The 57671-nt window shown below is 63.5% G+C and carries 48 protein-coding genes and 1 pseudogene (1 of these 49 running past the window's edge); 24 read left to right on the top strand and 25 right to left on the bottom strand.

All coding sequences use genetic code 11. The features are described 5' to 3' along the window. Both V7Z98_RS01520 and V7Z98_RS01525 read left to right on the top strand, forming a co-directional pair. A partial coding sequence (locus V7Z98_RS01520; protein WP_334156736.1) for a hypothetical protein occupies positions 1-348 on the top strand: 348 nt, incomplete at its 5' end. A 467-nt stretch (positions 349-815) separates the two neighbouring features. Next, positions 816-1145 carry a hypothetical protein gene (locus tag V7Z98_RS01525; protein ID WP_334156737.1) on the top strand — a complete coding sequence of 110 codons (330 nt, stop codon included), beginning with the start codon at positions 816-818 and terminating at the stop codon, positions 1143-1145. Between the two features lie 23 nt (positions 1146-1168). Here V7Z98_RS01525 and V7Z98_RS01530 read toward each other — a convergent pair whose 3' ends face one another. The 10 genes and pseudogenes from V7Z98_RS01530 to V7Z98_RS01575 all read right to left on the bottom strand — a co-directional run bounded on the left by V7Z98_RS01530 (position 1169) and on the right by V7Z98_RS01575 (position 14935). Then, entirely contained in the window at positions 1169-2320 is a 1152-nt protein-coding gene (locus tag V7Z98_RS01530) for an HNH endonuclease (RefSeq protein ID WP_334156738.1), read from the bottom strand. Between the two features lie 26 nt (positions 2321-2346). Continuing rightward, on the bottom strand, positions 2347-3879 hold the full coding sequence (locus V7Z98_RS01535) for a potassium channel family protein (protein WP_334156739.1): 1533 nt from the start codon (positions 3877-3879) through the stop codon (positions 2347-2349). Positions 3880-3896: 17 nt separating this feature from the next. Then, positions 3897-4745, bottom strand: a complete 849-nt coding sequence (locus tag V7Z98_RS01540) for an abortive infection family protein (RefSeq protein ID WP_334156740.1) — start codon at positions 4743-4745, stop codon at positions 3897-3899. Between the two features lie 65 nt (positions 4746-4810). Beyond that, the gene (locus V7Z98_RS01545) at positions 4811-7522 is read right to left on the bottom strand and encodes a DEAD/DEAH box helicase (RefSeq protein WP_334156741.1); all 2712 of its coding nucleotides are present in this window, start codon (positions 7520-7522) and stop codon (positions 4811-4813) included. Positions 7523-7533: 11 nt separating this feature from the next. Beyond that, entirely contained in the window at positions 7534-9144 is a 1611-nt protein-coding gene (locus V7Z98_RS01550; protein WP_334156742.1) for a site-specific DNA-methyltransferase, read from the bottom strand. Positions 9145-9209: 65 nt separating this feature from the next. After that, the gene (locus tag V7Z98_RS01555) at positions 9210-10514 is read right to left on the bottom strand and encodes a replication-associated recombination protein A (protein WP_334156743.1); all 1305 of its coding nucleotides are present in this window, start codon (positions 10512-10514) and stop codon (positions 9210-9212) included. A gap of 52 nt (positions 10515-10566) precedes the next feature. Beyond that, positions 10567-10998: pseudogene (locus V7Z98_RS01560) on the bottom strand (AAA family ATPase); the annotation flags it as partial. A gap of 201 nt (positions 10999-11199) precedes the next feature. After that, entirely contained in the window at positions 11200-12222 is a 1023-nt protein-coding gene (locus tag V7Z98_RS01565; protein ID WP_334156744.1) for an ATP-binding protein, read from the bottom strand. An 84-nt stretch (positions 12223-12306) separates the two neighbouring features. Then, positions 12307-12849, bottom strand: a complete 543-nt coding sequence (locus V7Z98_RS01570) for a DUF4145 domain-containing protein (protein WP_334156745.1) — start codon at positions 12847-12849, stop codon at positions 12307-12309. 289 nt (positions 12850-13138) lie between these two features. Continuing rightward, the gene (locus V7Z98_RS01575; protein ID WP_334156746.1) at positions 13139-14935 is read right to left on the bottom strand and encodes a DEAD/DEAH box helicase; all 1797 of its coding nucleotides are present in this window, start codon (positions 14933-14935) and stop codon (positions 13139-13141) included. Positions 14936-15216: 281 nt separating this feature from the next. Here V7Z98_RS01575 and V7Z98_RS01580 point away from each other — a divergent pair, with 281 nt between their 5' ends. Beyond that, on the top strand, positions 15217-16539 hold the full coding sequence (locus tag V7Z98_RS01580) for a serine hydrolase domain-containing protein (protein ID WP_334156747.1): 1323 nt from the start codon (positions 15217-15219) through the stop codon (positions 16537-16539). Between the two features lie 76 nt (positions 16540-16615). Here the strand turns inward: V7Z98_RS01580 and pstS are convergent, their stop codons facing one another. From pstS to V7Z98_RS01605, 5 genes are all read right to left on the bottom strand, one after another. After that, on the bottom strand, positions 16616-17701 hold the full coding sequence (pstS, locus tag V7Z98_RS01585; RefSeq protein WP_334156748.1) for a phosphate ABC transporter substrate-binding protein PstS: 1086 nt from the start codon (positions 17699-17701) through the stop codon (positions 16616-16618). A gap of 214 nt (positions 17702-17915) precedes the next feature. Further along, on the bottom strand, positions 17916-18212 hold the full coding sequence (locus V7Z98_RS01590; RefSeq protein ID WP_334156749.1) for a DUF3861 domain-containing protein: 297 nt from the start codon (positions 18210-18212) through the stop codon (positions 17916-17918). A gap of 143 nt (positions 18213-18355) precedes the next feature. After that, the gene (gene lolA / locus V7Z98_RS01595) at positions 18356-19009 is read right to left on the bottom strand and encodes an outer membrane lipoprotein chaperone LolA (RefSeq protein ID WP_293259888.1); all 654 of its coding nucleotides are present in this window, start codon (positions 19007-19009) and stop codon (positions 18356-18358) included. A 200-nt stretch (positions 19010-19209) separates the two neighbouring features. Beyond that, positions 19210-21543 carry a DNA translocase FtsK gene (locus V7Z98_RS01600; RefSeq protein ID WP_334156750.1) on the bottom strand — a complete coding sequence of 778 codons (2334 nt, stop codon included), beginning with the start codon at positions 21541-21543 and terminating at the stop codon, positions 19210-19212. 148 nt (positions 21544-21691) lie between these two features. Then, entirely contained in the window at positions 21692-22366 is a 675-nt protein-coding gene (locus tag V7Z98_RS01605; RefSeq protein ID WP_293259882.1) for a Crp/Fnr family transcriptional regulator, read from the bottom strand. 289 nt (positions 22367-22655) lie between these two features. Between V7Z98_RS01605 and trxB the strand changes: the two genes are divergently transcribed. From trxB to V7Z98_RS01620, 3 genes are all read left to right on the top strand, one after another. Next, positions 22656-23615 carry a thioredoxin-disulfide reductase gene (trxB, locus tag V7Z98_RS01610; protein WP_293259879.1) on the top strand — a complete coding sequence of 320 codons (960 nt, stop codon included), beginning with the start codon at positions 22656-22658 and terminating at the stop codon, positions 23613-23615. 7 nt (positions 23616-23622) lie between these two features. Beyond that, entirely contained in the window at positions 23623-24759 is a 1137-nt protein-coding gene (locus tag V7Z98_RS01615; protein WP_334156751.1) for a Smr/MutS family protein, read from the top strand. Between the two features lie 432 nt (positions 24760-25191). Then, complete coding sequence (locus tag V7Z98_RS01620; RefSeq protein WP_334156752.1) at positions 25192-26583, top strand: restriction endonuclease; 1392 nt, start codon at positions 25192-25194, stop codon at positions 26581-26583. 155 nt (positions 26584-26738) lie between these two features. On the opposite strand, the gene V7Z98_RS01625 is transcribed toward V7Z98_RS01620, so the two are convergent. Both V7Z98_RS01625 and V7Z98_RS01630 read right to left on the bottom strand, forming a co-directional pair. After that, the gene (locus tag V7Z98_RS01625; protein WP_334156753.1) at positions 26739-28727 is read right to left on the bottom strand and encodes a BCCT family transporter; all 1989 of its coding nucleotides are present in this window, start codon (positions 28725-28727) and stop codon (positions 26739-26741) included. A gap of 40 nt (positions 28728-28767) precedes the next feature. After that, complete coding sequence (locus V7Z98_RS01630) at positions 28768-29277, bottom strand: superoxide dismutase family protein (RefSeq protein WP_293259867.1); 510 nt, start codon at positions 29275-29277, stop codon at positions 28768-28770. Positions 29278-29406: 129 nt separating this feature from the next. Here V7Z98_RS01630 and V7Z98_RS01635 point away from each other — a divergent pair, with 129 nt between their 5' ends. Further along, on the top strand, positions 29407-29988 hold the full coding sequence (locus V7Z98_RS01635) for a hypothetical protein (RefSeq protein ID WP_334156754.1): 582 nt from the start codon (positions 29407-29409) through the stop codon (positions 29986-29988). A 107-nt stretch (positions 29989-30095) separates the two neighbouring features. Here the strand turns inward: V7Z98_RS01635 and V7Z98_RS01640 are convergent, their stop codons facing one another. The 3 genes from V7Z98_RS01640 to ppa form a co-directional block, all read right to left on the bottom strand. Beyond that, positions 30096-30434, bottom strand: a complete 339-nt coding sequence (locus V7Z98_RS01640; RefSeq protein WP_293259861.1) for a P-II family nitrogen regulator — start codon at positions 30432-30434, stop codon at positions 30096-30098. 41 nt (positions 30435-30475) lie between these two features. Continuing rightward, the gene (locus tag V7Z98_RS01645; protein WP_293259858.1) at positions 30476-32092 is read right to left on the bottom strand and encodes an NAD+ synthase; all 1617 of its coding nucleotides are present in this window, start codon (positions 32090-32092) and stop codon (positions 30476-30478) included. Positions 32093-32246: 154 nt separating this feature from the next. Further along, positions 32247-32777 carry an inorganic diphosphatase gene (gene ppa, locus V7Z98_RS01650; RefSeq protein WP_293259855.1) on the bottom strand — a complete coding sequence of 177 codons (531 nt, stop codon included), beginning with the start codon at positions 32775-32777 and terminating at the stop codon, positions 32247-32249. Positions 32778-33003: 226 nt separating this feature from the next. On the opposite strand from ppa, the gene V7Z98_RS01655 reads away from it, so the two are divergent. The 13 genes from V7Z98_RS01655 to V7Z98_RS01715 all read left to right on the top strand — a co-directional run bounded on the left by V7Z98_RS01655 (position 33004) and on the right by V7Z98_RS01715 (position 50266). Next, positions 33004-35292 (top strand): TonB-dependent hemoglobin/transferrin/lactoferrin family receptor, encoded by a 2289-nt coding sequence (locus V7Z98_RS01655; RefSeq protein WP_334156755.1) that lies wholly within the window; start codon positions 33004-33006, stop codon positions 35290-35292. 290 nt (positions 35293-35582) lie between these two features. Further along, positions 35583-36296 carry an energy transducer TonB gene (locus tag V7Z98_RS01660; protein ID WP_293259850.1) on the top strand — a complete coding sequence of 238 codons (714 nt, stop codon included), beginning with the start codon at positions 35583-35585 and terminating at the stop codon, positions 36294-36296. A 1-nt stretch (position 36297) separates the two neighbouring features. Beyond that, positions 36298-37062, top strand: a complete 765-nt coding sequence (locus V7Z98_RS01665; protein WP_293259847.1) for a MotA/TolQ/ExbB proton channel family protein — start codon at positions 36298-36300, stop codon at positions 37060-37062. Continuing rightward, positions 37063-37494, top strand: a complete 432-nt coding sequence (locus tag V7Z98_RS01670; protein WP_293259844.1) for an ExbD/TolR family protein — start codon at positions 37063-37065, stop codon at positions 37492-37494. Continuing rightward, positions 37478-37675 carry a hemin uptake protein HemP gene (gene hemP, locus V7Z98_RS17815; protein ID WP_293259841.1) on the top strand — a complete coding sequence of 66 codons (198 nt, stop codon included), beginning with the start codon at positions 37478-37480 and terminating at the stop codon, positions 37673-37675. The genes V7Z98_RS01670 and hemP overlap by 17 nt, the downstream gene beginning before the upstream one ends. 451 nt (positions 37676-38126) lie before the next feature. Then, positions 38127-42344 carry a cobaltochelatase subunit CobN gene (gene cobN, locus V7Z98_RS01680; RefSeq protein ID WP_334156756.1) on the top strand — a complete coding sequence of 1406 codons (4218 nt, stop codon included), beginning with the start codon at positions 38127-38129 and terminating at the stop codon, positions 42342-42344. Positions 42345-42383: 39 nt separating this feature from the next. Continuing rightward, entirely contained in the window at positions 42384-42917 is a 534-nt protein-coding gene (locus tag V7Z98_RS01685; protein WP_334156757.1) for a MotA/TolQ/ExbB proton channel family protein, read from the top strand. Continuing rightward, entirely contained in the window at positions 42917-43273 is a 357-nt protein-coding gene (locus tag V7Z98_RS01690; protein WP_334156758.1) for a DUF2149 domain-containing protein, read from the top strand. The genes V7Z98_RS01685 and V7Z98_RS01690 overlap by 1 nt, the downstream gene beginning before the upstream one ends. Before the next feature lie 13 nt (positions 43274-43286). Then, positions 43287-43784: an RNA polymerase sigma factor gene (locus V7Z98_RS01695; RefSeq protein ID WP_334156759.1), complete on the top strand. Its 498-nt coding sequence runs from the start codon at positions 43287-43289 to the stop codon at positions 43782-43784. 4 nt (positions 43785-43788) lie between these two features. Continuing rightward, entirely contained in the window at positions 43789-44775 is a 987-nt protein-coding gene (locus tag V7Z98_RS01700; RefSeq protein ID WP_334156760.1) for a FecR family protein, read from the top strand. A gap of 61 nt (positions 44776-44836) precedes the next feature. Then, positions 44837-47647 (top strand): TonB-dependent receptor, encoded by a 2811-nt coding sequence (locus V7Z98_RS01705; RefSeq protein ID WP_334156761.1) that lies wholly within the window; start codon positions 44837-44839, stop codon positions 47645-47647. Positions 47648-47658: 11 nt separating this feature from the next. Then, entirely contained in the window at positions 47659-48795 is a 1137-nt protein-coding gene (locus V7Z98_RS01710; RefSeq protein ID WP_334156762.1) for a cytochrome-c peroxidase, read from the top strand. Between the two features lie 64 nt (positions 48796-48859). Further along, positions 48860-50266: a trypsin-like peptidase domain-containing protein gene (locus V7Z98_RS01715; protein WP_334156763.1), complete on the top strand. Its 1407-nt coding sequence runs from the start codon at positions 48860-48862 to the stop codon at positions 50264-50266. 218 nt (positions 50267-50484) lie between these two features. Here the strand turns inward: V7Z98_RS01715 and bfr are convergent, their stop codons facing one another. The 3 genes from bfr to V7Z98_RS01730 all read right to left on the bottom strand — a co-directional run bounded on the left by bfr (position 50485) and on the right by V7Z98_RS01730 (position 52721). Then, entirely contained in the window at positions 50485-50967 is a 483-nt protein-coding gene (gene bfr / locus V7Z98_RS01720) for a bacterioferritin (protein ID WP_293259815.1), read from the bottom strand. Between the two features lie 113 nt (positions 50968-51080). Continuing rightward, a complete protein-coding gene (locus tag V7Z98_RS01725; protein WP_334156764.1) occupies positions 51081-52433 on the bottom strand; it encodes a DUF2325 domain-containing protein in 1353 nt (450 codons plus the stop codon). Between the two features lie 15 nt (positions 52434-52448). After that, positions 52449-52721 carry a hypothetical protein gene (locus tag V7Z98_RS01730; RefSeq protein WP_293259809.1) on the bottom strand — a complete coding sequence of 91 codons (273 nt, stop codon included), beginning with the start codon at positions 52719-52721 and terminating at the stop codon, positions 52449-52451. A 529-nt stretch (positions 52722-53250) separates the two neighbouring features. On the opposite strand from V7Z98_RS01730, the gene V7Z98_RS01735 reads away from it, so the two are divergent. The 3 genes from V7Z98_RS01735 to V7Z98_RS01745 all read left to right on the top strand — a co-directional run bounded on the left by V7Z98_RS01735 (position 53251) and on the right by V7Z98_RS01745 (position 55124). Next, positions 53251-53532 carry a hypothetical protein gene (locus V7Z98_RS01735; RefSeq protein WP_334156765.1) on the top strand — a complete coding sequence of 94 codons (282 nt, stop codon included), beginning with the start codon at positions 53251-53253 and terminating at the stop codon, positions 53530-53532. Between the two features lie 31 nt (positions 53533-53563). Continuing rightward, positions 53564-54175 (top strand): 30S ribosomal protein S4, encoded by a 612-nt coding sequence (gene rpsD, locus V7Z98_RS01740; RefSeq protein ID WP_334156766.1) that lies wholly within the window; start codon positions 53564-53566, stop codon positions 54173-54175. Positions 54176-54347: 172 nt separating this feature from the next. Then, entirely contained in the window at positions 54348-55124 is a 777-nt protein-coding gene (locus V7Z98_RS01745; protein ID WP_334156767.1) for an FTR1 family iron permease, read from the top strand. A gap of 123 nt (positions 55125-55247) precedes the next feature. Here the strand turns inward: V7Z98_RS01745 and V7Z98_RS01750 are convergent, their stop codons facing one another. Together V7Z98_RS01750 and hemN are read right to left on the bottom strand one after the other, a co-directional pair. After that, the gene (locus V7Z98_RS01750; RefSeq protein ID WP_442951804.1) at positions 55248-55931 is read right to left on the bottom strand and encodes a sulfite exporter TauE/SafE family protein; all 684 of its coding nucleotides are present in this window, start codon (positions 55929-55931) and stop codon (positions 55248-55250) included. Positions 55932-56047: 116 nt separating this feature from the next. After that, positions 56048-57481 carry an oxygen-independent coproporphyrinogen III oxidase gene (hemN, locus tag V7Z98_RS01755; RefSeq protein WP_334156769.1) on the bottom strand — a complete coding sequence of 478 codons (1434 nt, stop codon included), beginning with the start codon at positions 57479-57481 and terminating at the stop codon, positions 56048-56050. 100 nt (positions 57482-57581) lie between these two features. Here hemN and fnr point away from each other — a divergent pair, with 100 nt between their 5' ends. Then, positions 57582-57671, top strand: the beginning of a protein-coding gene (fnr, locus tag V7Z98_RS01760) for a fumarate/nitrate reduction transcriptional regulator Fnr (RefSeq protein ID WP_334156770.1). 654 nt of this gene lie beyond the right edge of the window; the window shows 90 of its 744 coding nt (coding positions 1-90); it begins with the start codon at positions 57582-57584; the stop codon falls past the right edge of the window.

A 57671-nucleotide genomic window follows, 5' to 3' on the forward strand; every position in this document is an offset into this window, starting at 1 on the left:
TCGAGGATGCTCAAAAAGCTTAAGCCGGTGTCAGCCGAACCGGCAGCAGCCCATAAACCTGTTGCTAAACAGAAGGTGGCAGAAGCCATCAAGCTATCCCGAAACAAAACTCAAGATAGAGATGATACGGATGATTTCTCTGCATACTCCTCAATCGCTTCACTTGAACAGCAGATTGGCAATCTTTCACTACAGATTAATTTGTTAATGATTCGGGCTGCTGGTGCCAGAGGGAAACGATACTCCCGCTTGCAATCGCAAATCATCATTCTTCAATTACAAGTTTCCGAATTGAACCTACAGCTTGAGAAGAAGAAGGCTAACAAATCAAAAAAAGATTACTTCTAAACTATTGACTTCTGAATTCTATTTGCTAAATGACAATTATCATCTAGCAAGGAGAATTATGAACTACTCAGACATAATGGCAGAGAATGGAAGAAAAGGTGGTTTTGCCAAAGCAGAAAAATACAAACCACTCATGAGAGAAGTAGTTAGGTTGTTTGTCAGCAAACCACACATGACACAACAAGAGATCGCCCGAAAAGTGGGAGTCTCACAAGGCTTTGTTTGTGAACACACCAAGAGCCCATTCACAAAATTACAGCGATACTAGCGACTTATTAAAGATATTGTTGGTGACTTGACAGATGAAGAAGTAGACAAAATTCTCTTCAAAGCAAAATTGGAAGAAAAATTTTTGGCTCATCAAGAAGATGTCAACACCATGAAGAGCCATAAACGTTCAAAGATTTAAAGCCATATGATTTTTATCATCTGGCAATAGGAAGGAAAAATAAACCAAAGGAGAAGATATGAAAAATGGAATAATTACAACATCTGAGAGCACCGCATACTTTAAGAACAACAAACTTCATCGTGAAGATGGACCTGCCATTGAATGGAAAAACGGCAACAGGCATTGGCTATTAAATGACCGCTTACATCGCACTGATGGACCAGCCATTGAACTTGTAGAAACAGAGCTTGAATGCACTGTTAAAAAGTGGTCTATCAATGGCAAATATCATCGTGAAGATGGTCCTGCTGTTGAATGGGGCAATGGCTACAAAGAATGGTGGATTGATGGTAAAAAAATCACAGAAGATGAATTCAACCAATGGCAACAAACCAAGCAGTTATAAAAAAAGCACCTACGGGTGCTTTTCTATTCTTGCTCTGGTCTTCTTCCACTTGTTACCAAATGGTGTATGTATGGTGAAAGTTTTTCCATCATCAAGGCAGTAAATTCACCCGCCTTCTCTTTTGGAATTTCATCACCTTCCTTCAAACCCAACTGTTTTGCTGCATAGTAAAAACCTTCCCTAACGGTTCTATCCAAGGTCCTGCTACGGCCTCTTTCAAGAATGATAGGTAAGGCATAGTCAGCAGCAGCCAAATGTACATCTTTATTATAGCCAGCACCTGACCATATCAATTCAAGCTCTTCAAGGCTGACATCTGGCCTTACCTTTACAGCTACAGCACTACCATCTATGGGATCAACTGAGTAAATTTCATTCTTGAACTCTCCGGTGTAGGAAGCGCTTAACAGCACTGCTACTCGAAAAATTCCGAAATACTCTATATAAGACCAGAGCCTTTTTGTCTTTGGATCACCATGCAAAGATACACAGTGAAAAACCCTGTCCTTGGGTCTGCTTTGGATGAGGTCTGATAGATAGGCAAAACCAAAAGGAATTTCTTCAAGACTTTCATCTTGAAGGTATTGGTTAGCCTTGTCACAAAAGCTGTGTGAAACGCCACATGCAGAAGCAAATGCAAAGGCAGTCTTGACCAAGGAGCGGCCTGCATCTGGACCACCTAGAGACAGACTGACATGAAGAGGCGAGTCCAGAAAATCACTCTTTACCTCAAGTTCATTTAGAGCCTTGTCAATGTCTAGATTGGGATGCTTCCTTGAAACACCTTTGAGGCGCTGCCTAGCTTCCTCAATGGTTTTGGCTGTCATGCTGATTTTGATTTTTCCGTCCTGGTCATCCTCGGTGTAGGAAGACTTTTCAGGCGTAAATGTTCCGTCATTCAATAGCCAATACTTGTCACCTTCAACAGTTTGAACAAGCTGCTTAGGTGGTTCTCCACGTTCTCTGCTGATACCAACAGCCAGAGAAAACCAGTTCAATTGCTTGGCAAGCTCAGAATCCCACTTCTCACCACGTGTGTTGTTGCACGTGTTGCAGATAAAGCCTGTGGTCTTCTTGCGACCACCAATAGCATTGGGGATGATGTGCTCTTTGGAACGGTTCTTTCCTGTCAAGGACTCATTACAAAAAGCACATTTTTGATGACTTGTCTGCAAAATATATCTTTCAAATACTTATATATTTAGTACCGACTTCTGTTTGAAAACCCTGCAACTATCAGCCCCATTGTAAAAGCCCCCAACAATGCTTCAGAACCTGCCAACAATTTCAAAATTTGGGTCTTTGGTGTTATGTCACCATAACCAAGAGTGGTGAATGTAACAACCGAAAAATAGGAGCTATCCAATAAACTTAGATGATATGGATTCCCTTTTTCATCCAGCCAATCAAAATGGCTGTATATTCCAGAGTAAATAGTGATAATGGCTAGAGCAACCAGAATGATTCTGGATGGTCTTTCACCATACCCCCAAAGAATAGATTCAAACAAAGAGACAAACCACTTGAATCTTGATTTCACCAAAGGGAATAGGTATTTCGGAACAATATGCATCTTGATTTTTGAAACAAGGACCTTCCGAATCTCTTTGGGCAAATCTTTTTTATCGAAAAATCCTAGATCATATAAATTTTTCAATATGGAAACTTGACCGCCATGATCAAGCCCCTGAAATTTCTTTCTATCTATTAACTGAGGGTGAAAATATGACTTTCTTTCATACACTCTTTCGTTGTAGTAAAAATTCGATGCCTCCTGCCTGAGCCCGCTGCTTTGGAAAGCCGCTCTTAGTAACCGATAGGTCGTTGATGTCTCCAAATACGGGGCACCAACTTTGGGGAGGTAACTTAATTCTCTAATTTCACAATTCTGAATAAATGGGGTTACACTAGAATCTTTAATTCCAACCTTAAACAGAAATGAGTTCGACAATCTTAGCTCTTGAATATCAGTTCTCTCAAAATACAAATCCTGAAATTTTGTATTTGTGATTGTAAATTTAGTGGCAGCACAACTGTAGAACTCATAAAAAGCCACTTCAGTTTCTACAAAAGAAATTTCTCTGCAAGAGCTATAGTTGATTGTCTTCCAGTTTGAGCCATATCCATGCCAGCCGGCCTTAATTATTAGAAAATCCAAATCACAAAAATCTAGATTTTTTTGTCCAATTACGGCTCCGCGCTCAAGCTCTACTTGACCTAGCTTTAGAACGGTAAAATCACCAAAGAGATTTGCTTTGGTTACACATCCGCCTTCATTCAATCCTGACCAAGAGCCATAAAGCAATCTATCGGAATAGGGTCTATTCTTTTTTCTCCACATGGAAAAACGTTTCCGCCCTAGCACCCTTTCTGCCCATTTAAAATACGGCTCTATTTCACCAAGAATCGAAATATCAGCGTGCCTTATCTTCCACCATTCGGTAGCCTCTTCTGCCGTCCCTTCTCTACACTCATATACAAACGCCCCTGGAAATTCGCCAACTCTTTTTATAACGACTTTCTTTTTATCGCCTTTGAAAATATCGCCAGTCGGTACAATTCTTAGCGCCACGTCCATATCAAAAGGAAGCCCATTCAACCAGTCGTTGAATCCTGGCAGAACATCCCTCAAGAATTTAAAGAGTTGCGGTAGATCATTGTTTGCACGCCACTCATTAAAAATGTGTGGTTGCATTGCCCAAAGCTGTATAGGGCTAGGATAGGATTGAGACATATCTACCTCTTGTCGATTTATTCTTTCTTGCGAATTTTTAGACTTCTTTTTTCAATTTGATAGCTCATAGTATCAAACAAGAAGTCAGCTAGAGTCTTTGCTGAGTTCACGGCAAGTTTTGCATGATGTCTACTTGGCTTATACGCCACGCCATGAGCATCAGACATCTTATTTCTCATAGCAGCCAAACCATTAATGATGCTGGATAATCCAGCCAAAACCTGCTTCAGTGAGTCCGATATGTCTTGTCTGCTTGGATCAAGGTTTAGTAGCTTTCTGACTCTATTAAAGAGCTTAACCAAGTCACCATCATTACCTAGTGCATTTGGATCTAGGTCTGCTTCAATCTTCACACAAACAGCTTCAACCAAGCTTCTAGCATTAGTAATTGCACCCGAATAATCGCCTATTTCAACCTTTTCTCTACATTTCTGAATTTGTTCTTCAATGAGCAATTCGCTCAATTCATCAGACTCTGCAAAGTGGTGTTCGACCTCAATTACTGCACCGGCAAGTTCACGAACTTTGTAGAAGTTGCCATCTCTTACAACTTCGTAACCGTCATACCGTAAGATTTCATTGATCTGGGCAGCACACTCTTCAACCGTGCCATTGGTTACTTCCAGCCAGAGGCGCGGATCGAGCATTTCTCTAATGGCATCTTTAAGCTTAGGTTTGCCATTGAGTTCAGCTACCTTATCTTTTGCGAATGTTGCTCGGCTTGGGAAGCCTTGAGCATAAACATCCCTAAACCCCATCTTGTTGAAAAATTCAACTAGGTCAGCACCGCGACGATAGGGCCAGCCATCTGGATCGCCGGCGATGAATTCACCGATTTTTTGAGCAGAGAAGTCAGACAGCTTCACCTTCACTCCCTTCAATGTTGGAAAAAAAGCACCCGAAGGTGCTTTTCAATTTCCATCTTTTCAAGCTACAGAGCCTCAATCAGTTTCAGCACATCACCAGTAGTGTGAGCGCCTTCAATCGGGTTGCTCTCAAACACCATCATGTAGTGATAGCGGTAGCCAGTTTCATGAGAAATCATGTTGGCTTGAGATTCCCAAATCTTTCCAAGCTTCAGCTTGTCCTTGGAGTCTGAGTTATCTCTATCGTCACCCTTGGTTTCAACCACAATGATGTTCTTGTTCTCAGTGAGAACAACAAAATCAGGGTAGTGGTTCAGGAACCCATTGATGACGAAACCCTTACCGCGTTCAAGGTTCCTGTGCCACCAGGTGATGTTTTCCAGTTCTGCCACACCACGAATGACCTTGCTCTCAAGGTTGTTTACACTGCCTTCTGTGACATACAGACTCTTGCTGATTGCAGGTGCATTGTCACTTGGTGTTATCGTGGCCGGCAGTGAGAACGATGGACGAAGCTTGATTTTCTGCGTGGTCAGCCAATTGCCAAATTCCTTTGCAGCATACTCATTGGCAAGACCCTGAATCTTCTCTTTGATGAGCTTCACATAGGCATAGTCACGCTCAAGGCAATCAGCACGTTGGTCAGCACTCATGGCTTCAACGATGCGCTTCAAGTAGTGCTTCACATCGTTGTCTTCAATCGGGTAAAAGGTGTTTTTCCCAATCAGACTAAACAGCCTACCAACGATAGATGTGATTTGACCAGAAGTGGGTTGGCTCTTGATGATGGCATTCAGCTTTTCCTTCTCAGCCTTCTTCACCACAGTGAATGATGGGGCACTTTCACCATTGCCAATCTCTTCAGCATCTACTTTGTAGACATCGGATTCAATAGCTGTGAAGTTGATGGTTGCATCGAGGTTTGCCAACACAAAATTGAACAGCAGGTTTTCCTTTGCCAGCTTGTGCCACTCATCACCACTGTCAAAGAATCCACCATCAGAAGGTTTTTTGATGAAAAACTGAGGTAGCTCAATCGCCTTTGCCGATGCTTCAAAAATCGGCTTCATCTTGTGCTCATTCATATGGGCCTTCAGTTCTTCAGGAACAGATTCACCACTCGTAGCATTGGCCTGTTCTTCAAATTCTTTGGCTTGTTCTACAGCCTGATTCTTGATGGCTTCAACACCTGTTGTGTCACCCTCAGTAGATGCAGTCTGAGTGCCATTCGTGGCTGTAGCAGCTTGCTCTATAGCTTGCTGTTCCCAATCAGGATTGAGCTTGCTCTTCTCAATTTCGAGATCCTGGCCATCACCCGTTTCAGAAGGCTTTTCCTCACCAGTTTGACCAGTAAGGTCGAATTCTTTTTGATCTGGTGTCGTGGGAGGTGTTGGTTCTGGCTCAACCGCAGACAGGTCAAATTCTCTGTAATCCTTCTTGGAGAAGCCTGCCTTGTTCAGACCCGCAACCACTTGACTCAAGGTGTTCTGGAAGTGGCTGGACGAGGTGAAAACATAGCTTAGGTTCAACAGTTCAATGCTGTGCTTTCTGGTGTAGGGCATACGAAGCACACGACCCAAAATCTGAGTCACATCCACCACTGATGATTTGTTTGCCAGTGTTGCCAGCACATAAGCAAATGGGCAGTCCCATCCTTCTTTCAATGCATTGACTGTGATGATGTATCGCACATCACAATCACGGCTCATCAAATCAACATTCTTCAACTCGTTGATGTTGGCAGTCTTGATGGCAATATGCTCTTTGGGAATGTTCAGTTCCAGCAGAATTTCACGCACCTTCTCAAAGGTAGTGGTGTCATCCTTGTTCTTCGGTTCAGCCTGGAACAGCACAATGGGCCGAATGTAGCCACCACCTTTTTCTTCTGCCTTTTTGGCGAACTCTTCCAACTGGCGCCGCATGTTCAGAGCAGCCATGATCACATCTTCTTGGCTTCGCTGATTGGCAACAATCACAGGAAGCTTCACCATGTTCTGCTTCTTGAGCCTCAAGGCATCAACATAGCTGATGATGTTGCTGTTATCCCTTGGGGTAGCAGTCAGGTCAAAGATGAAACTTGGATTGAGGTTGCGAAGCATGTCCACAGACAGATTGCTTTCAGCATTATGGCTTTCATCTACCACCACAACCGGCTTCAAACTTCTCATCACATTGATGAGTGCTGAAGGGTCTGTTCCTTCCAGTGGCTCAACAACTTCACTGTCATCATTCAAGAACGAAGCCAGATAGCCATTCTCTTGGAAAGCTTTACGGTTTTCCTTGTTGGTGGCCTTGAGTGAATCAAAGGACATTACGACCACTGAAAGCTGTTCCTTCACGGTGTCAGCATTGAAGCCTGCACCCTGAAGCACATCAGCCTTCTCATAAATCTGCACACGACCACTGAACAATTCATTCAAGCGCTGACGGTATGGATGATCAATGTTGGACAGGTTCTTAACTGTCTGCTCAAGGATGGTCAAAGAAGGAACCAACCACACCACGAACTTAGGACGTGTGGGGTTGTATTCAGCAAAAGCTGAAAAAATTCTTTCCAAAGCATTCACTGCAATGAAGGTCTTCCCACCAGCAGTGGGGACCTTCACACAAACGTGTGGCACTTCCTTGATGTTGTTCTTGTAGGCTTGATTGAGAACACCACGATCCTTCCAATACTGTGTGAAAGCATTGGGAAGATGGCCCTTGCACTCAAGCAGGGTTTCCAAGTATTTGCTGAGGTCACTAAGAACATCAGCTTGGTAGTCTTTAAGTTCCATATTTATTCTTCTTAGAACCGGGTGATGTCACGTGGAATACGTTTGAAGGTAATTCCGTACTTGTAAAGGAAGTCTTTATCCAAGACGCACTTGTCAGCATAAATCACAAACTGTTCAGGTCTGGATGGCAGATTCTTGATTTTCAGTTGCCCAAGAAAATCAATATCCAGTGTCGTCACCCGATCCTTCTCATAGTAGAAAACACACAAGGCAGTGTCTGTTGAACCCAATGCATATGGACTCACAGCATTCTCTGTATTCCACCGATTTTCGGAGGGGATGTTCTCTGTGTAGGCTACATAGCCTCTGATGGCTTCAGCACCCACTTCTTCATTGAGGTTCTTGTCCTCTTTGAAGAGAGCAGTGCCAACGGTATAGAACTCAAAACCACCACCAGTACCTGCTACAGCGCTACTTCCTTCACCATAGCCATTGATGACACGTCGCACCCGTTCAGCAGTGATGGTTTCGGCATAGTCCATTGTTTCACACAAGATGAAACGACGATTGCCACCATCTTGTGCATTCATCTTTAGAACCGCATGAGCGGTCGTGCCACTACCAGCAAAGGAATCAAGGATGATTGAATTCTTATCCGTTGCGATTTTTAGAGCACGTTCAATCAACCTAGTTGGTTTGGGTGTATCAAAAACAAGGCTTCCAAAAATATCTTTAATTTCTTGACCACCTTCATCTGTTGTCCCTGTCTCTTCATAAGCCCAAATATCCACAGGAACCATACCAGATGCTTCTGACAAATAGAGCTTCAATCGCGGGTAGGTCGCCGTACCATCCTGCCCCCACCAGAGTCTTTTCTCAGCAACATGCCGCTCATACTCTTCTTTTGAGTATTTCCAAGCATGAGTGGGATGTTCAATTGAAACACCAGCCGGATTTACTACTGGGTAGACCAAGTTCTTACGTTTATCTTTGGTAGCTGGATTCACATAAGAGGCAGACATCCAATCACCACGTTTATCCCCGTCAGGATTTCCATAGTTTGAATCTGCCTTTTCACTTCGCCCCTCTTTTAAAACAGAGAGGTGTGCAGTCTTTCTATAAACTAAAATTGTATCTTTAAGGGAATAGAACATTTTTGCATTATTGCTACGGGTATACCTTTTCTCCCATGCAATTGATGCAACAAAGTTTCCATACCCAAAAAGCTCATCCATCAACAATCGAGCATTAGCAGCTTCTACATCATCTAATGAGACAAAAATTACCCCACCTTCAGCTAACAAACGATGAAGCAGCTTCAGGCGCGGATACATCATGCACAGCCACTTATCGTGTCTGCTTAAGTCTTCACCTTCTTTGCCAACCACCTGACCAAGCCACTTCTTGATCTTAGGGTCATTCACATTGTCGTTGTACACCCAACCTTCATTACCGGTGTTGTAAGGTGGGTCAATGTAGATGCAATTCACCTTACCTTCAAACTCAGGAAGAAGACTCTTCAACGCTTCTAGGTTGTCGCCGTGAATGATTTTGTTGTTAGTGGAATTAGCAGGCGTGCCTTCATTCCCAGTAAAGGTGTAATTCTTATCTAGCAAACGAAAAGGCACATCATGGTGGTGATTCACCACTTTGTTTTTCCCGACCCAATGTAGTGTAGGCATGTTCTTATCTTTTTCTGATTCACTGGCATCAAAGCCAGTTACATGTTTCTTGAATTTGGTTGTCTCTACTTCTTACCTGCTTCATCATCCCACTTCCGCAGGAGAGCAAGTTTTTCAGCAATCTTGATTTCTAAGCCTCTTGGCACTGGCTGATACCAACCTGGTTCTTCTATCCCATCAGGTAGGTATGTCTCACCAGCAGCATAGGCATTGGGTTCATCATGAGCATATCTGTATTCATGCCCATAGCCCAATTCCTTCATCAGCTTTGTTGGCGCATTCCGAAGATGAACAGGAACCTCTCTACTCTTGTCCTGCTTCACAAAAGCCCTAGCCTGGTTGTATGCCATATAGCCAGCATTGCTCTTAGCTGCAATCGCCAAGTAGATCACAGCCTGTCCTAGTGCTAGTTCACCTTCTGGACTTCCCAACCGTTCAAAGGTTGTAGCTGCATCATTGGCTATCTGCATCGCTCTAGGATCAGCAAGCCCAATGTCTTCCCAAGCCATCCTAATGATTCTTCTGGATAGATACCTTGGATCAGCACCACCATCCAACATCCTTGTCAGCCAATACAAAGCAGCATCAGGATTGGAACCTCTGACCGATTTATGAAGGGCTGAAATCTGGTCATAGAAATTATCACCACCCTTATCAAACCTTCTTGAATTTAGAGTGAGTGCATTTCCAATGAACTCTGCATCAATCGTGCTAATTCCAGCCGCACCCGCAGCCGTTGCGCATTGTTCCAGCAAGTTCAAGAATCTTCTGGCATCACCATCTGCATAACCAATGATGGTGTCTACAGCCAAATCTTCAAACTTCAAGTGTCCAAGAACTTGTTCTTGAACTCTCTTTAACAATTGCTTCAACTCATCTTCTGTCAAAGACTTCAGAACATACACCTGAGCCCTAGACAGCAAAGCAGAATTCACCTCAAAAGATGGGTTCTCAGTCGTTGCGCCTATGAACGTGACCAAGCCACTTTCTGCATAGGGAAGAAGAGCATCTTGTTGAGACTTATTGAACCTGTGAATTTCATCCACAAACAGAATCGTCTTCTTACCCTGATCTAAATTCTGTTGAGCTTGTTCCATTGCTGCCCTGATGTCTTTCACACCAGAGAAGACAGCAGATAGTGCAATGAACTCACAATCAAAATAGCTGGCTGTCAGTCTAGCTAGGGTAGTTTTACCAACGCCCGGTGGCCCCCAAAAAATCATGGAGTGGGGCTTACCTGACTGAAAAGCTAACCTCAGTGGCTTACCTTCACCTAGAAGATGTGACTGCCCGATGACCTCATCCAAGGTCCGTGGTCTGAGTGCTTCTGGCAGTGGTGCAACAGGTGTTTGTGCGAACAAATCAGCCATGCTTTACCCCCATTGAACAATGGGGAAGCACAATAAATTGCACAACAGGCTTTATAAGCCTTTGTTTTATATAGCACTTGATAGCTTTGTTGAAGCGGTGCTCCTCATCGACGAACAGGATGGTGCGCCGCCCCCGGGCCCGCGCCGCCTCGGCCCGGGCCATGGCCTCGCGGATGTCCTTGATGCCGGAGAACACCGCCGAGAGGGCGATGAAGTCGGCGTCGAAGGCATCGGCCATCAGCCGCGCCAGGGTGGTCTTGCCCACCCCCGGCGGCCCCCAGAAGATCATCGAATGGGGCTCGCCCGAGGCAAACGCCAGGGCCAGGGGCTTTCCCGGCCCGAGCAGGTGCTGCTGGCCGATCACCTCGGCCACGGTCTTGGGCCGCAACTGCTCCGCCAGGGGCGGCGGCGGGGCATCCACCCCGGAAGGCACGGAGTCGCCCTCAGGGACGGGCGGCTCCAGGGAAGAAAACAGGTCGCTCATGGAGCGAATGATAGCGCGGGGATGAGTGGGGCTCTCGGTTCAAAGCTACCCAAGGCTGGAGGACTAGCACACCGTCAGCAATCGACCCGAAGCGGAAGCTCGTTGCCTAGGAAAGCGGACGTTCAACATAGAGCTAACCGGCGCTGCGCCGTTTTATCGCACAGCGTCGAGCGACTGAAAGGAGCGTGTTTGAGCGCCATGCTATACAGTTTTCGAAAGCATTCTAGACATCTTTGATGCAGTCAATTCAGTATCTGAATTACCGAGTTCAGCCGCAATTTTTTCCCCTTTATTTCGCAATGATTCCAGCGCCTCATTAAGCGTTGTAATAGACGAAGTATCCAGAACCATCCGAATTGCCACCCCATCAAAGCTACATTCACTAAATTCAGCCTGGTTGCCGACGAGACTAATGGCATCACTTCCACTACAGATATGAAACCCTCCCCCGAGTTGACAAAGCGAGCTTGTCATAAACAGCCCGTATCCAGAGTTACGCCAATCCCCGTCGCTTTTTTTCCTTTTTTCTTTTGCAACCCCTGAAATACCAGGTTGAAGAGCCATAAATACGGCTTGCCTGTTGTCTTGGATATTAAGCCTGGGGTTTCTTTTTAATGAATTAAAGAGACCAACACCTTCATCAAGGATAGAGATTTCTACTTTGTTTTTAGTCGGCCAGTATTGAGCCGCATACCAAATGTGACTAGCTTCACCATGTTCAACGACGTTTCTGAATATTTCTCTGATTGCATATGTCAGCGTTTCGGAAACCTCGCATCCACTGTGTCTCGTTAATACACCTGAAATCCGTGATGACTCTGCCTCAACAACTTCTCCATGGTGAACAAACCCTTCACGAGCTTCTGTTTTTATCTTATTGACAACCAATCGAGTAAGAGGGATATATGTTCCACTACCCGATGCTTGCCCGGGTTCGTTTCCATGATCTAAACCAAAGCTCTTAAAAAACCCCATCCAAGACGCATATTCATTTTCAGAATAGTTGCTTGCTGTCAACTTAAAATCTCGCCCAAATACCTCTCGGCCCTTTCGGGCAAATTGTCGAATAAGCGCCGAAAGAAAAAGCATTCCAAATGGTTCAACATGCCCTAAATATTTAAAATCCAGGCAGTTTTCTGAAGTCTCTAAGTGTGTGTTAAGAGCCAAAGAAAATGGGATGAGCGTTTTTGGGGTAAGGCTAGAGGGAATTGTGATTGTATTCATGAGATATAACGTAGAGCTAACCGGCGCTGCGCAGCTTTATCAAGCAGCGTCTAGGGACCGGAGGGAGTGAAGTTGAGTGCCATGTTAGGTTTTGTCTCGCCGCTTTTGAAAGCGCTCCCACTTGGCATTTAGAACAAAAACGTACTCGTATATGGCGACACTAAAGTCGAGAAGGTCACGGGCGTCATCTTTGGAAACTTTTTCAGTAGTAGCATGGGCGCCTAAATTCCGGTTTTCGCGAAGAGCCTCACCCCACCCATAGATTCGGTCATCAATGATACCGTCCTCACGCAATTTCTTAAGCCCGCCAGCAAGTGTTTTGGTCTCGGGGTCATGATGCTTGCAGACGCCTTCAATAGAACGTCCACACATAACCGCGCAAGCGCTAAACGCCTTAGCTTTGAAACAAACCTTTGCTTCGACGAGTGAGTTTCGAGCGATTTCTGGAATATCCCAGTCAATTTCTGTTTCTGGGCTTGGCCACAATCTGGATGCAGAGTTCCATTCCCAATCATCTTCGCCCGTTTGAATTAGCTCAGAGATGCCAAGCAAGGCACCATGGCAGATTTTGCACTCAAGCAAAACGTATTTCGTCGGGATATGGGTGTGCTCGATTTCAATATCCACAGCCCCCTTCTCCTCGCAGTCGACCTTTGATTCGCAGTGTGGACATTCAGCAATCATAATGGCATCCCAAAAAAACCTAACGTGAAGTAGATGTCTATATTGCAGGGGTTCTCGGTTTCACGAGCTTTTAACTACAACTGCGGAATTTTTCGGCCTGTATACAGTACTAAAGAATTCCGTAAACCCTACAAGCCCCAAAAACGTGCCAATGGCATTGTGCGACAGCTTTAGAGTGATTCGCCCACTGGCTGTTGGTGGCCGATTTCTGTCATTACTTTCAAAATATTTCTCACCCCGCCACCACCAATTCCTGCGTCGCCCGGGTCATCGCCACGTAGAGCAGCCGGGCGTATTCATCCCGCTTTTCTTCCTCCTGCTCCATGACCCCCACGCCGGGGATGGCCACCAGGGGGAATTCCAGGCCCTTGCAGCTGTGCATGGTGAGCACCTTTACCGTGTGTTCGTCCGGGGCGAAGGTGGCTTTCTTGTGGAAGGTGTAGGGGATGCGTTTGGCGGCGAGCACGTCCATCACCGCTTTGCCCACCTTGGCGTAGTCGTGGTAGATCACGGCCATGTCGTTCCAGGGGATGCCGGTCTGGTGGGCGGCTTTTAGGCGGTCGGCGATGTGCTCGGCCTCGTCCTTGATGGTGGGCAGGCGGATCACCTGGGGTTCGGGGCCGTGGCGGCCGCCGCTGATGGGGGCGAGGCGGGGCACGCCGTCCTCGTCCGCCGCGCTGTTGGCCGTGGCGCTGGCGGGCTGGAGCAGGTCCTTGGCGAAGCTGGCGGCCAGTTGCAGGATTTCGTGGGTGTTGCGGTAGTTGATCTTGAGGATGGTGGTGCGGCCCTGGGCCTGGATGCCGACGCTCTTGAAGCTGAATTTCTGCTTCTTGCCCCGGGCGTAGATGTCCTGGGCGTCGTCGTAGAGCACCAGCAGCGAGTTGGTGTCCGGGTTGACCATCTGGGTGACGAGCTTGAGCCAGGCGGGCTCGAAGTCGTGGCCTTCGTCGATGAGCACGGCGTCGTACTGGCCGCCGGGGATGAGGCCCCGGTCCACGCCGCCGATGACCCGCTCGACCATGGCGGCGTAAAACGCGCTCTTATCCGCCCCCTCTTTAGGCAGGCCGGCGTTGTAGGCCACCAACTGGGCGTGGCACCACTGGTGGAAGGTGTGCACCAGCACCTTGCCGGCCAGACCCTTGGCGGCCATGGATTGGGCGAGGCGGTTGGCCAGGGTGCGGTTGTAGCAGAGCACCAGGATGGGCTTCTGGCAGACCTGGGCCAGGTGCTCGGCCCGGTAGCCGAGGATGAGGGTCTTGCCGCTGCCGGCCACGCCGTGGATGACCCGGTGGCCCTCGCCCAGGCTGCGGGCGAGCTGTTCTTGCTGCAAGTCCATGACCCGCACGATGTCCGGGATGTCGGCCACTTCCGGGTCGGCGAAGAGCTTGCCCTGGAGCGGGGCGTTGATGCGGATTTCGGGGAAGAGGTGCCAGCGGATGCGGTCGATCTGGGGCAGGGACAGGGCGGTGCTGCGGCTGAAGGGGAACATGCCCCACAGGCGCTGCTGGAAGGCTTCGGCATCGACGCCTTCTTCCATCTCGTCGCGGCAGATCACCCGGTGGGGGGCGATCACCTCGCCCAGGTCGGTGTCGTCGAACTGCTTGCGGGTGATGTTGGTAAGCACCACGCCGTAGCCCCAGGGGAAGTAGAGCTTCCCTTGCTCGCGCCCGGACGAAAACGTCAGTTGGGGATCGCGCTTGAGCAGGTCGGCCACGGCATGGGCGTTGTGGCGGGCCTGCTCCAGGGGATTGGGCACCTGCTTTACCCCGTCGGCGGTGACCAGGGTGGCATTGTCCCGGTCCATGGCCTGGAGGGTGTCCAGCTTCCAGTCCTTCACCTCCAGCACCAGGATGCCCCGGCGCGGGTTGAAGACGATGAAGTCCGGATGCAGGTTGGCCGGGCCCACGGGCACGTCGTACCAGAGCAGGTAGTCGTCTTCGAGCTTGGCTTCGAGCCGCCGGGCGAAGCGGTTTTCGCCGGCGGTCATGCGCCCGGCGCAGGTGGAGATTGCGGGAATCAGGGTTGCCATACGCGTTACAGCGCCTCCCGGGCGGGCCGGAGCATTGCCGGCCGATGGTTGTCAGTCACCTGACATTATGCTCCCGGGTTTGCACGGTATGCCGTGCGAAAGCGCACAGCCCCCCCATGGCCGGGACGCTCCCGACTGCGCTGCCCACCGTTACAGAGCCGAACTGATAGCGGTGCCCGGGTTCGCTATAGTTTCTGGGCACGATGCCTTCGTCCTACCTTGCCGCCGCCCGCGCCCCAGGTGCAGTTGTGGGCCGGGGCCCATTGCCGGGAGATGCCGCCATGAAACGATTTCGCCCCCTTCACCGCGCCGCTGCCCTGGCGGCCTGCCTGGCGCTGGCCGCCACCGCCCACGCCGCTCCTCCGGTGCCCGACGCCGCGGCCAGCGACCCGGCAGCCCTGGGCTGGATGGTGGGGTCGCCGCCGCCCCCGGAGCGCACCCTGCGCTTCGACGACGGCAGCTACTTCCGCTTTCCGGCGTTGCGCTGGAGCGTCGCCAACTTTCGCCAACTGATGCCCACCATCAACGTCTCCCGGGGGCTGGGCGCCATCGATCCCCTGCCCCGGGCGCTGCGCAAAGACTTGGACGCGGTCCGCTTCGTTCCCCTCGGTGGCAGCGAACCCATGACCTGGGAGCAGTCCCTGGCCGCCAACTACACCGACGGCATCGTCGTGCTGCACCGGGGGCGCATCGTCTATGAGCGCTACTTCGGCGTGCTCAAGGACGACGGCCAGCATGGCGCCATGTCGGTGACCAAATCCGTGGTCGGCACCCTCGGCGCGCTACTGGTGGCCGAAGGCCGGCTCGACGCCGACAAGCCCGTGGCCCACTACATCCCCGAACTGGCCCGTTCGGCCTTCGGCACGGCCACCGTGCGCCAGGTGCTGGACATGACCACCGGCCTCAAATTCAGCGAGGATTACGACGACCCGAACGCCGAGGTCTGGGCCCACGCCCAGGCGGGCAGCCCGCTGCCCAAACCCCGGGACTACACCGGCCCGCGCAGCTACTACGAGTATTTGCAGGGCGTGCAGCCCCAGGGCAGCCACGGCGCGGCCTTCGGCTACAAGACGGTGAACGCCGACGTGCTGGGCTGGCTGATCGCCCGGGTCACGGGCCGCAACGTGGCCGAATATCTTTCGGAGCGCATCTGGCGCCCCCTCGGCGCCGAGCAGGACGCCTACATGACGGTGGATTCGATCGGCACGCCCTTCGCCGGCGGCGGGTTGAACACGGGCCTGCGCGACCTGGCGCGCTTCGGTGAGATGCTGCGCACCGACGGCCGCTTCCATGGCCGGCAGATCGTGCCGAAGGCGGTGGTGGACGACATCCGCCGGGGCGGCGACAAGGCCGCCTTCGCCCAGGGGGGCTACCCGCTGCTGCAAGGCTGGAGCTATCGCAACATGTGGTGGGTGACCCACAACGACCATGGCGCCTTCATGGCCCGGGGCGTGCACGGCCAGCGCCTCTACATCGACCCCACGGCCGAGGTGGTGATCGCCCGCTATGCGTCCCACCCCCAGGCGGGCAACGCCGCCAACGATCCGACCACCCTGCCGGCCTTCGACGCCCTGGCCCGCTACCTGATGACCGCGCCACGCTGAGGCTACCCGGCCGACCGCCGCAGACCCGCGCCGCGCCCCGCTTTCGCTTGGGCGGAAGGCCGGCCCACGTCCGGCGTCAGCGCAGCGCCCCCACGCCGATGGGGGCGCCGTTGCGGTCCACGATGCTGGCGATGGCGCGGTAGGACTTGGCCTGAATGGTGGTGGGCAGGCGGACGAAATTGACCTGCTTGGCCAGGTCGTCGCCGTGGAGGAAGGCCCAGGTGAAGAAGCGGATCACCGGCATGGCGCTGGCCGGCTTGTCCGCCACCCGGGGCATGACCACGAAGGTGCCCATGGTGATCGGCCAGCTGTCGCGGCCGGGCAGGTTGGTGAGGGTCTGGGTGAAGTCGCCGCCCTGCATCCAGGCGCTTTGCAACAGGGCGTTATGGAAGGTCTGGGGGCCGGCCTCGACCACGGCGCCCTCGGCGTTCTTGAGGGCCACGGGCTTGAGCTTGTTTTCCACCACGTAGTTGTAATCCACGTAGCCGATGCTGGCCGGGGTGGCCTGGACCGCCTCCACCACGCCCTTGCTGCCCTTGGCCGGCACCACGCCGGCGGGCCACTTGATGGCGGTGCCCACGCCCAGCTTCTGCTTCCAGGCCGGGCTGACCTTGGCCAGGTAGTCGCTGAAATTGTAGGTGGTGCCGGAGCCGTCGGAGCGCACCACCACGGCGATGGGCTTGGCCGGCAGGGCCAGCCCGGGGTTGAGGGCGCGGATTTCCGGGGCGTCCCAGTGGGCGACCTCGCCGGCGAAGATGCGCGCCAGCACTTCCCCGGTGAGCACCAGCCGGCCGCCGTCCACCTTGGGCAGGTTCACCACCGGCACCACGCCGGTGATCACCGTGGGAAAGAGCACCAGGCCGTCCCGGGCCAGGTCCTCGCTCTTGGGGGCCACGTCGGTGGCGCCGAAATCCACCTGCCGGGAACGAATCCGTTGCAGCCCCGCCGACGAGCCGGCCGGGTCGTAGGCCAGATCGGCGCCGCCGGCCTTCTTGTACTGCTCGGCCCAGATGCGATAGACCGGATGGGCGGCGGACGAGCCGGCGCCGTTCATGGGCTCGACCGCCCGGGCGATCGCCGGGGCGAGCAGCAGCCCGGCCAGGGCGGCCGCAGCGGCAAGGCGGGAGACAAAGGCCCAGCGGGGCGTAAGGGTCAGGGGCACGGCAACATCCTCATGGCGCGCCGCGCCGGCCTGAAGCGGGCTCTGCGGCAGCGTGGGCAATAGCATCGGCGCAAAACGCCTGCACACCCGGGGCCGGGCCAGAAAAGAAAAAGGCGCCCCAGGCGGGCGCCAGTGTAGCGGGCGAATGTGGCAATTCAATTGCAGGCCATGGATACCGGGCCGCACGCCCGTCCGACAGCTTGCACGGGGGCGGTCAGCCCTGGGCCGGACCTTTCTTGAGGTGCTTCATGAAGGCGACGAACTGGGGGAAGAACTCGGCGAACAGGGGATGGTCGCGGTTTTCCAGCAGGGTCTCGCCGAACAGCTTGAGGCCGACGCCGAAGGCGGTGGCCGTCTCTTCGGACAGATCGCCCCGGCCACGCAGGTAGGCGACCACGGCCATGATGTCGTCGTGGTTGCCGACTTCGAAGCGCAGCGGCGACGCATCGACCGGGTTGCCCTGGGCGTCGGCCAGGTGTTCGACGGTAACGCGGTAGCGGTGTTGTTTCATGGGGGGGGTCTTGTGGTTTGAAAAAACATCCCCCGCGCGGGCTGACCTACAGGCAGCCGGGCGGGGGAACGGCAACGGTGCCGGCTGCGCAGCGGGCCCGGATTGGCCTGAGTATGGGAATAGCCAGCGCCGGCAGCGGGGCCTTACTCGCCGGTCACGTCCGCCCCGGCGGGCGGGGTGAAGCGGAAGGTGGCGGGTGGCAGGCTGGGATTACGCTCCAGCTTGGGGAAGGTGAGGCTGGTGGTCTGGCCGAAGCTGTCGGTCAGTTCCATGGCGCGCAGGGTGTCGCCGCCAAAGCCGAGGCGGATGCGCTCGAAGCCGCCGTCGGTCTGCTTGGGCACGGCCTCGACCCAGGCCAGGCCGTCCCGCTCGCCCTGTTCGGTGAGGGTGAAGCGCTTTTCCACGTTGTTGTCGCCGGCCAGCAAGGCCGCCGGGGTGCCGGACAGGGCTTGGGTGAATTTCTTCACCGTCACCTGCTTCAGCTCCGGGTCGTACAGCCAGATCTTTTCGCCGTCGCCGACCAGCAGCTGGGGATAGGGCTTCTGCTGTTCCCAGCGGAACTTGCCGGGGCGGGACAGCAGCAGCTGGCCGGTGGTCACCTGGGGCTTGCGCCCGGAGCGGGTGGTGACGGTCTGGCTGAAATCGGCCCGCAGGGTGTGGGTGGTTTCGAGGAAGCTCTTGAGCTTTTCCACCCCGCCGGCGAAGGCCGGTGACACAGCGAGTAGCCCAGGCAGAGCCAGGGCGGCGCACAGAGTACGCAGAAAGGGGCGGCGGGAAGCGATGGCGGGGGTAGTCATGGCGAGTCCGGAAATTCAGGAAGCAGAAAGGACGGAAGGGCTGGGGCCGTCCGTCTGCTGCACGGCGGGCGGTCTGAAAAGCGGGGAGACGGGGCAGTCGGCGCTAGGGACGGTAAGGAATCGGGGGCGGAAGGCGACGATGAACGCCGAACAAGAAAGGCCGTGGGGCCGGGGCGGACTGCCCCGGCATCCCAGCCAACTCATTCCTCGCGCTTGGGCGCCAGCACCTCGCGGCCGCCCCGGCCGTCCATGGCCGAGACCAGGCCGGCCTTTTCCATGGCCTCGATGAGGCGCGAGGCCCGGTTGTAGCCGATGCGCAGGTTGCGCTGGACCAGGGAAATGGAGGCGCGGCGGGTCTTGAGCACCACTTCCACGGCCTGGTCGTAGAGGCCGTCGTTCTCGGGATCGTCGTCCTCGCCGCCGTCGCCGCCCATGCCGTCGTCGCCGTCGGCCCCGGCGCCGGTGAGCACGCCTTCTTCATATTCGGGGGCGCCCAGGCTCTTGAGGTGCTGGACGACCCGGTGCACCTCGTCGTCGGCGACGAAGGCGCCATGCACCCGCAGCGGGTAGCCAGTGCCCGGGGGCAAGTAGAGCATGTCGCCCTGGCCGAGCAGGGCCTCGGCGCCCATCTGGTCGAGAATGGTGCGGGAATCGATCTTGGACGACACCTGGAACGACATGCGGGTGGGGATGTTGGCCTTGATCAGGCCGGTGATGACGTCCACGCTCGGGCGCTGGGTGGCGAGGATGAGGTGGATGCCGGCGGCCCGGGCCTTTTGCGCCAGGCGGGCGATCAGCTCTTCGACCTTCTTGCCCACCACCATCATCAGGTCGGCCAGCTCGTCGATCACCACCACGATGAAGGGCAGCTGGCGCAGGGGTTCGGGGGCCTCAGGAGTCAGGGACAGCGGGTTGGGAATGCTGCCGCCGTCCTTTTCCGCCTCCTTGATGCGAGCGTTGAAGCCGGCCAGATTGCGCACGCCCAGGGAGCTCATCAGCTTGTAGCGCTTTTCCATCTCGCCGACGCACCAGTGCAGCGCGTTGGCGGCCTGGCGCATATCGGTGACCACCGGCGCGAGCAGGTGGGGAATGCCCTCGTAGACCGAGAGTTCGAGCATCTTCGGGTCCACCAGGATCAGGCGCACCTCTTCCGGCTCGCTCTTGTAGAGCAGCGAGAGGATCATGGCGTTGATGCCCACCGACTTGCCCGAGCCGGTGGTGCCGGCCACCAGCAGGTGGGGCATCTTGGCCAGGTCGGCCACCACCGGCTGGCCGCCGATATCCTTGCCCAGGGCCACGGTGAGGGCCGAAGCCATCTCGTTGTAGACCCGGGATGAGAAGATTTCGGAGATGCGCACCGCCTGGCGCTTGGGGTTGGGCAGTTCCAGGGCCATGCAGGACTTGCCGGGCACGGTTTCCACCACCCGGATCGACACCAGGGCCAGGGCTCGGGCCAGATCCCGGGCCAAATTGACGATCTGGCTACCCTTGACCCCCACCGCCGGCTCGATCTCATAGCGGGTGATGACCGGCCCCGGATAGGCGGCCAGCACCTTCACCTGCACGCCGAAGTCGGCCAGCTTGCGCTCGATCAGGCGGGAGGTGAATTCCAGGGTGTCGGCGGCAGGCAGATCGTTGTTGGCCGCCGGGGCGTCGAGCAGGTGCAGGGGCGGCAGACGCCCGCCCACCACGGCCTCGGGGAAGAGGGCCGGCTGGCGTTCCTTTTCCTTGCGCTTGGCCAGGCGGGGCGAGGGTTTTTCCTCCGGCTCGGGGGGCAGCTCGATCAGGATCGGCTCGTGGTCCTCGAACTTCTCCCGCTCCACTTCCACCACCGCTTCCCGCTCCCGGGCCACCTCGCGGCCGATGCGCCGGTCCTGCCAGCGTTCCACCAGGCCCCGGCCACCGAACCAGGCGCTTTCGAGCAGGGCGCCGAAGCGTTCGAAGAAGTTGAGCCAGCTCATGCCGCTAAACAGGCTCCAGCCCAGCACCAGGGTGGCCATCAGCAGCAAGGTGGCGCCGGTAAAGCCCAGGGCCCGCTCGGACCAGGCCGCCAGTTCGACGCCGAGCATGCCGCCGGCCACCAGGGGCAAGGGATGGCTGAGGGAATGGAAGCGCAGGGATTCGATGGCGCAACTGGCGAGCAGCAACACCAGGAAGCCGACGGCGGCCAGCACCAGGGGGCGGCGCGCCGCCGGCTCGTCGTCGGTGGCGACATCCCCCAGGCGGCGGTAGCCGCGGATCATGAAATAGACCATCAGACCCACCCACCACCAGGCGGAAACGCCGAACAGGTAGAGGAGCAAGTCGGACAGCCAGGCGCCGAAGCGGCCGGCCGGGTTGCGCACCACGGCGCTGCCGGTGGCGTGGGACCAGCCCGGGTCGTTGGCGTCGAAGCCCCACAGGGCGATGGCGAGGAAGGCGCAGAGGGGAACCAGCAGCAGCCAGCGAAATTCCTGGAGCAGCCCGCCCACCTTGTCGGGCAGGGGGGCCTCCCGGTCGGCGGCGAGGGCGGCGGACTTTGAAGCTAGGGCCATGGGGCGGGAACGGGGATCTCTCGTTCAGGATGGACTGGCGGTCCATTATACGGCCGCCGGCGCGCCACCCGGCCGCGCCGTTCCGCCGCCACGCCGGAACGCCCCGGAGGGACGCCGGCCGGCTGCGGCAATTGGGCAGGCGCCCCGGTCAGGCGGCGTTGAGGATGATGCGGCCCGGCTCGCAGCGGATGTAGCCGGTGGTTTCCAGATCTTTCATGACGCGGCTGACCATTTCCCGGGAGGCGCCGATCATCTTGGCGATGTCCTGCTTGGAGAGCTTGCGGGTGATGATCCGCCGGCCGTCCTCTTCCTCGGAAAAGTCGATCAGCAGCCGGGCGACCCGGCCATAAACGTCGAGCAGCGCCAGGCTCTCGATCTTGCGGTCGGCCACGCGCAGGCGCTGCACCAGGCCGCGCATCAGGGACAGGGCCACGTCGAAGTGGTCCACGATGCAGCGCTGGAACTCGGCCGGGGAAATCTGCAACAACTCACAGGCTTCCAGGGCCACCACGTCGGCGGAGCGGGGGCTGCCGTCGATCAGGCCCATTTCGCCGAAGAAATCGCCGGGAGCCAGCAGGGACAGGATCACTTCCCGCCCCTCGTCGTCGGTGTTGGTGACCTTGGCCGAGCCGGTGAGCAGGATGTACAGGGAATCGGTGGGATCGCCGGAACGCACCACGGCAGTGCCGCGGGTGACGGAACGGCGTTGGGAATTGCGGGCGATACGGGACAGTTCCTCGTCGGTCAGGCGCGAAAACAGGCTGACCCGGCGTAGAACAAAGGGGCTCAGGGATGCGGCATGGGCCGCGCTGCGAGTTTCCATCGTGTGCTCACTCCCCCAGCTGGATGAACGGAATGAAAGTAGCAAAAACGTGAAATATTCCCAGATTATAGAGGAACTCGCCGGAAAAACCGTGCCACACCGCCATCCATGGCCCCGGACGCCGATTGCGGGTCTGGAAAACCGCCCCGGCGACCCCGCGCCAGCCCCGGTCATGACCAATTCATTCCCAACCAATCGATAGCCCCACCCTATCGCGGCGATGGAAAAAGCCAGCGCGGGAGCCGGGTATAATCCCGCCCATCCAAGACCAAAGCGAAGAGAGAGCCCCATGAGCACAACCCGTCACAGCCCCCTGTTGATCCTCGGTTCCGGCCCCGCCGGCTACACGGCCGCCGTCTATGCGGCCCGGGCCAACCTCAAGCCCGTGCTCATCACCGGCCTCGCCCAGGGCGGCCAACTGATGACCACCACCGAGGTGGACAACTGGCCGGCGGACGCGGACGGGGTGCAGGGCCCGGAGCTGATGGCGCGCTTCCAGAAGCACGCCGAGCGCTTCGAGACCGAAATGATCTTCGACCACATCCACACCGCCAAGCTGGATGCCAAGCCCTTCCGCCTGATCGGCGACGCCGGTGAATACACCTGCGACGCCCTGATCATCGCCACCGGCGCCTCGGCCATGTACCTGGGCCTGCCCTCGGAAGAGAAGTTCGCCGGCAAGGGCGTGTCCGCCTGCGCCACCTGCGACGGCTTCTTCTACCGCAACCAGAAGGTCGCCGTGGTCGGCGGCGGCAACACCGCCGTGGAAGAGGCGCTCTACCTGGCCAACATCGCCAGCCACGTCACCCTGATCCACCGCCGCGACAAGTTCCGCGCCGAAAAGATCATGCAGGACAAGGTGTTCAAGAAGGTCGAAGAAGGCAAGATGACCATCAAGTTCGACACCACCCTGGACGAGGTGCTGGGCGACGGTTCCGGCGTCACCGGCCTGCGCCTGAAGAACGCCAAGACCGGCGCCACCGAGAACATCGACGTGATGGGCGTGTTCATCGCCATCGGCCATAAGCCCAACACCGACATCTTCAAGGGCCAACTGGAGATGGACGACACCGGCTACCTGATCACCCAGGGCGGCCGCGAGGGCAACGCCACCCAGACCAGCATCCCCGGCGTGTTCGCCGCCGGCGACGTGCAGGACCACGTCTACCGCCAGGCGGTGACCTCCGCCGGGACCGGCTGCATGGCCGCCCTGGACGCCGAGCGCTACCTGGACAGCCTGGCCAAGTAAGGACGCCATGGCGAAACACCGCCACCCGGCGAAGGACCACGCCCGTCTTGCGACGGGCGTTGGTTTTTCCGCCCTGGAAAAGCTCAAGAGCCGCCTGCCCGCCACGCCGCAGGAGCCTGGCGGCGGCAAGCCGGCGCCCGCCAAGGCGCCCGCCGCCAAGCCCGCCTCGGCGGCGCGTCCGGCCCCAACCATTGCCTCCGGCGGAGACGAGGATGCGGCCGCCCTATTCCGCGCCGCCGTGGGCGCCACCGACGCCAGCCCGGCCCTGGCCCGGGCGCGCAACCGGGCGGCGCTGGAACGGGCCAAGCCCGCCCCCCGGCCCATCGTCCAGCCGACCTTCAAGGAAACGGATTCCCCTACTCCGGCCCCGTCCCGCCCCCTGCCGGCAGACGACTCGCCGGACCTGTTCCGCGCCCTGGTCGGGGAAGTCACGCCCCTCAAGGACACCGGGCGGGCCGACATCGGCCACCACAAAGCCCCGCGCCACACCTTGATCTTCGACCGGGACGGGCGGAAAGCCGCGCCAGGCCTCGAGTTTGGCGACGCCCCCCTGGAGAATGGCGCCCCATCTGGGGAAGCGGCCATCTACGACCACCTGGCCGCCAGCGTCGGCAACGATCCGGGCGCCCTCTTCGCCCACGCCGTGGGCGCCGTGGCCCCGCTCAAGGACAAGGGGTTGGCCGACGTGCAGAAGCCCCTGCCGCCGCCCCGGCCGATCAAGCGCGAGGAGGACGAGCGGGCGGTGCTGGCCGAAGCCCTGGAGTCCCCCCTGTCCTTCGAGGACCGACTGGACATGGGCATCGAGCCGGCCTTCCTGCGCGACGGCCTGGCGCGCAAGGTGCTCACCGACCTGCGCCGCGGCCGCTGGGTGGTGCAAGCCGAGCTGGACCTGCACGGCCTGACCCGGGACGAGGCCCGGGAAGCCCTGCGCCGCTTCCTCGCCGACAGCCTGGAGGCCGGCCGGCGCTGCCTGCGCCTGATCCACGGCAAGGGCCTGGGCTCCCCCAACCGGGAGCCGGTGTTGAAGCACCTGTCGCGCAGCTGGCTGGCCCAGCGCGAGGAAATCCTCGCCTACTGTCAGGCCAAGCCCCAGGATGGCGGCGAAGGCGCCCTGCTGATCCTGCTGCGGGCACCCCGGGGCTGAAGGCGACCACCACAGCCTTCATTCCTCCACCGCCTGCGGCATCCTGCCCTGCGGCAACCGGTCACTCCCGCCGCCGCTGCCGCCCGCATACACTGCGAACCGTTCTTTAGGCCCGCCAGGCCTGGAACTCCACCTCAGTTGTTGATTCGCAAGCCCCGGGGTTTTCGCTCCGGGGCTTTTTTTCCGTATATTCCCAATCGCATATTGAGATCACATGGAAAAGCGATTATGGGACGGCGAACGGGTGTTGTGAGTCTACTCAACGCGATTGCACGTGAGGCGGCTAGAGCACAACGACAAGCAGACGCAGCCTCGCGGCGGGCACACCGAGCCCAAATTGCCCAGGTCAGGGCGAATGCACGGCAGGCTGCGGCAAACGCCCGAGAAGCAAAGCAGCGATATCTGGAAGCTCGCCTGGAAGAGACCGATGACATGAATGCCGATCTGGCATCCGAGGTCTCGGAACTCAACGCCTTACTCGCGCACACTCTGTCGATCAACGACACAATTCAGTTTGACGATCTACGGCTGGAAGACGATTTTCCAGCATTCACGATACCCACCGCCCTCGCTCAGGCACCTACAGCGCCCGTCCGGAATACGATTCGACCACCCGGGTTCGTAGCTCGCATGGTGCCAGGAGCGTCTAAGCGCCACCAGCAAGCCCTTCTCATCGAAGAGCAGCGCTTCAGCGAGGCAATAAGCGCGTACGAAAATGCTGCCATCAAACATACCTCGGCGATAAACAACGAGCGGAAGAAACACAAGACCAGCCATGATCTCTTCCTCGCCAAGGTAAGGCAGCGAAACCAGGAAGTGGATGAACTGGAGAATGCCTACCGCAACGCAGAAGCGGATGCCATCGTGACCTACAACACTATGGTCTTGGAAAAGTCGCGCTATCCAGAGAATTTCCCCCAAGAATTTCGCCTGGCTTATGTCCCAGAATCGAAGGAGCTTGTGGTTGAGTATGAATTGCCGCCGGTCGCCATTGTCCCTGAGGCAGATTCCTACAAGTATGTGAAGTCATCTGACTCGATTAATGGCAAACCCAGAAAAAAGGCGGACATCAAAGATTTGTATCAGGACGTCGTCGCGTCGGTTGCCTTACGAACCATCCACGAAATTTTCGAAGCGGATCAAATGGATTGTGTTCAGGTAGCGGTATTCAACGGATTCGTACACGGCGTGAATCCGGCTACCGGCAAGGATATGACCTCCCACCTGATTTCGGTTCGGGCGACCAAGGAGACTTTTCTAGGCATCGACTTGGCCCGAATCGACAAGAAGGCCTGCTTGCGGAATCTTGGCGCCAACGTGTCGCCCCGCCCCGATGAACTGCAAGCGGTAAAGCCGATTGTCGACTTCAACAGGATTGACAAGCGGTTCGTCGAGCAGAGCGATGTACTGGCCGACCTCGAAGCGCGTCCCAACCTCATGGACTTGTCGCCGTTTGAGTTCGAAAACCTGGTGAGCAATTTATTTGATCGCATGGGCCTCGAAACCAAGCAAACCAGATCATCGCGGGACGGTGGCGTAGATGCGGTGGCGTTCGATGCGCGCCCGGTCCTCGGCGGCAAAGTCGTCATCCAGTGCAAGCGCTATCGGAATACGGTGGATGTATCGGCCGTCCGGGACCTTTACGGCACGATGCTGAACGAAGGCGCCAACAAGGGAATCCTGGTAGCAACCAGTGGTTATGGGCAGGACGCCTTCGAGTTCTCGAAGGACAAACCGATTGAGCTTATCGATGGAGGCGGACTTTTGTATCTGCTCAAAGAGGTCGGCGTAAATGCACGAATCGTCTTCCCGACTGACGGTTAGCACCTGCATTCCTACACGCCAGACTCACCCCGCTTCCTTCCCCCACCCCCGGACTGCACCGAGTTGTCGGCGGCCATGTTGTGATGAGCGCCACATGCAACAAGGCCCCTCTCCCCCATTTCTCCCTATTTCTCCCCATTCCAGCACGCGCCGGCCTACCACCCCAGCCACTTGGCGTATTCGGCGATGAAGTCGCCGATCAGCCGCTCCCGGGTGCAGTGGGACAGGGGAAGGGACTTGCGCACGCCGCCCACCAGCACCACCTCGGCCCGGGACGGTTCCTGGCGGCCCGCGCCGTCGGCGGCGTCGGCCATGCGGAAGGCGCCATAGGCGTCCGCCCGGGCGCGCAGGGTATAGACGAATTCCCGTCCGTCGCCGGACAGCACCGCCACCCGCACGTGGTAGGGATGCCGGTCCACCGCCACGCGGCGGCCGTGGCGCGCCAGTTCGCCCTGGATCTGGGCGAAGGCGGGCACCGCCGTGGCGGCGATGAAGTCGCGCAGTTCGCGCCGGGTGCGCTCCCGGGGGGAGGCGGCGCCTTCCCTGGCCCGGCCGGGGCGGCCCACCACTTCGGCCAAACGGGCGCGCCAGTCGTCGCCGGGGCCGGCGTCCTCGCTCACCGGCAGGGCGAAATCCGCCGCCGGGACCAGGGCTGGGCCGGATTCGGCCTGGTCCTGGCCCGGATCGGCACGCAGGGCGCGCAGCAGCGAGGCGGCCATGGCGATCATGATCAGCAAAAAGGGCAGGGCCATGACGATGGCCGCCGTCTGCAAGGCCTGGAGTCCGCCCGCCACCAGCAGCACCGCCGCCACCCCGCCGGCAGACAGGGCCCAGAAGATGCGGCTCCACAGGGGCGGCGTGGGGTCGCCGCCATGGGCCAGGATGTCGATCACCAGGGCGCCGGAATCGGCCGAGGTGATGAAGAAGGTGACCACCAGAACGGTGGCCAGGGCCGTGGTCAGCCCCGCCCAGGGGAGTTGGTCGAGCAGGGTAAACAGGGCCGCCGGCATGTCCCGGGCCACCACCTCGGCGATGCCGCCGGGGCCGAACAGTTCGCTGTGCAGGGCGGTGTTGCCGAACACGGTGAACCACAGGGCGTTGAACAGGGCCGGGACAAACAGCACCCCGGCGACGAATTCGCGCAGGGTGCGCCCCCGGGAAATGCGGGCGATGAACATGCCGACGAAGGGCGCCCAGGACACCCACCAGCCCCAGTAGAACATGGTCCAGCTCTTCTGCCACTCGACGCCGCGGAAGGCGGTGGTGCGGAAGCTCAGGCCAACGATCTGGGACAGGTAGTTGCCCACTCCCTCGACGAAGGTGGACAACAGGAAGACGCTGGGGCCGACAATGAAGACGAAGAGCAGCAGCAACAGGGCGAGCAGCAGGTTGAGTTCCGACAGGCGGCGCACGCCCCGGTCCAGGCCGCTGGCCACCGAGGCGGTGGCGGCCAGGGTGATCAGGCCGATCAGCGCCAGCTGCTGGGGCAGGCCGTTGTCCGCCACCCCCAGGTAGGCCAGGCCGGCATTGGCCTGGAGGGCGCCGAAGCCCAAGGAGGTGGCCAGGCCGAACAGGGTGCCGAGCACCGCCAGGGTATCGGCAGCATGGCCCAGGGGGCCGTGGATGCGGTCGCCGAGCAGGGGCAGCAGGGTCGAGCGGATGGTGAGCGGCAGGTCGTGGCGGTAGGCGAAATAGGCCAGGGCCAACCCCACCACCACGTAGATGCCCCAGGCGTGCAGCCCCCAGTGGAAAAGCGTGGTGACGAAGGCGGCCTTGGCCGCCTCCACCGTGCCGCCGGCCGCCCCCAGGGGCGCGACGAAATGCTGCACCGGCTCGGCCACGCCGTAGAAGAGCAGGCCGATGCCCATGCCGGCGGAGAACAGCATGGCGAACCAGGTCGGGTAGCTGTACTCCGGCTCGTCGCCGTCGTGGCCCAGGCGGATACGGCCGTAGGGCGAAAAGAGCAGGACGACGACGAACAGCAGCAGGAGCGCCACCGCCAGGATGTAGAACCACCCGAAGTCGCTCAGTATCCCGTCCTGGACCCAGGCCACCGCCCGGGCCGCGCGCCTGGGAAACAGGGCGGACAAGACGATGAACAGGCTGGCGAGGGCGGCGGATACGGCGAACACGGGTCGATTCATCGGGTCTCCTGGTCGGTGGCGGGCGGGGCGGCGCGGACGGTCAGCGGATCACGCCGCAGGCCACCCGCTTGCCGGAGTTGCCGGCGGGCTGGGTTTTGTAGTCGTCCGCGTCGGCGTGGATGATCACGGCCCGGCCGAGGACGCTGTTGGGGCCGTCCAGGGCGATGCCCATGATGTCCATGCGCTGGCGGACCACGCCGTTGCCGTCGGCCACCAGGTTGGGGATATCCCCGACATGGTACTCGCCCATGCCGTAGTGGCCGTGGGGCTTGCCGGTCGGGTTGAAGTGGCCCTTGGCGCTCATGGCGTCCGGGGTCGAGCAGTCGCCCACCTCGTGGACGTGGAAGCCGTGCTCGCCCGGGGTCAGGCCGGTGGCCCGCACTTCGACCCGCAGGCCGCCGGGGATCGGGGAGAACAGCACCTCGCCGGCCACGTTGCTGCCGGACCGGGCCTCCAGGGCAGCCCGGGCGCCGCCGTCCGGGGGGGTGGAGGCGCAGGCCGCAGTAATGGCGGCAACCAGGGAACAGGCAATGAGGGTGGATCGCTTCATGACACACTCCTTGAACGTGGGCCGCCGGCTCCGGCGGCAAGGGCTGCGGAAAACATCGGACTAGGACAGACCCCGGCCGGGCACGGCCGTTCCAAATCGGGTACGTTTTATACTCCGAGCATAACCACGATGCCTAATCCCATGGAATCGCCGCGCACCCTCGCCCTGTCGTTTTTGCTCGCTGCCGCCGTCATGGGCGGCGCGGTCCTGCTGGTGGTCCACGGGGAACGGGGCCCGGCACCGGGGCCGGGCCCCGTTCCCCAGCCCGCATCGGCTGCTGCGACGCCAACGGCCCGCCCAGCGGCGCCTGCACCGCAAGCCGCCGCCCCGACCGTCCCCCAGCTGTACAAGTGCCGTGGCCCCCAGGGGAATGCCTACCGGGACCAGGGCTGCCGGGCCGGTGAACAGCTGGTCGCGGTGGAGCGCCACACCGGCGCCGCCGATCCGGCAGCCGCCCAGGCCGAGGTGGAACGGCTCCGGCAGCGGGTGGCCGCCATGGCGGCGGAGCGGGAAGCCCGCCATGCCTACCCGGAACCGACAGCCATGCGGACCGCGGCCGTGGACGGAAAAGCGGCCCAGTGCGAGGCCCTGGCCCAGGACATCACCCGGGTCGATGCCATCCTGCGCCAGCCCCACTCGGCGACGGCAGGGGATCATTGGACGACGCGGCGGAAGGAATTGAGCGATGCCCGTTTTTCCCTCGGCTGCTAGACGCCGGGAAAACGCGCAAAGCCAAAACGCCGACGCCCCGGCAAGCGGGGCGTCGTGGCACGCCGGGCTGTGCCGGCGGATGCATCGGATGGTCGGCAATCAGACGCTCAGACGGCGGCCTCGTCGGTCTCGCCGGTGCGGATGCGCACCACCTGCTCCACCGGGGTGACGAAGATCTTGCCGTCGCCGATCTTGCCGGTGCGGGAGGCCTTGATGATGGATTCGATGACCGAATCCACCTGGCTGTCGGCGACCACGATCTCGACCTTGATCTTGGGCAGGAAGTCGACCACGTACTCGGCGCCGCGGTACAGCTCGGTGTGGCCCTTCTGCCGGCCGAAGCCCTTGACCTCGGTGACGGTCAAGCCGGTGACGCCGATTTCGGACAGGCCTTCGCGCACTTCGTCGAGCTTGAAGGGTTTGATGATGGCTTCAACTTTTTTCATGGTGAGTTCCTCGGTGCCCCCTCGGGGCGTGCATTTGAATTCTAGTATTCGTCAGCATAACGGTTGGTGATGGGCACGCGCCAGTCCTTGCCGAAGCCACGCCGGGTCACCCGGATGCCGATAGGGGCCTGGCGGCGCTTGTATTCGGCGATCTTGAGCAGGCGCACCACCCGGCGCACGTCGGCCTCGGCAAAGCCCTGGGCGATGATTTCCCGGGGGGAGCGGTTCTGCTCCACGTAGGCTTCCATGATGGCGTCGAGCACGTCGTAGGGCGGCAGGGAATCCTGGTCCACCTGGCCGGGCTTGAGCTCGGCGGAGGGCGGCCGGGTGATGATGCGCTCGGGGATGATCTCCCCGTCCCGGTTGATCCAGCGGCAGATGCGGTACACCAGGGTCTTGGCGATGTCCTTGATGACGGCGAAGCCGCCGGCCATGTCGCCGTAGAGGGTGCAGTAGCCCACCGCCATCTCCGACTTGTTGCCGGTGGTCAGCACCAGGCGGCCGGTCTTGTTGGACAGGGCCATCAGCAAGTTGCCGCGGATGCGCGCCTGGATGTTCTCCTCGGTGGTGTCCGCCGGCAGGCCGGCGAACAGCGGCGCCAGCAGACCTTCCATGGTGGCCATGGCCGGGGCGATGGGAATCTCGTCGTACTGCACCCCCAGGGTGCGCACCAGGGCACGGGAATCGTCCAGGCTGATGTCGGCGGTGTAGGGCGAGGGCATCATCACCGCCCGCACCTTGTCCGCTCCCAGGGCGTCCACCGCCACGCACAGGGTCAGGGCCGAGTCGATGCCGCCGGACAGGCCGATGATGGCGCCGGGAAAGCCGTTCTTGCCCAAGTAGTCGCGCACGCCGAGCACCAGGGCCAGGTAGGCCTCTTCCTCGATGCCCAGGTCGGGCAGGGGGGCAGGGCCGGCCAGGCGGCCGTCGGCGTAGTCGAGCACCAGCAGGTCTTCCTCGAACTGGGGCGCCCGGGCCGCCGGGGTGCCGTCGGCCTGGACGGCCCAGGAGCCGCCGTCGAACACCAGCTCGTCCTGGCCGCCCACCAGATTGGCGTAGACCAGGGGCAGGCCGGTTTCCCGGGCCCGGGCGGCGAGCACGTCGAGGCGCTCGGCGCCCTTGCCCAGGTGGTAGGGCGAGGCGTTGGGCACCAGGATCAGCTCGGCCCCGGCGGCGGCCAGATCGGCGCAGGGGCCCGGGGCCCACACGTCCTCGCAGATCGCCAGGCCCACCTTGACCCCATCGATGTCGGCCACCAGGGGGCCTTCGCCGGGGGTGAAGTAGCGCACCTCGTCGAACACCTCGCTGTTGGGCAGGCGGCGCTTGAGGTAGGTGGCGCGCAGGCCGCCGCGCTCAGCCACCGAGGCGGCGTTGAAGCGGAAGCCCCGCACCTCCACCGGGTGGCCCACCACCACCGCCACGCCTTCGGGCAGGCCGGCGGCCAGATCGGCCATGGCCCGGTCGCAGGCCCGGTAGAAGTCCGGGCGCAGCAGCAGGTCCTCGGGTGGGTAGCCGGTCAGGGAAAGCTCGGGGGTCAGCAGCAGGCGGACGCCCCGGTCGGCGGCGCGGCGGGCGGCGTCGAGGATGCGCTGGACGTTGCCGGGCAGGTCGCCCAGGGTGACGTTGAGCTGGGCGATGGCAAGGCGGAGGGTGGCCATGGCGGAGTGCGGAAACGAAGGCGAAGGATGCGGGAGCGGGCCGGCGCGCACGGCGCCGGCAATGAAAAGGGCCACCGGGTCTTGCGACTCCGGCGGCCCCGCCGATTGTATGCCGAATCGCCGGCCGCTGGCCGGCTACGGTGCCAGGATCGGCTTACTTGGCCTGGGCGCGGGCGGCGCTGGCAACGATCTCGGCGCGGGCGGCGTCCACGTCGCCCCAGCCGGAGACCTTGACCCACTTGCCCGGTTCCAGATCCTTGTAGTGCTCGAAGAAGTGGGTGATCTGCTTGATCAGCAGCTCGGGCAGGTCGTTGATGCTCTTCACGTTGTCGTACAGCGGGGTCAGCTTGGAGTGGGGAACCGCCACCACCTTGGCGTCCATGCCCGCTTCGTCTTCCATCTGCAGCACGCCCACGGGACGGCAGCGGATCACGGAGCCGGCCGGCAGGGCCACCGGGGCCACCACCAGCACGTCGGTGGGATCGCCGTCGTCGGACAGGGTGTTGGGCACGAAGCCGTAGTTGCAGGGGTAGTGCATGGGGGTGGCCATGAACCGGTCCACCACGATGGCGCCGGAATCCTTGTCCAGCTCGAACTTGATGCCGGGCTGGTTGGCGGGGATTTCGATCACCACGTTGATATCGTTGGGCAGGTCCTTGCCGGCGGACAGGGCGTTGACGTTCATGCGTGAAGCTCCCGATTGCGTTGAAAGTGGTCGTTGAATTTTGGACAGCCCGTAATTATAACGTCGCCGCCTGCGGCGCGTTGGAGCGATCTCGCGGCGGATTGACCCGGCTGCGGCAATCCTTATAATAAGAATCGTTCTCATATAAACAACAACGCCAGCCACCCACCACATCCGCGCCAACCCCGCGGCGAAAGGTAGCGAGCCCTTTTCACCGGAGCCTCGCATGCCCCCCCTGCCTTTCCGACCGCGCCGGCTGGCCCTGGCGCTCGCCGCGTTCGCCCTGCCCCCCGCCCCCGCCCTGGCGGACGGCGCCGCGCCCCTCAAGGAAGTGGTGGTCACCGCCACCCGCTCCCAACAGGCCACCGACCTCATTCCCGGTACCGTCACCACGGTGGACCGGGACGATCTGGACCGACGCGGCACCCGCACCATCGCCGACGCCCTAGCCGACGAGCCGGACGTGGCCATGCCCGCCGACACCCGCCGCTTCGGCAGCGGCAACATCAACATCCGCGGCATCGAGGACAACCGGGTGCTGATGCTGATCGACGGCGTCCGTTCCGCCGATTTCCGCTCCCCCGGCACCACCAACTACGACGCCAGCAACCGGGACGTGCCCGACCCGGACTTCCTCAAGCGCATCGAGATCGTGCGCGGCCCCGGCTCCAGCCTCTACGGCTCCGACGCCCTGGGCGGCGTGGTGGGCTTCCTCACCCTCGATCCGGACGACCTGCTCAAGGGCCGGCCCTACGCCGTGGGCGGCAAGGCCGCCTACTTCAGCGCCGACCGCAGTACCAGCCAGCTTGGCTACGGCGCCATCGACGGCGGCGACCTGAAGGGCCTGCTGATGGTGTCCCACCGCAGCGGCCACGAGATCGAGAACAAGAGCGACAGCCCGGACAAGCCCTACCTCAACGGCTCGGGCATGCTGCGCAGCAGCGCCAACCCCCAGGACTACGACACCACCGACATCCTGGCCAAGCTCGCCTACCGGCTCAACGCCAACCACCGCTTCAAGCTGACCCTGGAAAACCGCGATACCGAGGTCAAGACCGACGTGCGCCGGGTCAGCAACGTCAGCCCGGGCAGCCCCAACAACCTGAGCCGCATCACCCGCAACCTGGGGGACGACAGCATCGCGCGCAACCGGGTTGCCCTCGACTACGACTGGCTGCCCACCAACACCGCCCTGTTCGACCGGCTCGGCCTCAAGCTGTACACCCAGACCCAGGAAACCACCAACCGCAACAAGGTGTGGCGCACCAACACCAGCGCCAGTTGCTCGGCCTCTACCCCCGGCGCCGCCAACTGCCTGCTCGACCAGCGCTTCGACTTCGAGCAGACCCGCAGCGGCGCCAGCCTGGTGATGGAAAAGGAAGCCACCTGGCTGACGCCCCAGTCGATCACCTGGGGCGCCGACTGGATGCGCGCCCGTACCGCCGAGAAGAAGGACGCCACCTGGACCAACCTGGCCACCGGCGTGCAGAACAAAACGCTGCTCGGCGACAGCTACCCGAGCACCGACTATCCCAAGGGCCACGCCGACAGCCTGGGCCTGTTCGCCCAGGACGAGTTGCGTTTCCTGGACAACCGCCTGCGCCTCACCCCGGGCATCCGCTACGACCACTACAGCCTGACGCCCGAAAGCGATCCGCTCTACGTCACCAAGCCCGGCTACCGGGCGGTGGACAAGAGTGGCTCGAAAGTCTCGTCCAAGTTCGCCGCCAGCTTCGAAGTGATGCAGGGCTGGAACGTCTACGGCCAGTACGCCGAGGGCTTCCGCCCGCCCAACTACCAGGAGGTGAACCGCTTCTTCTACAACGGCTCCCAGAACTACGGCTCGGTGGGCAACCCGAACCTGGAGCCGGAAACCAGCAAGAGCGTGGAACTGGGCCTGAAGGTGGCGGGTGCCACCGCCGGCGGCCAGGTGGCGGTGTTCCACAACCGCTACCGCAACTTCATCGACAACATCAAGATCAGTGCCAGCAACCCGGCCTACATCCCGGGCAGCGCCGCCACCTACCAGTACCAGAACCTGAGCCAGGTCACCATCCGCGGCTTCGAGCTGCGCGGCTACTGGCAACCTCTCAAGGAACTACGCCTGAACGGGGCCTTCGCCTATGCCAGCGGCACCGACCAGGACACCGACCGGCCCATCAACTCGATCGAACCGCGCCGCCTGACCCTGAGCGCCCAGTGGACCCCCACCGCCACCGTCGGCCTGGAAGCCCGCTTCCGTGCCGCCTGGCGCAAGGACCGGGTGGACGACAGCAGCGCCGGCACCGGCCAGGCCTACTTCCGCACCCCGGGCTACGGTGTCACCGACCTGTCGGCCTACTGGCAGTTCCACAAGACGGCCCGCATCAACGTGGCGGTGAACAACCTGTTCGACAAGAAGTACTGGCTGTGGAACGACGTGCGCCGCAGCGGCCTGCTCGCCAGCGACCAGGCTCCCGAGTTCTATACCCAACCCGGACGCAACGCCATGGTGTCCCTGGCCCTGGACTTCTGAGCCTCCGACCGGCCTGCCTCGCGATGCCGGCACGCCGGTATCGTCCTTTGCCCCGCCCCCGTTCCGGCGGGGCTTTTTTTCGCTTGAAGCGCCCCTGCGCCGCCCCGCCCTTGCCCTGCGACAACAGGTCGCAGGGCAAGGACCCCGGGGGAGAGTAAAAGGCCACCTGTATCAAGGCCGAAATCGCCCGCGCCCCTTAGCGTAGGCAGGTCGTAACATTTCTTGACAACTTGTCAGGTGAATTCGATAATGCGAACCGTTCTTATTTATTCCACCCCAGCCGGGTTGCCATGACCGCTACCGCCGCACTGCCCGCTTCCGCCCCCCTGCCGTATTCCGTCATCGACGGCGACAGGCTGTGGCGCGGCACCAATCTGGGCTGGATCGCCGCCGCCCTGGCGGCCCACGGTGCAATCGCCGCCGCCATCCTGCTGGCCCCGGCGCCGGCCCCTATCGAACCGCCGGCGCCGCTGATGGTGTCGATCCTGCCGCCCGCCCCAACGGCCCCCACGCCGCCGGCACCCCTGCCCGCCGCCAAGCCCGAGCCCAAGCCGGTGGTCAAGCCGACCCCGGCCAAGCCCACGCCGGCCCCGGCGCCGGTGGTGCCCGCCCCTTCCCCCATCGCCGCCGCGCCGCAGCCCTCGGCCCCGGCTACCCCCGCCGCCCCGTCGGCCGCGGCGCCGGCCACCCACAGCGCCCCCTCCGGCACGCCTGCGCCGGTGACCGCGCCGCGCTTCGACGCCGACTACCTGAGCAACCCGGCCCCCGCCTACCCGCCCCTGTCGCGGCGCATGGGCGAGCAGGGCAAGGTGATGTTGCGCGCCCACGTGCTGCCCAGCGGCAGCGCCGACGACGTCGTGGTGAAAACCTCTTCCGGCAGTACCCGCCTGGACAACGCCGCCCTCGACGCGGTGCGCAAGTGGAAATTCGTTCCTGCCCGCCAGGGCGGCGAGCTGGTCGCCGCCTGGGTGCAAATACCGATCACTTTCAGTTTGGAGAATTGAGATGCAGCCTGAAACCCACATGAACCTGGCCAGCTTCTGGGCGGCCGGCGATTTTGTCTCTCACGCCGTGGCTGTGCTGCTGGTGCTGCTCTCGGTGGGCAGTTGGACCGTCATCCTGGCCAAGGGCTGGCGCGTCTGGAACCTGCGCCGCGCCACCACGCCTGCCCTGGCCGCCTTCTGGCAGGCGCGCAGCGTGCCTGCCGCCATCGCCGAACTGGAAGCCGGCAACGCCCGGGCCTTCGCCCTGCTGGCCCGCCGCGCCGACCAGGCCGCCAACCACTACCAGCGCCACCACGGCACGGGCTCCCTGGCCGCCAGCCTGTCCGGCGCCGAGTTCATCACCCAGGCCCTGCGCTCCGGCCTGACCCAGACCAGCGCCCGCCTCGAAAACGGCCTGACCCTGCTGGCCTCGGTGGGCTCCACCGCCCCCTTCATCGGCCTGTTCGGCACCGTGTGGGGCATCTACCACGCCCTGGCGATGATCGGCGCCACCGGCCAGGCCAGCCTGGACAAGGTCGCCGGCCCGGTGGGCGAGGCCTTGATCATGACCGCCGCCGGCCTGTTCGTGGCCATTCCCGCGGTGCTCGCCTACAACGCCCTGACCCGCGCCGTGCGCGTCATCGAGGCCGACCTGGACGCCTTCGCCCACGACCTGCACGCTTTCTTCACCACCGGCAAGCCCCTCTCCGGCGGCGAGCCCCACACCGGTGCCAGCCACAGCGCCCCGGCCAACGCCGCCGGCCGTCCCCTGGCGGAGGCCGCGTAAATGGCCTTCGGCTCGTTTTCCGGGGGCAGCAAGGCCCCCATGGCGGAAATCAACACCACGCCGCTGGTGGACGTGATGCTGGTGCTGCTGATCATCTTCATCGTCACCGCGCCGCTGATGACCCAGGCGATCAAGGTAGACCTGCCCAACGTGGCCGCCCAGCCCACCGACGCCAAGCCGGAAACGGTGCGGGTCGCCCTGGACGGCGCCGGCAAGCTGTACTGGAACGACCAGCCGGTGGACGACGCCGAGATGCGTTCGCGCATGGCCTCGGCCGCCACCCAGACCCCCCAGCCCGAGCTGCACCTGTCCGCCGACCGGGAGACCCGCTACCAGCGCGTCGCCGAGGTGATGGGCGCCGCCCGGGAAGCCGGACTGGTCAAACTCGGTTTCATCACCCTCCCCGGAGACACCCATGGCAACCACCGCTAACGACTGCGCGGCTGGCAGCCGGGCCTCCCAGGCCGGGGGCGCCCACGGCGCCCCGGCCGTGGCCCCGGTCCTGTCCAGCAGCCAGCTGTTCCAAGGCAGCAACACGGTGCGCATCGAGCACGCCGGCCAGTCCTACATCCTGCGCCTGACGCGGGAAAACAAGCTGATCCTGACCAAGTAACGGCCAGGTAACACCCGCCGCCTCCGGCCAGGCTCCGCGCCTGATCCGTCCAGCCAGCCAGCACGGTCCACCGTCACGCCAGCCATCCGGCCGCCCCCCGGGCAGCCCCGCAGCACCGTCCCGTTTCCGTTGCAGTACCGCCGTCCTGGGCCGTGAGCCCGGAGGCCTTGCGCCAGCAACCCACTCGCCCGCCGCTCCCCCTCTCGGCGGTGCCGGCGTCGGCAGCCAGCCCTCCTTTTCGACCCCACCGCCCCGCGCATCGGGTCGCCCCTCGCCGCAGCATCCACGCGCCCCGCCCGTCGGGCCGCCCGGTTTCCGGTCGATCCGGCGCCGCCGGCTCCGTTCATCCCCGGGGCCGCCCGTTCCGGGCCGGCGACTGGGCGCACATCCCGCCGCGGCGGCAGGAATCAGCCGAGGACTGGGGGCCGCCCACGGGCGGTCCCGCCATGCGATGGACCCTGCCCTTCCGCCCTTCCCGGGCCTTGCCGCCCCTCCCGCGCCGGCCGGCGCCGCCGCTTGCCACGATCCACGCCGCGCACCTGTCCGGCCCGGTCCCGTCCTGGCCCTCCAGGCCCTCTCGATCCTCCGGACCTTCCTGGGCAGGGCCACCCTGCTGGCCCTGCCGCTCCTGGCCCCCGGGGCCGCCACGGCGGCCGACGCCCCTACCCCGACTCCGGCCGTAGCCCCCGCCCACCGGGTGCTGTTCCTCGCCACCAGCCCGGTGCCCGCCGGCAAGTTCCAGATGCTCGCCCCCCTGGCCCGCCGGTACGGCATCGCCGCCGACAGCCGCTTCGTCGAAAAGCTGCCGGCGGAGGCCGACGCCGGCCTGTTCGCCGGCTACGACGCGGTGTTCTTCGACACGCCCCGGGACCACCTGCGCGACTTCGCCAAGACCCGCCTGGCCAAAGCCCTGGCTGGGCTGAACGCCCCGGCCCTGTGGTTGCACGAGAGCGCCCTCCAGTGGCAGCGCCTGCCCGATCCGCTGGCCCGGCGCCTGCACGCCTATTACGTGAACGGCAGCCGGGCCAACTTCGAGGGCTTCTTCGCCACCCTGGCCGCCCATCTGGCGGGCCAGCCCTGGGCCGCCGTGGAAAAGGCGGCGGCGGCGCCGATCGTCTTTCCCAAGAGCGCCGTCTACCACCCCAAGGCCCCCGGCCTGGTGTTCGCCGATCCGGCCGACTATCTGCGCTGGAAGGGCGTCGATCCCGCCGCGCCGGGCCGTCCGGTGGTGGCCATCGCCCTGCACCAGGGCTACATCGCCGCCGAGCAGACCGCCTTCATCGACGACCTGATCGGCCACATCGAGGCTGCCGGCGCCATCGCCCTGCCCTTCTACGGCCCGGTGATGGACCCGGACGGAGTGCGGCGCATGACCCGCGCCGCCGGCCGGCCCGTGGCCGACGTGCTGATCAACACCCAGATCATGCTCAACCCGGAAGGGCGGCGCGCCGAGTTCGCCGCCCTGGGCATCCCGGTCGTCCAGGCCATGCCCTACCGCAAGGGCGACGCCGCCGCCTGGCGCGCCGATCCCCAGGGGGTGAGCCTCACCGACGTGCCCTTCTACCTGGCCCAGGCCGAGTACGCCGGGGTCACCGACATCCAGATCGCCGCCGCCACCCGGGCCGGCGACGACCAGGTGGTGCCGATTCCCGAGCAGGCCGCGGCGGTGGTGGGCAAGGCCCTGAAGCAGGTGCGCCTGCAAACCCTGGCCAACGCCGAGAAGCGGGTCACCGTATTCGTCTGGAACTACCCGCCGGGGGAAAAGAACCTGTCGGCCTCGTTCATGAACCTGCCGCGCAGCCTGGAAGCCACCCTGAAGGGCCTCAAGGACGCCGGCTACCGCGCCGAGGCCCTTTCCGAGCCGGTGCTGATCGCCAGCCTGCAACGCCTGCTCGCCCCCTTCTACCGGGACGACACCGCCGCCCAGCTCGACTCGCTGCTGCGCGACGGCCTGGCCGACACCCTGCCGGTGGCCGACTACCGGCGCTGGCTGGCGACCCTGCCCGAGGCCCAGCGCCAGGCCCTGGCGCGGCAGTGGGGCGAGCCGGAAAAGTCGGCCATGGTGCTGCGGCGCCCGGAAGGGCCGGTATTCGTCATCCCGCGCCTGCTCGCCGGCAACCTGGCGATCCTGCCCCAGGCGCCCCGGGGCGAGAAATGGGTGGACAAGGAAAAGGCCCTCTACCACTCCCTGGAAGCCCATCCCTCCCACTTCTACCTGGCCGCCTACCTGTGGGCGCGGCAGCGCTCCGACGCCCTGGTGCACTTCGGCACCCACGGCACCCAGGAATGGCTGCCGGGCAAGGAGCGGGGCCTGTCGGTGTTCGACTGGCCGATGGCCGCCGTGGGCGACGTGCCGGTGGCCTACCCCTACATCGTGGACAACATCGGCGAATCCCTCCAGGCCAAGCGCCGCGGCCGCGCCGTCATCGTCAGCCACCAGACCCCGACCTTCGCCCCGGCGGGCCTGCACGGCGAGGTGAACGAACTGCACGACGTGCTGCACGCCTGGCAGCAGCAGGACGAAGGCGGGGTCAAGGACAAGCTGCGCGCCGACCTGCTGCGCCGCGCCCAGGCGCTGCGGGTGGACAAGGACCTGGGCTGGAGCGCGGCGCGCATCGCCGCCGACTTCCCGGCCTTCGTCGACACCCTGCACGCCCACCTCCACGAGCTGGCCCAGACCGCCCAGCCGGTGGGGCTGCACACCTTCGGCACCGCCCCGGCCCCGGTGCACCGCATCGGCACCGCCGTGCTGGCCTTGGGCAAGGAATACTGGCAACTGGCCACGGCCGACGGCGACGACCCGGAAGAGAGCTTCGTCGGCGACTACCGCCAGCTCGCCGCCAGCCGCCCCTACCGCCTGCTCGAAGCCGCCCTGGCCGGCGAACCGCCCCCGGCCGGCGCCCCGGCCCGGCTGCGCGAGTTGCTCGACCGGGGCCGCGCCCTGGCCAGCGACCTCACCGCCGGCAACGAGATCCCCGGTCTGCTCACGGTGCTGGCCGGCCGCCACCTGCCCACCTCCTACGGCGGCGACCCGATCAAGAACCCGGAGGCTCTGCCCACCGGGCGCAACCTGTACGGCTTCGACCCGTCCCGGGTGCCCACCCCGGCCGCCTTCGCCGCCGCCAAGGAGGCCCTGGACAACCTGCTCGCCCTGCACCGGCAAAAGACCGGGCGCTACCCGGACAAACTGGCCTTCTCGTTGTGGTCGGTGGAAACCATGCGCCACCAGGGCATCCTGGAAGCCCAGGCCCTGCTCGCCCTGGGGGTGGAGCCGGTGTGGGACGCCGGCGGCCGGGTCGAGGACGTGCGCCTGATCCCCCGGGAACGGCTCGGCCGCCCCCGGGTGGACGTGGTGCTGTCGGCCACCGGCCTGTACCGGGACCATTTCCCCAACGCCATGCGCCAGCTGGCCAAGGCCGTGGCCCTGGCCGCCGCAGCTGACGAGCCGGACAACCCGGTGGCCGCCCACACCCGGGAGGTGGAGGCCCGTCTGGCCCGCCAGGGGGTGCCCGAGGCGGAACGGCGTAACGCCGCCCGCACCCGCATCTTCTCCTCCGAATCCGGCAACTACGGCACCGGCCTGGACGACGCCACCCTGGCCACCGACACCTGGAAGGGCAAGGCCGAGGGCGACCGCAAGCTGGCCGAGCTGTACCTGCGCAAGATGCAGTTCGCCTACGGCCCGGACGAGGCCACCTGGGGCCAGGCCCAGCAGGGATCGCTGCGCGGCATCAACCTCTACGCCGAGCAGCTCAAGGGCACCCAGGGCGCCGTGCTGGCCCGCTCTTCCAACCTCTACGGCATGCTCACCACCGACGACCCGTTCCAGTACCTGGGCGGCATCGGCCTGGCGGTGCGCCACCTGGACGGCAAGGCCCCGGAGTTGTACATCAGCAACCTGCGCGCCGGCGGGGCTAATGGCAGCGGCGGTCGGGCCGAGGGCGCCGCCGAGTTCCTGGCCAAGGAGCTGGCCACCCGCAACTTCCACCCCGGCTACATCAAGAACGTGATGGCCGAGGGCTACGCCGGCACCTTGCAGGTGCTCGACGCCGTGAACAACTTCTGGGGCTGGACCGCCACCGCCCGGGAGGTGGTGCGCGACGACCAGTGGCAGGAGTTCGCCGACGTCTACGTGCGCGACAAGCACCAGCTGGGGCTGCGCGACTGGTTCGCCCGGAACAATCCCCACGCCCTGGCCCAGACCGTGGAACGCATGCTCGAAGCGGCCCGCCAGGGCTATTGGCAGGCCGACGCCAAAACCGTGGCCGAGCTGAAATCCACCTACCGGGAACTGGCCGCCAAATACGACGTGAAGAGCGACAACGCCACCTTCCGCGCCTACGTGGGTGCCCCGGCGGCAGCCGCCACAGGTTATGGCCTCGGAAAGGCGCGCCCCGCTTCGTTCTCCGAGCCTATGCCGCCGAACGCCAATAACGACGCGGCCTCCCGTGATACCCCCGTGGAGAAGCCCGCCGATCCTGGCGATCCGGCCACCGTGCCCGACACCCCGACGATTCGCGGCATGAAGCTGGAAAAAATCCCCGAGCCCGCCACGGCCCTGCCACCCCTGCCCCTGGCGGCCCTGGCCGGCGCCCTGCTGGTGTTCGCCGCCGCCCTGGGCGGAGCGCTCACCGCCAACCGCCCCCTGGCGGTGCGCCGCCCCCGCTGACCCTACCCATCCCTCCCATCCGATTCGCAAAGGACCGCCATGCAAACCCTGCTCGAAGGCTCCATGTACCAAGTCGGCCAGCTCTTTTTGCTGCCCACCCTGGCCCTCATCGCCCTGCTCTTTCTCTACGCCTTCTGGGTGCTGGGCAGCTTCCTGCGCCAGTTCGCCCAGCGCCGCCGGGACCGGGCCGGCCGCCCCCTGCTGCGCGCCTACCTGGCCCGGCCCGACCTGACCGAGGACGAGCTCGACCTGGCCGCCCACAAGGCCCTGGAGAACGCCCGCATCGCCAGCCGGGTGACCCCCATGCTCGGCCTGGTGGCGACCATGATCCCCATGGGGCCGGCGCTGAAGTCCCTGTCCGACGGCAACCTGGCCCAGGTCTCGGAAAACCTGACGGTGGCCTTTTCCGCCGTGATCCTGGCCCTGATCGCCGCCTCCATCACCTACTGGGTGGTGAACGTGCGCCGCCGCTGGCTGGCCGAGGAACTGCTGGAGATCGCCGCCCTGAAGCGGAACGGCCCCGCCGGCCACGGCCACCCCCTGCCCACCTACCCGGTCCAGGAGGTGGCGTGATGGCCTTGAAGCTCCTGCACGAGCCGGAAACCGAGGACCCGATCCTGTCGGTGGTGAACCTGATCGACATCTTCCTGGTGATCATCGCCGCCCTGCTCATCACCGTGGCCAAGAACCCGCTGATGAACCCCTTCTCGCACCAGGACGTGACCGTCATCACCGACCCGGGCAAGCCCTCCATGGAGGTGGTGGTGAAGAAGGGCGAGAAGATCGAGAAGTACAAGGCCAGCGGTGCCATCGGCGAAGGCCAGGGCGCCAAGGCCGGCACCGCCTACCGGATGCAGGACGGCTCGATCGTCTACGTGCCCGAGGCCGGCGAGGCCAGCCCGGCGGGCGCCGCCGCCCCGGCCCCCTGACCCGCCGCCGGCCATGACCGCCCTCACCCGCATCTACCTGGACCACTACCGAGAGCTGGTGGATTTCCTGTCCCGCCGCACCGGCTGCCGCCACGCCGCCCAGGATTGCGCCCAGGACTGCTGGTTCAAGCTGTGTAAGGCCAGGCCCGCCGAGCCGGTGGACAACCTGCGCGGCTACGTCTTCCGCGTGGCGGCCAACATCGCGGTGGACTGGCACCGCCAGCGCGGCCGGGAGGGCGAGTTGCTGGCCGACTACGGCCAGCTGGCCGGGGTCGCCGACGCCAGCGCCCCGGACACGGCCCACCTGGCGGCCTTGCGCCAGACCATCCGGCGCCTGGAGGCGACCATCCTGGCCCAGCCGCCGCGCACCGTGGAAGTCTTTCTGCGCCACAAGGTGGACGGCCTGTCCCACGCCCAGGTGGCCGCCGAACTGGGCATCTCGGTGAGCGCCGTGGAAAAACACATGATCCGCCTGCTGCTGGCCTGCCAGGCCGTGCTCGACGAGGCCTGAGCCCGTGCCCTCCGCCACCGCCAACGCGCCGACCGAACGCCTCCAGGCCGAAGCCTCGCGCTGGGTCGTGCGGCGCAGCAACGCCGCCCTTTCCGCCGAGGACGAGGCCCGCTTCGCCGCCTGGTACGCCGCCGATCCGGCCCACGCCGCGGCCTACGAGCGGCTGGCCGGCCTGTGGCAACGCCTGGGCCAGGTGGACGGCCGGCGCCTGCGCCCTTCCGGCGCCACCGGCCGCCGCCGGGCCGCCACCCTGGGCGCCCTGGGCCTGGCATTGCTGCTGGGCACGGCCGCGCCCAGGCTCTGGCAGGAGCTGGAGGCCGACTACGCGAGCGGCACCGGCGAGATCCGCACGGTCACCCTGGCCGACGGCTCCACCGTGACCCTCGACGCCGATTCGGCCATCGCCGTCGCCCTGGGGGCCGACGCCCGGGAGATACGGCTGCTGCGCGGCCGGGCCCTGTTCGAAGTGGCCCGCAAGCCGAGCGGCGGCGACACCCCGGCGCCGTTCACCGTGGCCACGCCCCAGGCCCGCGCCCGGGCCCTGGGCACCCGCTTCGAGGTGGCGCGGGACGACGACACCACCCGGGTCGCCGTCTTCGAGAGCAAGGTGGCGGTGCGCTGCACGGCCTGCGCCGACACCGAGGCAGAGCGGCTGCTCGGCCCCGGCGATGCCATCGCCGTCGGCCCGGACGATGCCGCCCTGCCCCCGGCCACACCGGGGCAGCCGGCCGGATCGCCGGCCTGGACCCGGGGCATGCTGGTGTTCGAAGCGATACCCCTCGCCCGGGCCGCATCCCAGCTCGGCCGCTACACCCGCCAGCCCATCCTGGTTCTGGGCGAGGCCCGCCACGTCAAGGTGTCCGGGGTGGTGGACCCGGCCCGCCCGGACCAGGCCCTGGCGCTGCTGGCCCACGGGGCCGGTCTGCGCCTGGACCGGCTGCCCGGCCTGTTCGTGGTGCGGGCCGGCGAAAAAAAATCCGGAGGCAAGTGAGGGAGAACGGCGCGGCAAACGTCTTGGGGATATCGACACTGTTTTCGAGGACATCCCCCCGATGTGCGGATTCCCCCTTCTCCCTCCTTCTCCTCGCTTTTGGCTGCGCCGTTCCGCCCTGGCCGTGGCCCTCGCCCTGGCTGCCCCGGCGGCCTCGGCCGCCACATCGGCCGCATCGACCGCATCGGCCACGCCGCCGGCCCTGCACATCCCCGCCCAGTCCTTGGGCAGCGCCCTGATTTCCCTGGGCGAGCAGACCCGCTGGTCGATTTCCTTCCCTCCGGAACTGGTGGGGGGGCACAGCGCCCCCGCCGTGTCGGGGGCGCTCACCCCCCTGGAGGCCCTGGACCGGCTGCTGGCCGGCAGCGGCCTCGGCTACCGGCTGGTGGGGGACAGCGGCGCGGTGATCGTGGCCGCCCGCCAGCCCAACCCGGCCGGGGCCCAGGGTGAAAAGCAGCTCCCCGAAGTGCATGTGCTGAGCAAGCGCGAATCCCTGGGCACCATGACCCTGGACCGGGACACGATCGACGCCATGCCCCTGGGCAACGGCGACATCACCAGCCTGCTCAAGATCAACCCCAACGTGCAATTCGCCAACAACGACCAGCACACCGGGCGCCTGGGGGAAATCGCCCCGGCCGACGTCAGCATCAACGGGGCCAAGTTCTACAGCAACCTGTACCTGATGGACGGCATGTCCTTCAACAACGACATCAATCCGGCCACCACCGTCGCCACGCCGAACAACGCCAACAACAACGCCAGCCCGCCCTCGGCCAGCCAGGGCTTCGCCGTCGACACCAGCCTGGTGTGCCGGGTGACGGTGCGCGATTCCAACGTCGGCGCCGAATACGGCCGCTTCTCCGGCGGCGTGGTGCAGGCGGACACCTGCGCCCCGACCAAGGCGTTCGCCGGCCAAGTGTCGGTGGAAACCACCCGGGACTCCTGGACCCGCTACAAGTTGAGCGACGCCCAGGAACAGGCCTACGCGTCCTCGGCCGACGCCACCTACCAGCCCAAGTTCGAGAAGTGGAGCTACCGCATGGCGCTCCAGGGCAAGCCGAGCGACGAACTGGGCCTGATCGGCAGCTTCGTGCGGCGCACCTCGGTGATCCCCCTCAACGGCTACAGCAACAACCTGTCCAGCGGCGGCGACGAGAACCGCAAGCAGCAGGAGCGCATTTCCGACAACTACTTCCTGCGCGGCTTCTGGACGCCGAGCAAGGACGTGGGGGCGGATTTCTCGGTGCTCTACGCTCCCGGCATCGGCCGCTACTTCGTCAAGGACGCCAAGAATTCCTACTTCGAACTGGAAAACGGCGGCATCGGCCTCAACTTCGGGCTGCACCACCCCCTGGGCGGCGCCACCCTGACCCACCGGCTGGTGTGGAGCCAGATGGACAGCTCGCGCCGCACCGACAGCAACGTCTGGCGGCTGTGGCGCTACTCGGCCGAGAAGAACTGGGGCAAGCCCAACGGCAACAGCGGCGAAGGGGGATGGGGCGATGTGGACCAGTCCCAGGAAAACCTGACCTACCAACTCAAGAGCGACTGGAAGCCCTTCGCCCTGCTGGGCCTGGAGCACCGCCTCCAGGCCGGCCTGGAACTCGACCGCCAGCGTTCGTACTACGAGCGCAAGACGCCCTACGAGCAATACACCGCCTCGACCAACACCACCACCTGCGCCACCGCCGGCGGCGGGGTGGATACGGAGAACTGCTCCATGTCCACGCCCTACAACGCCCCCGCCGGCCAGGGGCAGTACCTGAGGAGTCGCCTGATCTACTTCGCCGGCAAGTTCGAGGTGAACAACACCGGCCGGGCCTTCTTCCTCCAGGACGAGATGCGCCTGGGCACGGTCCGCCTGCGCCTGGGGGCCCGCTACGACAGCGACGACCTGGCGCCCAAGGCCACCTGGGCGCCGCGCAGCACCCTGTTCTGGGACGTGCTGGGGGACGGCACCACCCGGATCGAGGCGGGCCTCAACCGCTACTACGGCCGCAACTTCATGATCTACCGGACCCAGGCCGAGCGCCTGTCCCTGCAAACCGCCGTGCAGACCCGCTCGGTTTCCGGCGGCGTGCTCACGGCCTGGCCGACGCCGACCCAGAGCAACACCTGGAAGATGTACCACCTGGGGGAGCTGAAAGTCCCCTATGCCGACGAGCAGATGGCGGGCATCAGCCAGAAGGCCGGGGGCATGCTGTGGAACCTCAAGTACGTGACCCGCAAGGGCCGCGACGAGGTGATCCTGCACCTGCGCCAGGCCGGCGATTACGCCTACGACAACGTGGGCAGTTCGAGCGCCGACACCTGGTCCCTGACCGCCGAGACCCTGGCGCCGATCAAGCTGGCCGGCACCTACACCACCGTCACCCTGGGGCTGGACCGCACCCGGGTGAAGACTTCCCACGCCGATTACAGCGACACCATCAGCAACCTGCAGAACGAGCTGGACAAGGTGATCCTCTACAACGGCAAGGTCACTCGCTGGATCGACCGGCCCGCCGACAACTACAACCGGCCGATGACCGGCCGGGTGCTCTTCAACACCGTCATCCCCTCGGCCCGCCTGACCATCGGCAACTTCTTCCGGCTCCGCCAGAGCTACGAAAAGATCGTCGCCACGGGCAAAAAGGCCGACTACAACGGCACCCAGATCGACGTCTACGAGAAGCAGACGGTGGGCAAGGCCATCACCTGGGACATGCGTATCAACTGGTCCATGCCCACGGTGCGCGAACAGGAGGCCTACGTCACCCTGTCGGTGGACAACGTGCTCAACCGCAGCAACGCCATCGAGCTGACGGGCACCGACCTCGTCTACGAAAAGGGCCGCCAGTACTGGCTCGAAGTCGGCTACCGGTTCTGAGGGGAGCGACCATGAAGACTCATGCGCGGACCCACGCGATCCATGGCCTGCGAGCGGCCTGCCTGGCCGCCGCCCTGAGCGCGGCCCCGACCGCCCTGCCGGCGCCGGCCGCCCCCGATTGCCGCGCCGCCAACGGCTGGGACGCCGCCTGCCTGCGCCGCCTCTATGCCGCGCCAGCCGCCGCCTGGCCGGCGCCCGAGGTGGAGGCGGGCGTGGCATGGCAGGAGCTGGGGCCAGTACCCGCCGTGGCGCCGACGCCGGCCGACAACCCCGGCACGCCGGCCCGGGTGGAATTGGGGCGGCGCCTGTTCTTCGACCCGCGCCTGTCGGCAAAGGGCGAGCTGTCCTGCGCCGGCTGCCACCGGCCGGAAAAGGCGTTCACCGACGGCAAGCCCCTGGCCGTGGGCGAGGACCGGCTGATGGGCCGGCGCCGCACCCCGCCCCTGCTCGCCGCCCCCTTTGCGCCGCGCCTGTTCTGGGATGGCCGGGCCGGCTCCCTGGAAGAGCAGGTGGTCGGCCCCATCGCCAACCCGGTGGAGATGAACCATCCCCTGCCCCAGGCCGTGGCCCGGATCAAGGGCCTGGACGAGTACCGGGCGCCCTGGCGGGCCGCCTTCGGCACCGCCGACCCGGACGAGGCCACCCTGGCCCAGGCCCTGGCGGCCTTCGTGCGCACCCTGCGCCCCGAGGCCACGGCCTTCGACCGCTTTCTCGCCGGGGACGCGGCGGCCTTGTCCGATGGCGCCCTGACCGGCCTGCACCTGTTCCGCACCAAGGCCGGCTGCCTCAACTGCCACTACGGCCCCCTGCTCACCGATCATGGCTTTCACGACATCGGCCTGTCGTTCTACGGCCGGCGCAACCAGGATCTGGGCCGCTTCGAGGTGACCCGGAACAAGGCCGACCTGGGGGCCTTCCGCACCCCCAGCCTGCGCAACGTGGCCCGGGCCGGGCCGTGGATGCACAATGGCATTTTTCCCGACCTGAAAGGCCTGCTGCGCATGTACAACGCCGGCATGGGCAACCTGACGCCCAAGGCGACGGCCGAGGCCGACCCTTACCGGCCGCGCAAGTCGCCCCTGATCCGCGCCCGCCAGCTCGACGAGGCGGAAATCGACGCCCTGCACGCCTTCCTTGAAGCGCTGTGAGCGCCAGCGCCCCCCCCATCCCCCCCCCAGCCAAAGCCAGCCCAGCCAACGCGACTCCCGACCGATGTTCCACCACACCCCCGCCTCTCGCCTCGTCCGCCCCTTCCGGCCTGCCGTCACCGCCATCCTGCTGGCCTGCGCCCTGAACGTTCCCGCCGCCCATGCCGCTACCCCGGCCTTCGACCCTCCGCCATCCTTGGCCGAGCAGGTGGCGGCGCGGCTGCCGGCGGTGGTGCAGATCAAGGTGCGCCGCGCCGTCCCGGCGGCCCTCCCGCCGAACCCGGCATTCCCCGCCATAGAGCCCGCTCCCCTGCCCGGCGGGACCGGCTCGGGCTTCGTCTTCGACGCCCGGGGCCACCTGCTGACCAACGCCCACGTGGTGCGCAACGCCCGGGAAATCGCCGTGATCGGCCACGACGGCCGGGAGTACGCCGCCACCCTGGTGGGTAGCGACCAGACCACCGACGTGGCGGTGCTGAGTACCGAGCCGGTACTGGCCGCCCCGCCGCCGCCCATCGGCGACCCGGCGGCCCTGCGCCCGGGGGATGCCCTGTTCGCCATCGGCGCCCCCTTCGGCCTGGCCCACACGGTGACCTCCGGCATCGTCAGCGCCACTGGCCGTTTCGTGCCGAGCAACCCCCACGTGGCCTTCATCCAGACCGACGCGGCGATCAACCCGGGCAATTCCGGCGGTCCCCTGTTCGACGCCGCCGGGCGCATCGTCGGCATCAACTCCCTGGCTTTCTCCCGTTCCGGCGGCTACACCAGCATCGCCTTCGCCATCCCCATCGACGAGGCCCTGCGCGTCGCCGCCCTGCTGCTGCGGGACCGTCAGGTGAAGCGCGGCTGGCTGGGCGCCGACATCTTCCCCGCCGAGAACAGCGCCCGGCTCCTCGGCCAGCGGCGGGGCGCCCTGCTCACCCGGGTTCATCCCGGCACGCCGGCTTCCCGGGCCGGACTGAAAAGCGGCGACCTGGTGGTTGGCATCGGCGGCGCCGCCCTGGCCGACGTGGGCGCCCTGCACCGGGCCCTGGCGGTTTCCAGCCCCGGGGAACGGCTCGAACTGGACGTCTGGCGCGACCAGTCCCGCCGCCGCGTCACCGTGGCCCTGGGGGAAGAGGAGACCCGCCCCCGGCCGCGCCACAACGCCAACGCCCAGGACCCGGCCCGGGAGCTGGGGCTGATCCTGCAAGAGCCGGCGACCCTGCCGGGCGCCCGGGACAAGGCTGGCCCGCTGCGCATCCTGGCCAGCTACGGGACAGCCGAGGGCAACGGCCTGGAACCGGGGGACGAGATCGAATCCCTGGACGGCCAGCCGGTGCCGACCCTGGCGGACTTCAACCGGGCGGTGCAACGCCTGCCGGCCGGCGAGGCCGCCCTGCTGCGCCTGCGCCGCCAGGGCGAATACCTGGCTCTGCCCCTGGGGCCGCGCCGGACGGCACCCTCGGCCGCTTCAATCCCGGGACGCTGAAATCTGCACCGCGAAAACCCGCGCCAGTGGCCGATTCCCAGGCATACCCGGTGAAACGCCGCGCCATTCCTCGATCCTCGTCATGCCAGCGTGGAGATCGGCCATGGGCGCGGTTCTCCAGGCAGCTCTGCCGTTAGTGCTGCCAGTGCCGCTCCAGCGGCGCCAATGAAAAAGCCCCCGCGTTGCGGGGGCTTTTCGTTTGGGGCGCAGAGCGATGCTTACGCGGCGCTGCCCATCTGGGACTGGATGTAGTTCTGCAAGCCGGTGAGCTTGATCAGGCGCAGCTGCTTTTCCAGCCAGTGGGTGTGGTCTTCCTCGGTGTCGTCGAGCATGGCCACGAGCATGTCCCGGGTGACGTAGTCCTGGGCCTTCTCGGTTTCGGCGATGACGTCCTTGAGATGCTTGACCACGGCGTATTCCAGGGCCAGATCGCTTTCCAGCATGCCCGGCACGTCCTTGCCGACCTTGATGGCCGGCTCGCGCTTGGTCAGGTCGGGCACGCCTTCCAGGAACAGGATGCGGGCGATCAGCTGGCGGGCGTGCTCGCGCTCGTCCTCCATCTCGTGGTTGATGCGCTCGAACAGAGCGTTGAGGCCCATGTCCTTGTACATCTCGGCGTGGATGAAGTACTGGTCGATGGCGGTCAGTTCGCCGGCGAGCAGGCTGTTCAGGTGACCAATGATCTTCTTGTCGCCTTTCATGGGCAGGCTCCGTGTCTGGAAAGTGGGAAGGGGGAAAGGGGTGACCGGCGGGCGGCCTGGACCTCCATTCTGGATGCTCCCCCCGGCCTTTTCAACGTTGCCGCCCCATTTCGTTAGCGATACGTCTTCTCATCCTCGCCGCTGTGCAAGACCGGCGCCCCCTCGGCCACCTGGACGACGCCACGCACGAAGCTGGTGACGCTGGCCCGCTTGAGATAGACGCAGGGCTTGCCGGTGCGCTTGCAGTGGTCCTTGAGCCGCCAGTAGGCGCCGTGGCTGATGCAGCCGGCCTGGCAGATCACGGCGTCGGCCGCCGCCAGGGTTCCTTCCAGGGCCCGGGGGTTGTCCTCCAGCCCGCCGTCGTGATGCACGAAGCGCCCGCCGGCCTTTTCCACGATCTGCCGGTAGGCCTCGGTGAGGGCCGGAATGCCACCGACGCACAGCACCGCCTGGCCCGCCAGCCGGGGCGCCGAAGCGGCGCACGGGGCAGAGCAGGACGGCGGCGTCGCGCCGCCGGATTCGCCCCCCGACCCGCCGCTCCAGGCGCCGAGGGCGGTTTCGGCGGCGGCGGCCTCGGCGCGGACCTCGGCCAGTTCGTCGCGGGCCTCAGCCAGGGCCCGCTCCAGCGCCCGGGCCCGGGCTTCGGCCCGGTCAGCGCGGCGGGACTGGCTGTCGGCCTGGCGCCGCCAGCCGTCGATGCGCTCGGCGGCCTGGCCGGTGGCCGTTTCCAGGGACTCGACGCGGCCGCGCAGGGCGTCGCGCTCGGCGGCGGCGGCTTCCAGGGTGGCCACCTGCTGGCGCAGGGCTTCCAGCTCGTCCACCTTTTCCGCCAACCGCTCGGCGGTCCGTTCGGTCAGGGCGTCGAGCTTGCCGCGCAGTTCGGCCACGGTGGCGGCGAGTTGGGACAGGCGTTGCAGGTCGGCGGTCTGGCCGGCGCCCATCTGGTGCGAAATCATGTGCACCTCGCCGTAGATGCGGTGGGCCAGGTCGTTGCCGCAGCGGGGGTGGGTCCACACCGCCCACAGGGCTCCCGGCACTTCGCCCCGGGCCACGGCGTCGCACCACAGCTGCCACAGGGCGGCTTCGTCCCGGGCCTGGTTGAAGCGCTTGATGGCCAGGGCGTGGCGCCGTTCCAGCTCCTTCTGCATCAGTTCGGCGAAGGGGGTGCGGGCTTCGGCGTGGCCCACGGCCTGGGTATGCAGGGCGAAGTCGGTGAGGCCGCCCACGCTCACCCGGGCCTTCTCGGCCAGGCGGCGCAGCACGTCCATGGGCAGGCAGGTGCCGATCACCGGGCAGTGGTACTGGTGCTTCACGTCCCACAGGCGGCGGCGCCGGGAGCCGGCCCGGGCATCCTCGCCGGCGGCCAGGGGATCGACCGCCCGGGCCAGGGCGGCGGGATCGAGGGCGGGAGCCGCGGCGGCGGCGCCTGCCGGCGCGGGCTTGGTCAGGGGAAAGCGGATCGGCACGGCGTTCTCCTTACCTTACGCCGGCAGGGCCGCCAGGGCGCCGCGCCCCCGGGTTTCGCCGCTGCGGCTCTGGGCCAGGGCGCGCCAGCGGCGGGTCATGCGCTGGACCATGTAGGCCAGGGGCGAGCGGGGATCGACCAGACGGCCCAGGGCTGCCAGTTCGCCGGCCACCAGGGCGGCGAGCAAGGGGTTGTCCTCGGCGGCGTATTCGCTCATCAGGTAGAGCAGGCTGGCCGCCATGCTGGCGGCTTCGTCATCCTGGACCAGGGGCTGGGCAAGGGCATTCATGGCGGTCTCCCGAGGGGTGAAAGGATCGTCGGTAAAAGCGGGCGGCATGGTGGTTGTGGCACATGGCATAGTCCCCACGCGCATCAAATGATAATTATTCTCATTAAAAAGACAAGCCCTGGATTGCAACGCTCGCGGTGCAGCCCTCTGTCAGGGTTCGCCTGGTAGGCCAATGAACGGCAATTCCAAATTGCGGCGCAGCCCGATCAGCTCGGCACGTCCCTCCCCGGTGAAATATGGTACGCACGGCATCGGGGTGGTAGGGCACGGCAGCAACGCCAATTGCCGGGAGCCCTGTTCTGTCGCACCGCCTGCACGCCCCAGAACACCCAGAACAAATTCCACTGCGGGTTGCGACAAAAGCAAATGCGAACTATTATCACCAATTACCGGACAGGGCTTATCCCAAGCCTGCCCACCCGGCCCCTCGATGCCAGCCACGCCCCGCCTGCCAGAAGCGCAGGGACCGGGCCGCCAGCCCAACCCTGCAACCGGCGGCTCCGGCCGCCGCCCCACCGGATGCGGAGCCATGCGCGAGCCCCTCGACCGGCGTCCCGGCGACGCCAACGAACTCCTCTCGGCGGCCATGACCTGGATGACCGAGCATGCCCTGTGCGGCGAACCCTATCTGTGCCAGTTGATCGTGCAGAAGCTGGCCGCCCTGGACAAGCTGCCCGATCCCCAGGTGCCGCCGGCCCTGCGCCATACCTGCCGGCAGATGCTGCGGCACTGGGCCGACCTGGCCCAGGCCTACGCCGACCTGGACCGCCTCGACGCCCCCGACGAAGTCGCCCGGCCCCTCGCCCACTGACGCCCATCCGGCCGCCCTACTGGAGCCCTTTATGTCCCGCTATACCGGCCCGCGCCTCAAGGTGATGCGCGCCCTCGGCCTCGACCTGCCCGGCCTGTCGCGCAAGACCATTGCCGACCGTCCCCATCGCCCCGGCCAGCACGGCCTCAAGCCCCAACGCCTGTCCGATTTCGGCGCCAAGCTGATGGAAAAGCAGAAGCTGCGCTTCAACTACGGCCTGACCGAAGGCCAGCTGCGCCGCCTGGTGAGCGAAGCCAAGCGCAGCAAGACGCCCACCGGCGACAAGCTGCTGGAGCTGCTGGAGCGCCGCTTCGACAACGCCGTGTTCCGCGCCGGCTTCGCCCCCACCATTCCGGCGGCCCGCCAACTGGTGCGCCACGGCCATCTGCGCCTGAACGGGCGCCGGGTCGACCTGCCCGGGGTGCGCCTCAAGATCGGCGACACCATCACCCTGCACCGGAGCGACAAGCCCCTCGACGCCATCCGCGCCAGCCTGGCCGAACCCGCTCTGACCCGCCCCGAGTGGCTGACGTGGGACGAAACCGCCCAGAGCGCCCGGGTCGGCCATCTGCCCGGCCCCCAGGACGTGCCCTTCCCCATCGAAATGCAGCAGGTGGTGGAGTACTACGCCCTGCGCGGCTGATAACCCTGCACCGCCGGCGGGCCCACGCCAGCCGGCGGTCCCGGCACTCGCAATGTCCCTCGGGGCCCAGCCAAAAACGATAGCCATTCTCATTAACATGGCTATCGGCTAGACTATTCCTTTGCCCGGCGCTCCGATCCCCCTGCGCCCACGGCCCCTGGAGAAGCCCGCCATGATGCAAGCCCTTGTCATTGCCCTGCGGGAAGGCCTGGAAGCCTTCCTGATCGTCGCCATCACCCTCGCCTACCTGCGCCAGACTGGCCGCCACGCCCTCACCTCCGCGGTTTACTGGGGCACCGGCGCCGGCATCCTCGCCTCCGTCGTCGCCGGCTACTTCTTCGGCAAGGCGGAAAGCCAGCCCTTCTGGGAAGGCACCTTAGCCGCCATCGCCGCGGTGCTGGTGGTGTCGATGGTGGTGTACATGCTTTCCGCCGCCAAGCACATGCGCGCCAACATCGCCGCCCGCATCGAGGCCGCCAGCCTCAAGACCGGTAGCGGCGCCTGGATCGGCGTGTTCGCCTTCGTCCTGCTGATGATCACCCGAGAAGGCATGGAAACCGCCCTGATGCTTTCCGCCGTACTGTTCAGCGCAGGCATGGAAGACCTGGCCATCGGCGGCATCCTCGGCGTGCTGCTGGCCGGCCTGGTGGCCTGGGGCTGGGGCCGCTTCGGCAGCCGCATCCGCCTCGACCGCTTCTTTAAGGTCACCTCGGTGTTCCTGGTCCTGTTCGCCCTGCAACTGGTCTTCTACGCCTTCCACGAATTCACCGAGACCGGCCTGCTGCCCATCGACAATGAGTACTGGCACATGGTCACCGAGCCCTGGGGGCCGGAAGGCCAGTACGGCCAGTGGATCACCTATTCCCTGGTGGCCATCCCCCTGGCCTGGTTCGCCCTACTGGTCCTCCGGGAAAAGCTCTCCCGCCCGCACCACCCGCGCACCGCCTGAGCTGCGGCGGCAACACGCAAAACAAACGGGGCACCCAAGGGTGCCCCGTTTGTTTTGTTGCTTTACTTTTAGAACCAGCCCAGCCGGTACCGACCCCGATCCACCTTCCGTCAGCGCGATTGCTCAGTTGGCGACCAGTAACCGCAGGCCGGCGAACAATCCCCAGGCGCCGTACCCCAGCACCAGCACACCGGCCAGGCGGCGCATCGCCGGGCGGCGCGCCCAGTCCTTGAGCCGAACCGCCAACAGGCCCATGGCCAGTAGGTTGGGCAGGGTGCCCAGGCCGAACGCCAGCAGGATCGCCCCGCCCCGGGCCGCGGAACCGGCCGCCAGGGCCGATGCCAGGGCGCTGTAGACGAGGCCGCAGGGCAGGAAGCCCCAGAGGAAGCCCAGAGGCAGCGCCTGGGCCGCCGAGCGCACCGGCACGAAGCGCCGGGTCAGGGGCTGGATGCGCCGCCACAGGAATTGCCCGCCCCGCTCCAGGGGGAGCAGCAATTGCGGCAAGCCGAGCAGATACAGGCCCATGCCCACCAGCAGCAGGCTGGCCAGCAGGTAGAGCACGGTGCGCAGCGGCCATTGGGCGGCCAGGGCGCCATGGCCACCGAGCAGCCCGCCCAGGGCGCCCATGGCCGCGCCGGCCAGGCCGTAGGCAGCGATCCGCCCCAGGTTGTAGGCCAGGTGCAGGCCACGCCGTGACGAGCCGCCCCCCGCGGTGAGGGCGACGACGATGCCCCCGCACATGCCGACGCAGTGGGGGCCGCCGAGAAAACCGACGATGAGGAAAGGCAGGAGGGAAGCGGGGGTCAGGGAATCCACGGCGTCAGTGTACTACCCCGGGCGCCGAATCCGGATGGAAACGACGGGGCGGCCGAGAGCGGAGGCGCAGGGAAACGCCGGTGGCAAAAACGCCGCCGGCCGGGCGGTCAGATGACTTTGGAGTAGCGGGTGCGCTGCCGGTCGGCGCGCAGGTAGCGGTCGAACACCATGGCGATGACCCGCACCAGCATCCGCCCTGGGGGCAGCACGGTGATCCACTTGTCGTCCACCTTGAGCAGGCCGGCCTGCTCCATCTCGCGCAGGTCCTCCAGCTCGGCGGCGAAATACTTGCGGAAGTCGATCAGGTGGGCGATCTCGATGGACTCCAGGGACAGCTCGAAGTGGCACATCAGGGCCTGGATGATCGAGCGGCGCAGGATGTCGTCGGCGGTCAGCTCCAGGCCGCGCAGCACCGGCAGCTGGCCGGCGTCGAGACGGTCGTAATACTCGTCCAAGGTGCGCACGTTCTGGCTGTAGGTCGGCCCCACCTTGGCGATCGACGAGATGCCGAAGGCCAGCATGTCGCAGTCGGCGTGGGTCGAGTAGCCCTGGAAGTTGCGGTGCAGCCGTCCCTGGCGCTGGGCCACCGCCAGCTCGTCGTCGGGCTTGGCGAAGTGGTCCATGCCGATGAAGACGTAGCCGGCCTCGGTGAGTTTCTTGATCGCCAGTTGCAGGATCTGCAGCTTGGCGTCGGCGCTGGGCAGATCGGCCTCGAGGATGCGCCGCTGCGGCTTGAAGTGGTGCGGCAGGTGGGCGTAGTTGTAGATCGACAGGCGATCCGGGCTCATCGCCAGAACCCGCTCCAGGGTACGGTTGAAGCCCATCACGGTCTGGTGCGGCAGGCCGTAGATGAGGTCCATGGAAATCGACTGGAAGCCGTTGGCCCGGGCCGCTTCGACCACGTTGACCGTCTCGGCCTCGGACTGGATGCGGTTGACCGCCACCTGCACGCGCTCGTCGAAGTCCTGCACGCCGATGCTCATGCGGTTGAAGCCCAATTCGCCGAGCACTTCCACGGTGGCGGTATCCACCTTGCGCGGGTCTACCTCGATGGAGAACTCGCCGTCCGGCAGCAGGTGGAAATACTTGCGGGTGAGCGCCATCAACTGGCGCATCTCGTCATGGGAGAGGAAGGTGGGCGTGCCGCCGCCCCAGTGCAACTGGGCCACGTCGCGGCTGCCGTCCAGGCTCTCGGCCTGGAGGGCCAGTTCCTTGCCCAGGTACTTGATGTACTTGGCGCTGCGCCCGTGATCCTTGGTGATGATCTTGTTGCAGGCGCAGTAGTAGCAGATGGTATTGCAGAAAGGGAGGTGGAAGTATAATGACAACGCACGTCCCGCCGCACTCAACGGCCCGCCCACACCGCCGATCTCGCGTTTGCCGAGCCAGGCCTTGAGCGCCTCGGCATCGAAGGCTTCGACAAAACGGTCTGCCGTCGGATAGGACGTGTAACGCGGGCCGCTGATGTCGAAACGTTGGATGATCTCGGGATCGAAGACGACGTTGGAGGCGTTGGGGGTCGAAGAGAGCGGAAGCGCCATTGCAGGGTAATATGAGGGTTGTTCCTAAGTATTCATTGTAAGGAACAGATTCACGTTGACCTGGATCAAACCGCAATTTGCCTAGGGGCACGCACTCGTTATGTCCGAAAACCGGGCTCTGAAAACCGTCAATCTTTCGGTCATCAAGACCGCCTGTTCCAACTGCAATCTGCGCGAGTTGTGCCTGCCG

Origin of the sequence: Oryzomicrobium sp. (genome assembly GCF_036820405.1) — a bacterium.
Classification (GTDB): domain Bacteria; phylum Pseudomonadota; class Gammaproteobacteria; order Burkholderiales; family Rhodocyclaceae; genus Oryzomicrobium.

Excerpts from the sequence above, each read along its gene's own strand:
- V7Z98_RS01525 (WP_334156737.1), top strand. The coding sequence starts at position 816 with ATGAAAAATGGAATAATTACAACATCTGAGAGCACCGCATACTTTAAG.
- V7Z98_RS01535 (WP_334156739.1), bottom strand. The coding sequence starts at position 3,879 with ATGTCTCAATCCTATCCTAGCCCTATACAGCTTTGGGCAATGCAACCA.
- V7Z98_RS01545 (WP_334156741.1), bottom strand. The coding sequence starts at position 7,522 with ATGGAACTTAAAGACTACCAAGCTGATGTTCTTAGTGACCTCAGCAAA.
- V7Z98_RS01550 (WP_334156742.1), bottom strand. The coding sequence starts at position 9,144 with ATGCCTACACTACATTGGGTCGGGAAAAACAAAGTGGTGAATCACCAC.
- V7Z98_RS01555 (WP_334156743.1), bottom strand. The coding sequence starts at position 10,514 with ATGGCTGATTTGTTCGCACAAACACCTGTTGCACCACTGCCAGAAGCA.
- V7Z98_RS01565 (WP_334156744.1), bottom strand. The coding sequence starts at position 12,222 with ATGAATACAATCACAATTCCCTCTAGCCTTACCCCAAAAACGCTCATC.
- V7Z98_RS01575 (WP_334156746.1), bottom strand. The coding sequence starts at position 14,935 with ATGGCAACCCTGATTCCCGCAATCTCCACCTGCGCCGGGCGCATGACC.
- V7Z98_RS01580 (WP_334156747.1), top strand. The coding sequence starts at position 15,217 with ATGAAACGATTTCGCCCCCTTCACCGCGCCGCTGCCCTGGCGGCCTGC.
- V7Z98_RS01590 (WP_334156749.1), bottom strand. The coding sequence starts at position 18,212 with ATGAAACAACACCGCTACCGCGTTACCGTCGAACACCTGGCCGACGCC.
- lolA (WP_293259888.1), bottom strand. The coding sequence starts at position 19,009 with ATGACTACCCCCGCCATCGCTTCCCGCCGCCCCTTTCTGCGTACTCTG.
- V7Z98_RS01600 (WP_334156750.1), bottom strand. The coding sequence starts at position 21,543 with ATGGCCCTAGCTTCAAAGTCCGCCGCCCTCGCCGCCGACCGGGAGGCC.
- V7Z98_RS01605 (WP_293259882.1), bottom strand. The coding sequence starts at position 22,366 with ATGGAAACTCGCAGCGCGGCCCATGCCGCATCCCTGAGCCCCTTTGTT.
- trxB (WP_293259879.1), top strand. The coding sequence starts at position 22,656 with ATGAGCACAACCCGTCACAGCCCCCTGTTGATCCTCGGTTCCGGCCCC.
- V7Z98_RS01615 (WP_334156751.1), top strand. The coding sequence starts at position 23,623 with ATGGCGAAACACCGCCACCCGGCGAAGGACCACGCCCGTCTTGCGACG.
- V7Z98_RS01620 (WP_334156752.1), top strand. The coding sequence starts at position 25,192 with ATGAATGCCGATCTGGCATCCGAGGTCTCGGAACTCAACGCCTTACTC.
- V7Z98_RS01625 (WP_334156753.1), bottom strand. The coding sequence starts at position 28,727 with ATGAATCGACCCGTGTTCGCCGTATCCGCCGCCCTCGCCAGCCTGTTC.
- V7Z98_RS01630 (WP_293259867.1), bottom strand. The coding sequence starts at position 29,277 with ATGAAGCGATCCACCCTCATTGCCTGTTCCCTGGTTGCCGCCATTACT.
- V7Z98_RS01635 (WP_334156754.1), top strand. The coding sequence starts at position 29,407 with ATGCCTAATCCCATGGAATCGCCGCGCACCCTCGCCCTGTCGTTTTTG.
- V7Z98_RS01640 (WP_293259861.1), bottom strand. The coding sequence starts at position 30,434 with ATGAAAAAAGTTGAAGCCATCATCAAACCCTTCAAGCTCGACGAAGTG.
- V7Z98_RS01645 (WP_293259858.1), bottom strand. The coding sequence starts at position 32,092 with ATGGCCACCCTCCGCCTTGCCATCGCCCAGCTCAACGTCACCCTGGGC.
- ppa (WP_293259855.1), bottom strand. The coding sequence starts at position 32,777 with ATGAACGTCAACGCCCTGTCCGCCGGCAAGGACCTGCCCAACGATATC.
- V7Z98_RS01655 (WP_334156755.1), top strand. The coding sequence starts at position 33,004 with ATGCCCCCCCTGCCTTTCCGACCGCGCCGGCTGGCCCTGGCGCTCGCC.
- V7Z98_RS01660 (WP_293259850.1), top strand. The coding sequence starts at position 35,583 with ATGACCGCTACCGCCGCACTGCCCGCTTCCGCCCCCCTGCCGTATTCC.
- V7Z98_RS01665 (WP_293259847.1), top strand. The coding sequence starts at position 36,298 with ATGCAGCCTGAAACCCACATGAACCTGGCCAGCTTCTGGGCGGCCGGC.
- V7Z98_RS01670 (WP_293259844.1), top strand. The coding sequence starts at position 37,063 with ATGGCCTTCGGCTCGTTTTCCGGGGGCAGCAAGGCCCCCATGGCGGAA.
- hemP (WP_293259841.1), top strand. The coding sequence starts at position 37,478 with ATGGCAACCACCGCTAACGACTGCGCGGCTGGCAGCCGGGCCTCCCAG.
- cobN (WP_334156756.1), top strand. The coding sequence starts at position 38,127 with ATGGACCCTGCCCTTCCGCCCTTCCCGGGCCTTGCCGCCCCTCCCGCG.
- V7Z98_RS01685 (WP_334156757.1), top strand. The coding sequence starts at position 42,384 with ATGCAAACCCTGCTCGAAGGCTCCATGTACCAAGTCGGCCAGCTCTTT.
- V7Z98_RS01690 (WP_334156758.1), top strand. The coding sequence starts at position 42,917 with ATGGCCTTGAAGCTCCTGCACGAGCCGGAAACCGAGGACCCGATCCTG.
- V7Z98_RS01695 (WP_334156759.1), top strand. The coding sequence starts at position 43,287 with ATGACCGCCCTCACCCGCATCTACCTGGACCACTACCGAGAGCTGGTG.
- V7Z98_RS01705 (WP_334156761.1), top strand. The coding sequence starts at position 44,837 with ATGTGCGGATTCCCCCTTCTCCCTCCTTCTCCTCGCTTTTGGCTGCGC.
- V7Z98_RS01710 (WP_334156762.1), top strand. The coding sequence starts at position 47,659 with ATGAAGACTCATGCGCGGACCCACGCGATCCATGGCCTGCGAGCGGCC.
- V7Z98_RS01715 (WP_334156763.1), top strand. The coding sequence starts at position 48,860 with ATGTTCCACCACACCCCCGCCTCTCGCCTCGTCCGCCCCTTCCGGCCT.
- bfr (WP_293259815.1), bottom strand. The coding sequence starts at position 50,967 with ATGAAAGGCGACAAGAAGATCATTGGTCACCTGAACAGCCTGCTCGCC.
- V7Z98_RS01730 (WP_293259809.1), bottom strand. The coding sequence starts at position 52,721 with ATGAATGCCCTTGCCCAGCCCCTGGTCCAGGATGACGAAGCCGCCAGC.
- V7Z98_RS01735 (WP_334156765.1), top strand. The coding sequence starts at position 53,251 with ATGCGCGAGCCCCTCGACCGGCGTCCCGGCGACGCCAACGAACTCCTC.
- rpsD (WP_334156766.1), top strand. The coding sequence starts at position 53,564 with ATGTCCCGCTATACCGGCCCGCGCCTCAAGGTGATGCGCGCCCTCGGC.
- V7Z98_RS01745 (WP_334156767.1), top strand. The coding sequence starts at position 54,348 with ATGATGCAAGCCCTTGTCATTGCCCTGCGGGAAGGCCTGGAAGCCTTC.
- hemN (WP_334156769.1), bottom strand. The coding sequence starts at position 57,481 with ATGGCGCTTCCGCTCTCTTCGACCCCCAACGCCTCCAACGTCGTCTTC.